The following is a 57,215-nucleotide window of genomic DNA, read 5'->3' as shown; positions in this document are numbered from 1 at the left end:
GTGCCGGTGGCCTGGAGCCGGCCGATGGGGGAGGCGCTGACCAACATCGTCGGCGACCTCGGGGTCCCCAACGCCGAGCCGCGCATCGCCAAGCGGCTCGCCGACTTCGACTTCGCCTGCCAGAGCCGGCTGACCCGCACCCGGCTGCTGGTGCGCTTCGGACCGGCGCTGGGTCTGATGGGAACGCTGATCCCACTCTCACCGGCGCTCAAGGGCCTGGCCGACGGTGACGTGACGGCGCTGACCGACAACCTCCGGATCGCCTTCAGCATCACCGTGCTGGGTCTCCTGGTCGGTGCCGTCGCGTTCGCGCTGTCGCTGCTCCGCGACCGGCTCTACGGGCAGGACTACTCCGACCTCGAGTACGTCGCCGCCATCCTCACCGACAGCGCCGCCGCGACGACCGGGACTCCGGCGGCCCCGCCCGCCCCGGCGGCGTCGTGATCAAGGTCAGCCGTCGCGCCCACCGCTACGAGGACCGCGCCGGCGATCCGCTGGACGGCCTGGTCAACCTCTTCGACCTCGGCATCGTGCTCTCGCTCGCCTTCCTGCTCGCCGCCCTCGCCTCGCTGCACCTGGACCGCGCGGTCACGACGTCCGGTCTGACGCCGACCTCCGAGCCGTCCGATGCGGTCACGATCCGGCCCGGCGAGACCACCGGCCCGGTGCCCAGCGACGGCGCCAGCGTGATCGGCAGCGGCACCCGGGTCGGCGAGGTCTACCGGCTCTCCGACGGGCGGCTCGTCTACGTCGTACCGAGCGCCGCAGCCGGGGATGGCGCCCAGCCGACCGGGCAGCCGACCGGGCAGCCGACCGGGCAGCCGACCGCCGGGCCGACACCGTGAGCTTCCTGTGGCAGGGCCTGCAGCAGGCCTGGCACCTGATCGTGTCCCATGACCCCTACCTGTGGGGCCTGGTCAACGTCACGCTGAAGGTCTGTGCGATCTCCACCGGCATCGGTCTCGCGGTCGGGCTGCCGATCGGCCTCACGCTCGGCCTGGGCCGCTTCCCCGGCCGTGGCGTATTGGTCACCCTGGCGAACGCCGGCCTTGGTCTGCCGCCGGTCATCGTCGGCGTGGTGCTCGCCGTCCTGATGTTCCCGACGGCACCGCTGGCCCACTACCACCTGCTCTTCACGCTCCGGGGCGTCTACCTCGCCCAGACCATCCTGGCGATCCCGATCATCATCGCGCTGACGACCTCGGCGGTGAGCGACATCGCGCCGGGCCTGATCGCGCAGGCACGCGCGTTCGGCGCCCGGCGCCACCGGATCGCGCTGCTGGCCCTGCGCGAGGCGCGGGTGGGGATCTTCGCGGCCATCATCGCAGCGATCGGATCGGGCCTCTCCGAGGTCGGTGCGGTGGCGATCGTCGGGGGGAACGCCGAGTACTCCACCCAGACGCTCGCCTCTGCGGCGCTGGAGAAGGTCGGCGCCGGACGCTATGCGGAGGCCATCGCGATCGGCATCCTCCTGATGGGGCTGATCCTCATCGTCACCACCATCCTCACCGTCCTCCAGTACGCCGGTGCGCAGCGCCGGGTGGGCCGGTCCTCGTGAGCGCGGACGACGTCCTCACTCTCGCCGGTCTCGAGGTGCGCCGGGGCGGCCGCGTGGTGGTCGACGACGTCTCCTTCTCCGTACGCCGCGGCGAGGTCGTCGCCGTGCTCGGCCCCAACGGTGCCGGTAAGAGCACCTTGCTGGAGGCGATCGGCGGTGTGCTGCCGGCCCGCGGCCGGCGCCGGGTGGAGGGGCGGGTGGCCACCGTGCTGCAGACGCCCGGGCTGGCGTCCCGGTCGGTCCGGGCGAACGTCGATCTCGCCCAGGCGTGGTTCGGCGTTCCGCGTGCCGAGCGCCGCCAGCGGACGATCGACGCGCTGCGCAGGATGCGCGCCGACCACCTCGCCGGCCGGCCGGCCGCGGCGCTCTCCGGCGGTGAGCGCCGTCGGGTCCACCTGGCGCGCGGCGTGGCCGTCGGCGCGGACCTGCTGCTGCTGGACGAGCCGTTCGCCGGGCTCGATCCGGAGACCCAGCGCGCGCTGGTCGCCGACACCGCCTCCACGCTGCGCGAGGCCGCCGGCGCCGTGGTCGTGGTGCTCCACGACCGGGCGGACGCGTGGGCGCTCGCGGACCGGGTGCTGATCGTGATGGCGGGTCGGATCGTGGCCGATGCGGACCCCGAGTCGCTGATGCAGGCGCCTCCCACCCCCGAGGTGGCCCGCTTCCTCGGCTTCGACGGCGCCCTCGACCTCGACGAGACCCTGGTCCTCACCCGGCCGGCGCACGTGCGGCTGGATCCGGACGGCGAGATCGAGGCGACGGTGGGCCGGGTGACCAGGCTGGAGGATGGCGCCCGGATCGAGCTCGTGACGCCGCACGGCACGGTGTTCGCCCTGCACCCGACCTCGACCGTCGCGGAGGGCTCGGCGACTCGGTTCTCCCTCCTCGGAGGGGTCCGCTTCCCCCGCTGAGCCGATACGCTCGGCGCCATGGCGCAGTACCTGCGAATCGGTGAGGTCGGTCAAGCACTGGGCGTCAGCCCCGACACGCTGCGTCGCTGGGAGGTGGAGGGCCGGATCACCTTCGAGCGCCGGGGCAACCAGCGGGTGCTGGACGCCGACCGGCTGCCCGAGCTGCTGGCCGCGACCCGCAGCCGGGAACGCGTCTCCAGTGCGCGCAACCGGCTCTCCGGGGTGGTCACCTCGGTGGTCCGCGACGGCGTGATGGCCCAGGTGGAGCTCGCCTGCGGCGACTACCGGCTGGTCTCCTTGATGAGCCGGGAGGCAGCCGACGAGCTCGGCCTCGAACCGGGAGTGGCGGCCAGCGCCGTGGTGAAGGCGACCAACGTGATCGTCGAGATCGACGCGCCGCGCCTCGCCGCCCCGGCGGCCGGGGAGTGAGCATGGGTACGGCGCCGATCGTGGTCACCGGAGCGACGGGCCGGCTCGGCGGCAGGGTCGCTCGCCGGCTGGCCGAGCTCGACCAGCCGCAGCGACTGGTCGTGCGCGACCCCGGCAGGGCGCCGCGACTGGCCGGCGCCGAGGTGGCACAGGCGTCGTACGACGATCCTGCGGCGGTGCGCCGCGCTCTCGCCGACGCCGCGACGGTGCTGATGGTCTCCGCTGCCGAGACGCCGGACCGCGTGCGCCAGCACCTGGCGTTCGTCGACGCCGCGGCCGCCGCCGGGGTCGAGCACCTCGTCTACGTCTCGTTCTACGGTGCCGCGCCGGACGCGACGTTCACGCTGGCGCGCGACCACTGGGCGACCGAGCAGCACCTGCGCGCCAGCGGGATGCGGTACACCCTCCTGCGCGACAACCTCTACGCCGACTTCCTGCCGCTGATGGTCGGCGAGGACGGCGTGCTGCGGGGTCCGGCCGGCGACGGTGCGGTCGCTGCCGTGGCGCAGGACGACATCGCCGACGCCGCGGTGGCGGTGCTGCGCGAGCCCGCCGCGCATGCGGGGTCGACGTACGAGCTCACCGGTCCCGAGGCGCTCACACTCCACGAGGTGGCGAGACGGCTCAGCGCGGCCCTGGGCCGCTCCATCGACTATCACGCCGAGACGGTCGAGGAGGCCTACGCCTCGCGAGCCGGCTACGGTGCGCCGGACTGGCAGGTCGACGCCTGGGTGTCGACCTACCTCGCCATCGCCGACGGCTCGCTCGCCGGCGTCTCCACCGCGATCGCTGACCTGACCGGCCACCCGGCCCGGAGCCTGGAGCAGGCCATCGGCTAGAGCTCGTCGCCGTACGGCGGGTTCGCACCCGCCCGCGAGACGGTGACGGCGGCCGCCCGGGCAGCGTGTCGCAGGACCTCGCCGGGGTCGCGGTCGGGATCGTCCCACAGCGCGTCGAGCAGCGCCGCCGAGAAGGTGTCCCCGGCTCCGATCGTGTCGACGACCGTCACCGCGGGGGCCGCGACGTGGACCACTCCCGACGCGGAGAACCAGCTCGCGCCGGCGGCGCCCTCGGTGACGACCACCGCCCGCGGACCCAGGCCGAGCAGGTGCTGGGCGGCGCTGAGGAGGTCGCGGTCGGGGTGGAGGATCCGCAGGTCCTCGTCGCTGGCCTTGACCACGTGGGCGCGCCGCACGACCCGCTCCACCCGTTCGAGGAGGTCCGGGCCCGCGCCGGTGATCGAGGGTCGGACGTTGATGTCGTAGGACACGAGGACGCCGGCACCGACGCCCTCCAGCAGGGCGAGGACGGCATCGGCACCCGGAGCCAGCACCGCCCCCAGGGAGCAGACGTGCAGCACCCGCGGCCGGCCCGGATCGAGCGCGCCGAGCCGCCAGTCCAGGTCGAAGTCGTAGCGCGCGGAGCCGTCGGGAGCCAGCGTCGCGTGCGCTGTCGAGGTCCGGGCCAGGCGCTGCGGCTCGCCGATCAGCCGTACCCCGTCGGCGGTCAGGTGCTGGACGAGGAGGCGCCCGTGGGCGTCGTCGGCGAGCGCTGTCGCGAACCGGACCGGCCTGCCGAGCCGGGCGAGCGCCACCGCGACGTTCGCGGCGCTCCCGCCCGGGTGCTGCGTCGTCGTACCGTCGGGGGCGGTCACGATGTCGACCAGGGCCTCGCCCACGACCAGGGCGTCCGAACCTCGCATGCAGCGATCCTGACAGGACGCGATGGCCCCGATTGGGTATCTCCGCGAGCGGTGGGATATGTTTCTCTCGTTCCGGTCGCGAGGCCTCGCGGCACGGAGCGCCAAGGCCCCGTAGCGCAGTTGGTTAGCGCGCCGCCCTGTCACGGCGGAGGCCGCGGGTTCAAGTCCCGTCGGGGTCGCCAGCGAAAGCCCTCTGAGCTGCGGAAACGCAGATCGGAGGGCTTTTCTGTCGTCCTTCTCGCTGGCTCGGGCGCGTCTGCGCGGGCAGACGTCGTCCTCGGCCGCGCGCGGCGGCACTCCAGCCACACGGCCGATAGGTTGCAGCAGTGGTCGACGTCAGCCCCGAGCGCTTCGAGGAGCTGGTCGACGACGCCCTGGACGCCATCCCGGACGAGCTCGCGGCGCTGGTGCACAACCTGGTCGTGCTGGTCGAGGAGGAGCCGCCGCCGGGGGAGGCACAGGACCTGCTGGGCCTGTACGACGGCAGCACGCTCGGGCTCGATGCGGCCGGGTACCTGCCGGACCGGATCTTCCTCTACCGCCGTCCGCTGCTGGACTACTGCCGCACGGAGGCGGAGCTGGTGCGCGAGGTGCGGGTGACGGTGGTGCACGAGCTGGGCCACCACTTCGGCCTCGACGACGCCCGTCTGCACGAGCTCGGCTGGGCCTAGCGGGCGCACCCTCAGAGCGTGCCGAGCCGCCAACCGAGCGCGACGGCGAGGAGTCCGAGCACGAGCGAGACGGCGACGTTCGCCGCTGCCGCTCCCCAGCGCCGCGCCTCGGCCAGTCGCACGGTCTCGTAGGAGAACGTCGAGAAGGTCGTCAAGGCACCGCAGAAGCCGGTGCCGACCAGGGTGAGCACCCAGGCGGGGCCGGAGCCGGACGCCAGTCCGGCGATCGACCCGAGCACGAACGAGCCGACCACGTTGACGCTGATCGTCCCCCAGGGCAGCGCGGTGTCGTGGCGTGACTGCACGACGAGGTCGGTGAGGTAGCGGGTCGGGGCACCGATCGCTCCGCCCAGCAGCACCAGGAGGACCGTCACGGGGCCGTCTCCGGTCCACGGCCGCCCGCCCGGCGCCCGATCAGCAGCCGTCCCCCCGCGAGGCCGGCGAGGACGGCGACCAGACCGAGTGCCACGGTGGCCCCGACGTACCCGAGCGCTTCGGCCGGATGCCCCGCGGCCAGCAGGCCCCGGGTGTCGAGCTCGTAGGTCGAGAACGTGGTGTACCCGCCGAGCACACCCACGCCGAGGAACGGCCGGACGTAGCGGGTGTGGGACCAGACGGTGAGCATCAGCGCCATCAGCACCCCGAGCAGGAGGGCACCGGTGAGGTTGGTGGCGAGCGTCGCCCAGGCGAACTCCCGGGCGGTGTGCGGCACCGCCTCGGCCACGCCGTACCGGGCGAGGCTGCCGATCGCGCCGCCGACCGCTATCGCCGGGAGGAGCGGGACGTGCTCGCGCAGGAGCTGCCCCGGGTGCGGCGCGGGCCGCTCGGCCAGCTCGACGTCGCAGTCGACGGCGGGATCGACCCGATCGGGATCCTCGACACGCTCGGGCGGTGTCACGGCAACACTCCTCCTACCTGGGACGACATCGTCAGGTAGGGACTGTTGGCGACCGACCTCGGTCGCGGTTGTCGGCGAGCCCCACCGCCATCGGGAGCCGATCCTAACGTACGGCGCGCAGGTCGGCCCGCTGCAGATCCGGCTCGACCCATGGCTCGGGCAGGGCGCCGGCCGCCTGCCGGATGTACTCGCCGAGGAACCACCGCTGGAACTCCCGCTGCTCCTCGGTGCGCGCCAGCGAGAGCAGCCGCTCCTGGCGGCAGAACTCGTCGGCCACGTCGAGCAGCTCCACGAAGGTGCGCAGCGTCGTCGCCGCCTCGCGCGGCATCCGCACGGACAGGTCGGCGATCTCGGCCTGGTGGGCGAGCGCGCCCTCCAGGTCGCTGAGCCCGATGCCGTCGCGCAGCTGTCGCTCGAGCGTGCCGAACAGGTCGGAGAGGCTCTTGGCCAGTGGATAGTCGGCCTCGTGCGCGATCGCGAGCAGCCGTACCTCGCGGCGCAGCTCGCGGAAGTGCTGCTGGAAGCCGACGTAGAGCCGTAGCGGCACGCCGAGCACCCGCACCTCGACCGGATCCTCGATCTCCGGGACGATCTCGCCGCTCGCCGGGCCGTTGACGACGCCCTCGACGCCGTCACCCTCGGCCAGCTCCGAGGCGGGGGCGAACCAGACCACCTTGCCGTCGGTCTCGATCTCGGCGCCCCAGGCGTCCGAGCTGCGGGCGACGATGGACAGGCCGCGACCGAAGGTCAGCAGCAGGTCGTCGTCGGGGTCCAGGCCGAGAGGGCCGGGCAGGATGGGGCGTTCCACCGAGGCGTCGCGGACCTCCACCCGCGGGTGCTCCCGCGTGCCGCGGACCCGGACCTGGATCGGGTCGGCACCGTGCAGGACCGCGTTGGTGACCAGCTCGGAGACCCCGAGCTCGGCGCACTCGACGAGGTCGGGCCGCCCGATGTCGAGGCATGCCTGCACCACCCAGCGCCTGGCATCCTGAACGCCGCGGGGCCCACGAGCCAGCGTCAGGGCAGGGCGGGTGAGGGGCACGATTCATTCTCCTGGAGGGGGTCAAGAGCGATCTTGCCGCCTCTTACCCCCGCGAGGCGCCGACGAAACGAGTTATTTATTCCACAGGGGGATGTGACCAGTGAGATGGGTACCCCGACTGGAAGCCAGGGAAGGATCGCGCGAGAATAGGTCTTGAACGATCCAATCGGTCATCTTCTGAGGAGAGGATTGGCATGACCGCCAGTCAGTCAGGCAAGCACAAGGTCGTCATCATCGGCTCAGGCTTTGGCGGCCTCTTCAGCGCGAAGGCACTGAAGCGCGCTGACGCCGAGGTCACGATGATCGCCAAGACCACCCACCACCTCTTCCAGCCCCTGCTCTACCAGGTCGCCACCGGCATCCTGTCCCAGGGCGAGATCGCGCCCGCGACCCGCGACGTGCTGCACCGGCAGCAGAACACCTCCGTCCTGATGGGCGAGGTCACCGACATCGACCTCACGGCCAAGACCGTGACCAGCGAGGTCCTCGGGCGCTCGACCGTCACCCCCTACGACTCGCTGATCGTGGCCGCCGGCGCCGGGCAGTCCTACTTCGGCAACGACCAGTTCGCCGAGTTCGCGCCGGGCATGAAGTCGATCGACGACGCGCTCGAGCTGCGCGGTCGCATCTTCGGCGCCTTCGAGCTGGCCGAGATCGGCGCCGCCCGTGGCGAGAACGTCGACCACCTCCTGACCTTCGTGGTCGTGGGAGCCGGCCCGACCGGCGTCGAGATGGCCGGCCAGATCGCCGAGCTCGCTCGCCGTACGCTCAAGTCCGACTTCCGCTACATCAACAGCCGCAAGGCTCGGGTGGTCCTGGTCGACGCCGCGCCGCAGGTGCTGCCGCCGTTCGGCGAGAAGCTCGGAGCCTGGAGCCAGAAGGCGCTGGAGAAGACGGGCGTCGAGGTCATCCTCGGCGGCATGGTCACCGCCGTCGACGAGCGCGGCCTGGAGATGAAGTTCAAGGACGGCTCGGTCCAGCGGATCGAGGCGGTCGCCAAGATCTGGGCGGCGGGCGTGCAGGCCTCGTCCCTGGGCAAGACGCTCGCGGAGCAGAGCGGCGCCGAGCTCGACCGCGCAGGCCGGATCGCCGTGAACGACGACCTCACCCTGCCCGGCCACCCCGAGGTCTTCGTCGTCGGCGACATGATCAACCTCAAGCACCTGCCCGGTGTCGCGCAGGTCGCGATGCAGGGCGGCAAGTTCGCCGCCAAGGCGATCAAGGCCGACCTCGCGGGCAAGCCGCGGCCGACGGAGTTCAAGTACTTCGACAAGGGCTCGATGGCCACCATCAGCCGGTTCAAGGCGGTCGCGACCGTCGGCAAGCTGCACTTCACCGGCTTCATCGCCTGGATGATGTGGCTCTTCGTCCACCTGGCCTACCTCACCGGCTTCGCCAACCGGGTCACGACCACGCTGGCATGGTTCACCTCCTTCGTCGGCCGTGACCGCAGCGAGCGCACCACCACGATGCAGCAGGTCTTCGCGCGGCGGGCGCTGGAGACGGTCGACGGCGGCGCCGCCGGCCTGGTCTCCGATCCCGGCGAGATGGACGCCCAGCTCGAGAAGCGCCGTGCCGAGCTCGAGGCGCAGGCCGCCGAGGAGACCCGGCTCACCGACGCACACGAGCGCGGGGTCGCCGCCAGCTGAGTTCCCGCGCCGTCGGACGCCCCGGTTGCCCTGGCAGCCGGGGCGTCGCCGCTCCCGAGCTAGATCTCCGGCCGGAAGTAGCGCAGCACCTGGGTCATCTCGCCGGGGTCGACCATCGAGCCGTCGATGACGTACGGGCTCATCGAGCGCCGCTGGATCAGCACCTTCCAACGCCGCTCGCCCGGCTCACCGCGCATCTCGATCACCGTCTGCGGCCCGGCCAGGTCGAACAGGGCGCGGCTGCCGTTGCGGATGATCTCCAGCTCGCTGCCGCGCAGGGTCAGACGGGTGGGGCTCGCGCCGGTGCGGGTCGCCCACACGATCGCGGTGAGCACGGCGAGCACGCCGGCGACGCCGTAGCTCAGGTATGTCCGGTCGCTCCACGCCCAGACCGCGGCGGCGGCGGTCAGTGCCAGGAACAGGACCAGCAGCACGCCGAGCAGCCGCTCGGTGCCTCGTCGCGGCTTGAAGAAGATGGTGTGCGGCAGGACCGGCCGACGCTCCGGCGTGGTGGCCTCGGGCTGCTGCGGCACAACGGCCGCCAGCTCCGCCACCACGCTCGCGGCCGCCAGGTGCTGGTCGGGCAGGTCGGTGGCGGCTGCCGGATCGGTCGCTGCCAGGTGGGTCGGACGGTGCGATGACTGCTCGACCCGCTCGGGCGCGGGCTCGGTCTCGGGGTCGGTCTCGGGGTCGGTCCGAGTCTCGACCGGCTCGGGATCGGCGGCCTGCTCGAACTGCTCGATCTGCTCGGTCGACTCGGGCAGCTCGGTCGGCGCGCGGTCCGGCTCGAGCGCGCGGCCCTCGTGGTGGGCCAGCCACTGGTCGAAGAGGTCGGTCGCCGGCTCGGATCCCCCCAGATCACCCATGTCGGTCAGCCTAGAGGGCTCCCGCGCGAGCGATCCGCACATCGCCGCAGGCACGCCAGCGCCGCCGTACCCCGTGTCGGGCTCGAACCGACGACCCGCGGATTAAAAGTCCGCTGCTCTAACCAACTGAGCTAACGGGGCGGGGGTTCCACTCTTTAATTGGCGGAACCCTGTACGGAACCCTCCACTAAACGAACCCCTTGCGCAGAAGGGTAGTGGGCTGGCTGCTCAGGTGAGGAACCGCCCGACATCTGGCCGGATGCGGAGAGGGCGGTCGTAGAGCCGCAGCCGTGTGCCGGTGGCTGCGCCCGGCACAGATGCTGCTGCGAGCGGCTGCTCAACGCGGGAAGGTCGACGTGGCCTTGGTGTAGGCGCGGTGCACCGTCGCGATTCGCGTCGTGTAGTCGGTGTACCAGTCTTGCCGCCCGCGCTGCTGCGCGGTCATGTGCTCGACGACGGCCTTCCAGCCGAGCGCCGCAGCCTCGTCGGTCCAGTAGGAGACTGTGATGCCGACGCCGTCCCGTGCTCCTTCGTGTCCGAGGTAGCCGGGTTGTTGGGCGGCGAGTGCCTCCATCTCGGCTGCGGTCTCTTCGTAGCCGTCGTCCACATTCGTGCGGAGATTCGTGAAGATGACGGCCACGTAGGGCGGTTCCGGGGTTGCCGCGATGCCGCTCGTCACTGTCGTGAGACTAGGCGCTCCCGGTGCCAGCCGGACACGGAGCCCCTTCGGTGCCTGCCGCTTGCTCCCAGAAGTCGTGGCGTCGGTGGCGGTCGGTCAACGCTTCAGCCTTGAAACGTGGCTGAGCCACCGACGTGGTCGTAGGCGGCTCGGAATCGGGCTTGGGTGTCGATGAGCCAGTCAATCCATGCGGTCCACTGCTCGCGGTCGGCGACGTCTTTGTAGCCCTCGTTGAGCGCGACGACCTTGCGGGCCTTGCGGCCTTCGACGGCGTCCCAGACGAGGGGTGCGCCGTAGGCTGCTTCGAGGGCCGCTTGGTGGCGCTGGAGGGCTTGGAAGCGGGCGTCGTTGGTGGCTTCGTCGAACCGGGTGAATTCGAGTTGGACGGCGAGGCCTGCGCGGGTGAAGACGGATATCCAGTTCACTCCGGGTGCTCCGGCGGACATGCCGAACCAGGCGGACTTCGTGGAGCCTGCCGAGGACGTCCAGCCGGGGTGTTCGGCGATGACACGGCGGCGGTATTGGTCCCAGAACTCCCAGTAGAGGCTGTCGCGAGCGGACAGTTCTCCGGCGGTCGCGGTCTTGGCTGCCTTCTCCCAGTCATTGGGTTGGGCGACGAGTTTGAAGGCCGGGGCGGGCATGGAGTCGCCGATGCGGACGACTTCAATCTGGACGCCGAAGAAGCGAGTGTGTTCGTCGGTGCGGGAATTGAGCCAGTCGATGGCGGCGCGGTGTTCGGGCCGGAATCCGGTTGCTATCCAGACGATGTTGGCGGGGTCGGTGCCTGCGGCGTAGGTCAGGATTTGTCCGAGGTGGGTGTGGTCGGACACTTCGAGTTGGTTCTCCACGATGACGCGTTCACCGGTGTCTTCGTTGCGTCCTACGAGGTCGAGGGAGAAGTCTCCGACGGGATGTTCAGCGGCTTCGAGGACCAGGTTCATGCCCAGGAGGTCGGCGAGCACGTCGACGTTGCCGAGCAGCCACGGCGTGAAGTCGTGGGCTTCGTGAGGCCACACGCTGCGCGGTTCTACCGTCTGAATGCGGCCCAAGGCAGTCGGTGTCGTCGCCATGAACGCATCTTGGCAGTTGGGCTGACGTGTTGGAGGGGGTTCGTTCCTAGAGCAGGAGCGCTTTCGCTCCTACTGACCGAGCAAATGGTGCTGGAGGTGCGGGGCCTGGCTCCCCGCGAGTTACAGCGATGGCGGACTCCCGGCGCCGCTCCGATGCGTGTAGGCATCGGAGCGGCGCAGGCCGTGACGGAGGCACGGTTCTGAGGAAGGGTTCGACCACCCTGGCTACCAACGTCCAAGAAGTGATGCGCGCTTGCCTCGGGTCCGTCCGGTGGTTGTCGCTGGGTTGTCCTGCCCGTCAGAAGGCGCGGAGGTCGTCGATTTCGTAGTAGTCGTCTTCGAGTTCGACGGCGGTGGCTTCGGCGGGCAGGTTGAGGAAGTCGCTGAGGCGTTGGCGGTCGCTTTCAGGCCTTCCCTTGCCGAGCAGTTGAAGTGCCGCGCCGACGCCGTTGTCCCGCATCTCCTTGTGTGCTCGCCAGCGCATGGCGTAGGAGCCTTCGAGGGACGGCGCGGTGATGCCGACGCGTTCGGCGAGATGCTTGAGGCAGTTGGTCGACGATGCCGAGGCCGACCCGGCAGTCGTGCCGGTGAAGCACATCCGGGACTGGTGACCGTGCCTGTCGGCGGCGAGGTGGGCGTTGATGCCTTCTCGCACGACGTGCCGCGCGAAGGCGGTCAGTGGCACCGTCCGGGCGCGGTACCACCTGGACGGGCCGTCCAGGTAGACCGTCGTCGGCACGGTGAGGCTGTCGAAGTCAGTCGGACGGACAGCGGTGGTCTCGACGGGATGTGCCCCGGACTCGGCGACGGCGTATTGAACGGCAGTCCTGGGGTAACCGCCTCCGCGCCTCAGAGAGTGCATGGCGGCTGTTCGGGTCAGCAGGATTTCGTCGTCGTGCGCTGGTCGCGCCTTGCCGCCGTGGCGGGGAGCGAGCGTGGGCAGCGTCTGCAGCAGTTTGTAGGTGGCGTGTGCGTCGCTGCCGTAGAGGACGTGGCTGGCCAACATGAAAGCAGCGAGGACGTTGCGGGAGGCATGAAGGGCGTTCGCGGCTTCGGCGCTGGTGAATTGGTTCAGGCTCCTGGCTCCGCTGACGCGCTGGATGATGGTGGTTGCGTTGGCGTGGAGGTCGCCGACGGTGGCGCTACCGGAGGCGACGGCGCGGACGTCTTCGAGGACGGCACCCAGGTCGAGGTCCACAAGGGCGTCGTACTGGTCCCACCAGCCGAGGGTGTCGCTGAACGCGGTGGCGAGGTCGACGGGGCAGGCGGTGAGGGTGGTGTTGCTCGTAGGCATGGGTTTCTCCGGTAGCAATGCCCGATAAGTTTCGGGCCGACTTTTGATTGACCCGAGGGGTATCGGCCCATTTTTCTGCCAGAGAGACGCAGAAGGCCGGGCCCGCAGGGCCCGGCCTTCTCGGAGTGCTCGTGCACTGGTTTCAGGACTTCAGAAGTGAAGTCGCTCCAACAGGCGCGACTGAGCGAGCATCGCGCTTCTGGCGGCGGTCGTTGTGCCATGTCATGGCGTTCGTGAGGAACGAGAAGGCAATTTGGTCGACCATCTGCTCGTGGCCGCGCAGACGCATCGCGTGGTCCTTGTTCCCGAAGGTCCGCTTGTAGGCGGAGTTGAGGCTCTCGGCGTTGTTGCGGAGGTTGTAGGTCGTCCAGAACCGCTCGTCTGCGGTTCCGATTGGTCGCAGGTCGTACATGGACTTCTGCGGTCCGCTCGCGGGACGGCCCCGCATCAGGTCCACGGGGCGGTGGAGCGCAACGAACTCGTGGACACCGCCCGGCGCTTCCTGGCATGGCAACTGCATCTCGTGGGGCACCTCCCACACGATGCCGAATTCCTCGTTGTGGAGCGTGGCTGCAGGTTGCGGCACGGCACGGATGCACCGGGTGACCGTGGACTTGTAGCGGTGCCCATCGGTCGGGTCTTCGTAGACATCCCACAGTGCGTTGCCGTCCACCCAGAGGTCGTGCAGGCGACGACACTTGCGAATCTCATCAGGAACCTGGGTGAAGCGGTGGAACTTGGACCGCACCCTCTTCTTCTTCCCGTCTTTGGTGTGGATGCTGGTACCGAGAGGGAGGCACTTGCTGTCCTTGTGGAGAGTGAGCGCCGCTTCCTCGGAGAGGTCGAGGGCCGTTTCACCGTCGCTGTAGATGCTGTTACGGCTGCGAGCGATGGGCTTGGTCAGAATCATCGTGCGGTGGGTTGCCATCACCTCGTGCAGTTCCGAACCCGAGAGTGCTCGGTCCCACACGATGACATGGACTCGGTCCTGGAGGGCGGCGATGAGGGAACGGAGCATGGCCATCGCCTTGGGGGTTTCGGAGCCGATGGTCTGGTCAGCCATCACGACGATGCGACCCGCCGAAGTCCACATCCCGATGAAGATGTTGCAGATGCCGAGCACCTCCTTCTCGTCGACCTTTCCTGTGCGGCACAGGTCAGGGAGGCGGTGGCGGCCCCGCTGGGCTCGGCTCTTGCTTACGTGCTTTTCTCCACCGGGAAGCAGGACGAGAGTTGCCTCGCTGAAGGGCTTGAGCCACGTGCCGTCGCCGAAGAAGACGAAGCGCGGGTCGGGGTTGGCGAAGTCGACGTCGCCGAAGTCGGTCGGCAGCATCCCCTGCTTGGATGCTTGGCTGAGGGCAGCCACCATGAACTCTGACCTCAGCAGGCTTAGGGACTCGTCGTTCGGGCTCCAGACGGTACGTACCTCCCATCCCGGCTTGCAAGCGACGGTTCGCTCGGCGTTGTCGTCCCGTCGTGCCTGCTCGGGCTTCGGCATGCACACGAGTGCCGCCGTCCCGAAGTGACGGTGGATGTAGCCGTCCATCTGTGCTGGAGTGGGCGGTGCGGCGGGCAGGTCGACGTCTTGGCGCACCAGCGTCCGGTACCGGTCGCACGCGACCTGCCACAGTCCGTCACGGTTCAAGGCCCGCAAGGCGGCGTTCTGACTGCCGTAGGCGCGAGCCAGGCAAACCAACATGAATTGGAGTAGCGGCGGATACTCCGCCGGACGTCCGGGGGCCGTTGTGTCGACCGTGTGGGCGAACGCAGGGTGGCGGATGGCTCTGAACCACGGATAGGCGAAGAGCGCCTTCACGCGGTCGCGGTCACTCATATCGGCGTAGGGGCGGGTGCTTTCGCTGTACGGCATACGCACGGGTATCGGCGTGTTTACACCCAGAAGGCGACGGACGCCGTCGCGGCGGGTGTTCCGCATCCCTCCGAACGGCGTTCTCGCAGGTCAGAGACGTCTTGAAGTGTCCAGAGTCGACGCTAACGTCCCGTCATGTCGACGTCCCGTGCGAAGCCGAACCCTCCTCTATCGGCCCAACTATCGAGCCAAGTGACCGCCGCGCTGCTGTTGTGGCAGGCCGAAGGCGAATTCAGTGACCAGACCCTGGTCCGGACCACCGAGACGGTCCGCCGGTTCGCCAACCGTCTCGCCGTCACGAAGGTTCGACGGGCCGAAGACATCACTGCTGCTGACTGCGTGGCGTTCATCGACGCCGTGACCAAGCACGGCACACCGCCGGAATTGACGACCCGACACGCCCGCCGGGTAGCGGTGCGGATGCTGTTCCGCACGTGGCGCGATATCGGTTACGCGGTTGGGGACCCGACGCTGGACCTCGACCTTCCGCCGCGTACGGGCCGTGCAGCACGTCCGCTGACCGGCCCTGAGGTCACGCTCTGCCGGGCAGCGACCCGGCTGGGCCAGGCTGGGGGGACGTCCCTTCAGCGCGCGGTCTGCTGGGCACTCGCGGAAGCCACGGCCATCACCAGCGAGATATCGGCCATCCGCGTCTGCGATATCGACAACCCCGCTGACCCACGTTGGGTGGAACTTCCGGGCACTCGTCGCACCGACCCGCGCGTGGGTGAACTGAGCGACTGGGGAGCCGTCATGGTCAAACGCCAACTCGAACTCCTATCGGCGGGCGGGGCGTCGGCGACGACGTTGCTGACTTATCGCGGCAAGGGGACACCGGGACAGGCGACCGCCCAAGCCTCCATCTCGAACGCCATCGCCGCCGTCCTCGACTCCGCCGGGCTTGCCGACCAGTCCGACGTCCGTCCTGGGTCGGTGCGCAACTGGGCGGGCCGAAGGCTCTTCGACCAGGGGATGCCCTTAGAGCGTGTAGCCCGTCGGATGGGAGCCCGCACCCTCGACACGTGTGCCGAAGACATCGCACTGGACTGGCGGTGAGAGATGTCGCCGTCGATTCGTTACGCGTCCAGTCGTGCTCGCATCAGGGCAGTCCTGAGACATCGAGCCATCTACGAACTCGGGGCCGAACTCGAGCCCGAGTCGCTCGTCGGTCGTCCCCGCTCAAGCCCCGCCTATGTGACGCTGCTGTTCGCCGTTCTCGGGAGGGTCGCCCGCTCCACCGTCCGGGTCGAGACCGACCTCATGGAGCCAGACATGTGGCTCTTCGTCACCCACGAAATCAACCAGACCCTTCGCAGGGAGGGTCTGGAACTGCCACCCCCGGGGCGCAAGCCGCCGGGTTGGCATCACTGGCGCAGGCTCCGCGACGACCACTTGTCCACGGATGAGGGAATCGCGACCCTGCAGCGGCTCCACCTACCGCGCGCCGTCGCTCTCGCCCGAGAGGTCGGCCTGCTCGACCCGAACGGGCCCTCTTCCCTAACTCACCCCTCACACCTGCGAGCCATCTACGGCGACGGCACCATCGTCAGGCCCATGTACCGACCACCAAAGAAGGCAGAGGTATCGGCAGATGACGGCACGAAAGTCACCAAGTTCGTCCACCCGGTCACCGGTGAACTCGTCGACGACCCCGGACGTCGCTACGACGCCGACGTCGCCCTCCACCACGGCCACGCCGGACCCGCCCTCGGGCACGGCTACGTCGCATGGCACACCCGCGCTCCCGGCCCCTACGGGCGGGTCATGCTCCACATGGGCCACATCGACCACCCCGGCGGCGAAGCCGGTGCCGCCGTCGACCTGCTCCGCGACATCTATCGCGAGGCAGGTGCCGGGGTTCAGGTCGTCATCTACGACGGCGCCTTCCGTGGCGTCCACATAGACCAGGTGATGCGCCGATACGGATGGCTCACGATTTCAAAGCAACCCACATACAGCAACGACGAACTCGCCACCGCCTCCATTGTCCGAGGACCCGATGGCAGGCGCGTGCCGTCCATCCCACTCGGCATCGCCACCCACACCGTCGGCGGCACCGAGTGCCACCACACGCTCGCGGCCATCAACGGCGCAGTCGCGCAGATTGACCTCGACGACACCGGTGACCCCGTCATCGTCGCCACTCCCGCGCGAACCTCGGTGAAACGCGCTAGGAGCGGCGGAGGTACCTACAGGTTCAACCTCGGCTACCGCATCCACTGCCCGCTAGGCGACTTCGATACCTGGCTCAACCCGCACGCGAAGACCGAGGGCGACCCCCGTCCGGAGGCCCTACGCGCGTTCCCCGAAGGAGACGCGGACACCCTGCGTCTGCGAGGCCTCCGCTCCGACGCCGAGTCCGTCCATTCCCACTACAAGCGCACCCTCATCGTCGACCGGGCAATGTCGCTCGGATGGAGGCGTGGCCTCATCGACTACTACCTCTTCGCGCTCTACAACAACGCGCTCGCTGAAGAGGCATGGAGGGCAGCCCAGCGCCGCGAGAACAACGTGCGGGTTCTGCGGCGCACGCCTGGATGACGCAGGCCCGTTCTCACGGGTCTTGCCTCAAAGCACCGAAACTGTCGGAGGGCTTCCCTAGAGTGAGCAACGGTTGACGCGAGCAACCGTCGATAGGTACGACAGCGCCCTAGGCCGACGCCCGGACGTTGCCGAGCCACTTCGCCTGTCGGGCAACCGGCTCAATGATGGCGGTCGGGCGGTGTTCTCGCGGCCAAAGCGAGACGACGAGACGAGGCACTAGTGACTGAGGCATCACGCCGAGAGCAGATTCAGCGAGCGCTCGCGGTCCACAAAGACGACCCCGAGGCCGAGCGACGAGAGTTTTCGCTCAGCCGAGGACCGATGACATTGCCCATAATCCGGCTGCCCTTGTCGGTGCCCGTCCTCAACACGAAGTCCTTCCGCATCGCCCCCGCCCTGCTCGACCACCCGGATGCGGAATTGGTTGCCAACGACCCGGACTCGGACAGAGCCCAAAAGGTCGTCGCGGACCTCGTGCGAAGCGGGCACAGCAACGCGAGCGAGTTGCGCAACTCGCTGCATGAGCAAGGTCAGGCCGAGCCTGGCGTCATCACGCGCTCTGGCGTCCTCATCAACGCCAACACGCGTTGCATTCTCATGCGTGACCTGCTGGCCGAAGGTCGGTTGCCTGTCGACTCCATCAAGGTTGCGGTCTTGCCGGACGATGTCACGCCGTCCGAGTTGTACGACCTTGAAGCAGTCCTGCAGAAGCAGCCGGACCTCAAGGACCCTTACGACTTGGTGAGCGAACTGATGATGTACCAGACGCTCAACCACGAAGCCGGGATGACGGAGCAACAAATCGCGGCGCGGCAGCGCACGACTGTTCCCTACGTCATGCAGGGCTTCAACATCTTGCGCCTCATGGACCGCGCTCGGCATCTGACCGAGCCCCCGCTGCCCATCAAGTCGTTCGGCGGCGCGAAGGGTCAGCGCGAAAACTGGAAGAGTCTACTGAGCAGCGTCGACGCCGCAGACGCCGAAGGGCACAAGGAAGCAGGAGATGAGATTCTCCGGTCCTACCTGGCGCTCCATCTCCTGGCCTCCGACGGCGTGCACGCCCTCCGAGGAATCACCTCCGAGTGGATTGAAGACCACCTGCTCGACGCACTCGCCGACACCGGAGACCTTGGCACCAAGGTCGCGGAGGCAATCATCGCCTCGGCGGAGGATGCAGTGACTACCCCAGCAGCCGTCACCGCCGCCGACGACGTGGATGACGGACTGGACCTGCTGGACTTCGGCAGCGACAACGAGCAGCCGAGCACCGGGAGCCATGCACGGGCACTCCTGGACCTAGCGCTCGCAGCGACCAAGGCGGGGCCACTCGGCAAGGTCGAACTCTCCGGTGGCACGGAAGCGTCCTCGGGCGACGTCATCTCGGTGCTCGCAGCGACCTCAGCAAACGTGCTCAAGGACCACGAGAACCGGCTCAGCGCAGGGAAGAAGATTGCAGACCCAGCGACCCTGCTCCGCAAGGCCCACACAACGGTTGTGAAGGCCAACAAGGCGTTGTCGCGTGTGGTCTCAGTGCCCGAGTTCGCGGACGTAGCCGGTGAGGTCGAGGCGCTCCTGGATGACCTGGAGGCACAGGTCAAGGAGGCGCGGACGGCTGTTCGCCGCGTCGCCAAGCCGTGACCTCAGTCCCCGTGGACGGCAGCAAACCGGTCCTTCACATGCGGATGTCGGACGACGGACGCTCCATTGAGTTCACCCGGACCGCCATCCCCGATACCGAGTGGTCGAGCATCGGCGCGATGGTGGCCGAAACGCTGCCGAGGCCAGGCCAGCCGCTCATCGTCACTGCCGAGCAACTGGTCGCCCGTGCGCATCTGTTGCGGCAGACCCTCGGGAGACTGCACGGTCGACTTGACCTTGCCCCGGAGGTCGAGTCGCTGCTCAGGCGTCTTCGAAGCGACCAGCAGGTGGTCAATGCTCTCTTCACCGGCGAGGAACCAACGCGCTTGCTTCCCGGTGGTGCTTCGTACGCGCACCGCCTAACCCGGGTTCTCCGCGACTTCCAAGAGGCCGACGTCGACCGTCTGTGGCAGATGAGGAATGGCGCGAACTTCTCGGTGCCCGGTGCTGGAAAGACGACTGTCACCCTCGCGCTGCACCTGCGAGAGCGGGCGGCTGGCACTGTAGAGCGCCTCCTGGTCGTCGGCCCTATATCGGCGTTCGAGGCGTGGGAGGAAGAGTCGGCTGGCATCGTTGAACCTGGTCTGACCACGACGCGATGGACGGGGCGTCTGGAGAGTGACGCTGACGTTGTCATCGTCAATTACCAACGCCTTCGTTCGGCGTTGCCCGACCTCATTTCCTGGTTGAGTCAACGCCGGGTTCATCTCGTCGTCGACGAGGCCCACCGCGCCAAGCGTGGGGCCCTCGGCGAATGGGGGCGCGCACTGCTCGCGCTTGCTCCCCTCGCAGCCCGGCGAGACATCCTCACGGGAACCCCTGCGCCAAATCATCCCCGCGACCTCATTGCGTTGCTCGACATCCTGTGGCCCGGCGGAATGGCAACGAAATCTGCACCCAGAGCGGCACTCGTCACCGAGCCAACGACCGACGCCATGCAGTCGATGAACGCCTTCATCCGTCCGCTCTACGTCCGTACCACCAAGGAAGACCTCGACCTCCCACCCGTCGTCTATCCGCCCGTGCAGCCCGTGTCGATGGGGCCTCTTCAGCAAGACATCTACGACGCGATGCTTAAGCGATACGCCGGAATGTTGGACCTCGGCCAAGGCGGCGAGGAGATGTTCGCTCGGATGGGCGAGGTCTCGATGTACCTCATTCAAGCGGCATCCAGCCCGCAGTTGCTCGCCGCGAGCGCCGACCCGGCACGTGCCTACAGATTCCCTCCGCTCGCCATTCCGCCGGGGAGTGAACTCGCCCGCATGGTTGAAACCTACGCCGAATACGAAGTGCCGTCGAAGGTCCTGGAGGCGTGCAAGATTGTCTATCGGAACGCACAGTCGACGCCCTCGCGGAAGACCCTCGTGTGGTCCAACTTCCCGGGCAACCTGCTTGCCCTCGAACAGCAACTGGCCGCTCTGCAGCCCGCCGTGGTCTACGGCGGTATTCCCAGCGCCGAAGACGCCGAGCCCGGAGTCAGGACGCGGGAACGAGAACTAGCACGTTTCCGCGAGGACCCGAAGTGTCAGGTTCTGCTCGCCAACCCGGCTGCGATGGCGGAGGGTGTCAGCCTGCATCACGTCTGCCACGACGCCGTCTATCTCGACCGGACGTTCAATGCCGGTCAATATCTGCAGTCCCTCGACCGCATCCACCGCCTCGGTCTCGACCCCGAAACCGAGACCCGCATCTACCTCCTATCGAGCGCCGGGACCATCGACGAGCGAATCGCATCTCGGTTGCGGGGCAAGGTTCAACGCCTCGGACAGATGCTCGACGACCCCGGTCTCGTCGCCCTCTCGCTGCCCGACGACGAGGACTTCGGGCCGTTTCTCGATGATGACCTCGACATCGCCGAGGTTCTGAACCATCTGGCCGGAGCGCGCTAGGTGGAGCCCACCCGTCACCAGTTGGCCGCAGCCGTTCAGGTTGCGCGATTCATTGACGCAGGAGGGAACCACCAGAGCGACGCCCGCGACTCCTACCGGTTCACGGCGACAGACCAAGCGTTTTCTCCCGATAGCCTGCGAGCGGGCGAAGGGCTGCTCATCGCTGCTGGCCTGCTGAGGCTCGTGGATGGTCGCCTGATTCCCACCCCGGCGTTGGCGAACTTCGCCGCCATCGGCGACGGCGACGAAGCGGCCAACGCGCTCGCTGGCGTTGTGGCTGAACGCGCCGACGCGGTCGACCGGGCTGAGGCCGGTGCCGCCGGTGAGGAATTCGTCTTGGCGTGTGTTCGCCGGGACCTTGAAACCCTCCACCGGTCCGACCTCGCGGCACGATGCGAGCGTGTCAGCCTCGTATCGGATTTTTTCGGCTACGACGTAGCAGCGCCCACTCTCGGGCCCTCAGTGCGACGGCTTGAAGTGAAGACGCAAACAACGGACCTAAGCCCCACGACGATGCGCTTCTACCTCACCCGGCATGAGTACGACATCGGACGAGCCAATCCATCCGAATGGGCCCTCGTTGCCTGCACGCGGTCACGCGAGTCCGGCAGTCTGGCGCTGCTCGGATGGTGCCGGGCGTCGACGCTTGCCACGTATCTGCCGGTCGACCAAGGCGGGAAATGGACCGAAGCACTCGTCACCGTCCCGGTCAGCGTTCTCACAAAAGGGTTTCCCGCAGCGATATGAAGCGCTCGGGCAACGGAACATCGAGCAGTGCCCGGGGCTCAATCTTAAGCAAGCCAACCCCCTGCGTCCGGGCATGAGCAGTAATCGCGGCCTGACCGTCCTCACTGCGAAGCCAGGCGAGCACGTCCGCCCGCACTGCAACATCGATGGCTGGCTTCCACCGCATGCCGTACAGATTGTTCACCACCGTCGCCTGACCGCCGACCTCAACGAACCGGAACTCCTTCTTCGTGCTCTGACCAATCACGAGGTCGGGATAGAAGACCTCGGCTGTCAGGTCGAACCAGACGGCTCGCGTTTCGCACAGGTGGCGAAGGTGAAACTTGTTCGGCTCGGACTCTCCGAGAGCCACGTACTCGCTGAGTCCCTCGAACGCGTCGACGTCAGTCTGCGTCGCTGTCAGAAGCCAGTATTGGTCTTCGGCTGAACGCTCCGACAACCACTCGGGGGTCAGAGCCTCGGGCAGCCCCAGAAGCCGCCGTACGAGCGGTGTCACTGTCGATTCGTCCAGTCCCAACGCCTTGCGTTGGGACTCTGTGAACACGAAGAACCCATTAGCGCCCGTCGCCACCCCCCGGCGAACGGTCAGGGCATCGCTAAGCCGAGCACCGCTCTCGACGCTGCCCTCGGTTGGTGTGCCACTGAACAGGGGCCGCCATCGCTTGGGTGCCTTCGCTCGCCCAGTGTGCATCCGAGACTTCCCAGACCCCGAGAACACGATGGCCTGGTCTGCTTCCTGCTGCGGTCCAACCATGAGCGCGACGGCGTCGACCTGCGCATCGCCCTCGAACACATTCTTGTCAAACAGATGCAATTCCACCCGGCGTCGACGCAGGGCCCAGAGGTAGTCGCGTAACCCGGTCGCGTAATCCGACTCCAGCCATTGAGCCGGTAGCAATAGACAAAGCCCATCCTCCGGATTGAGCGCTGTCAGCGACATCGCTGTGATGAGTGCTGACAGCGATGCCCGTCGTCCGCACAACCCGGCAGCCGCCTCCCAGAGCCTTTCGCGCTGGTCGACCGGCAGCAACTGCAGGCGGGTGTATGGAGGATTGCCAAGAATGAGGCGACCGGTGGCCAGGCGCTCGTATTCCTGGCGCATCCACAGAGTGAAGTCGTCTAGAACCAGCCGAAGCCCAGTGCCGGGCTCGTCCGTCCTCTTGACCTTGAAACCGTCACGGACGCGGAGCGCCAGCAGGCCCAGAGTGATGGGGTTGATGTCGACAGCCCAGACCTGGGAATCGACCCACTCCTGGGCCGCGACGGTAGTGAAGATTCCGACACCGGCTCCCACGTCGACCACGACATTTGGTGTTCCGTGGTGGTCGCGCCATTGACTGACCATCCACGTCACTTCTTCTGGAGGCGTGAAGAAGGTACCGAGCGTACGTCGGGACTTCCCGGAGACCACCAAGGAATAGAGCCCGGCCAGACCCTCGTCGGGAGATTCAGCCAGCAACTCCTTGCCCGCGACGATGACCTCTTCAGGCGGTGTCGGCCCATCGTTGAGCCAACTCGTCAGCGACGGGTGAGCGAAGGCGGGGTGCGTGACGTCGCCCCCCGCGACTAGTGCGCTGGCCAACCCCCCGAGCGCCGCCAGCCGAGCGCGCTCCTCATCGGTTGCGCCCGGCACCCAATCCGCCGGAACAGGAGTCTCGGCTGTCGACGCGAACAGCCACGCCAGCACCACTTCAAGTGGCCCAGCAGCGACCTCGCGGTTCACCCATCCTCCAGTCATCGGCTAAACGAACTTAGATGAGCAGTTTGCCAGCCCCGACCGACAATCATGGACGACTTCGGTGCTTCGCTCATCGTCGCCGCCCCGGAGGGCGCGCCCTCGCTCCACGTGGGCAAGGCGCGCGTCGGTCTGCCCGTGTGGCGGCCTCAGCGCGAAGCAGACCAGCCTCGTTCTGTTGGGGCCACGCAATCGGCTCAAGGGCAGGTCGTCGCCGACCACAATCCTGCTCACGGGGTCGACTATCTCGTCCGCCTGACGAATTCGCGACGTCGCGCCGAGACGTCTGGTCCAGCCGAAATGTGGTGCTTGAGATGTTGGCCGAAGGACGAGATTGTCGACGTCCTTCGCGCTGGAGAGCGTGGCCGACGACCTCACTGGGAGCCCTGACATGACCGACCTCGACACCCCTACACCGCTGACCGATTGGCTCAGCGGCACTCTCACTCTCGTCTTCGCTCATGGGGCGACCGTGACCCGGCACATGCCCCTTTCGACCGCCACCGAGGTGCGCCAGGTTGCCGCCGGGTCCCGCGATGGTGACGGTCTTCGGTGGTGCGACACCGGGTGGTTGCAGTTCGCGCGCGACGAACTCGTGTTCATCGACTTCGCCTTGGACGAGACCGGCGGCTGGCGACTCTCCGCAGAGGACCGCCGCATCCTTGACCGCACGCCGTATCGGCGCGGGGTCCTGGTGGCTCTCCGCGACTTCTGGGAGACCCAGACCGAGCGAGAGGCGTGCTACTCGGCCCGTGCCTTGGTCACTCTGCACCACCGGGCCTTGGCCAACGAGGCGGAGGAGGAATGGCACATCTTGGCTCGTGCTCTCGAAGGCGAAGCGGGCGCCAGGCGCGTTGTCGCCGCCCATGAGTCGCTCAAGCAGGAACAGGTCGACGAGGCGGCACCGGATTCGCTGGACCTCACTTTCGACCTCGGTCCTGGTGTCGCCGACGACCTCGACGACCACTTGCCGAGGCGCTCACCCAAGGCTGACGAAGCCGAGGAGCCCGCCACCGGCGCAACGTCTGACGAGCCCGAAGCCGCGTCGAGCGACCAGGGCGAGGACGACGGAGACGGGGCGTGACCTCCCGCGACGCCATCGCTGCGCTCTACGCCGAACTCGAAGCCACTGGCGACTGGTACGGGCACTTCCCGGCAGACGACCCGCGTGGCGCGGGGCGCGTTACCGTGCAAAGGGTCATGTGTGGCGACTACGTACAGGACGCCGAAGTGTTCAGGACCTTCGACGGGCGAGGCTGGGTCATCGACGCTTCCAGTCAATGCCCGACCTGCATACGCGAGGTCCGCATCATCGAACGGCTCACGGGCACCGAGGTCGACCTCGCCTCCGCCGTCAACGAGATAGCGCTCCGGCTCGGCGAACCTCCCTACGAGGCCTACCAACACGTCCCCGGCTGTCCCCGAGCAGCCGAAGAAGCCGAGGCCGAGGGGGACGCACTCAACGGCGCCTGAGCGTTCGTGCCGAGTTGCCACCTCGAATAGTCGGCGCCGAGGCCGATACTGCGTTGGTGGGCAGCACGAGCAACGCGGCGGGCGCAGGGGACGTTGCCGCGCGCCTGAGGGCCGAGCAGATGACCTCCGCAGCGGTGAATGGCTACCTCAATCGCATCGTGACCAACCGTCCCCATCACAGCGTCGGCGTCGCCCGGCCCACCGTGCCGTTCGGCGAGTTCCGGCAACTCGTGCGCCGCATCCGACCGTCAGTGCTGCTTCCCGCTCTCGCGGCACTCACGCTCGCTGAGTTCACCGGCCCGTACGCGGACTGGATGAGATTCACAGCGCCCCCGTGGGCGGTCGCTGCCGCTGCTCGGGAGTCCATTCTGTGGGGTAACGAGCACCGTGGCGACACCATCGACCCGGAGTACCTCCGGCGACTCTTCAACACTTACAGCAACATCAGCGAACCCAAGCCGGACCCGGGGGATGGCGTCGACGCCCTCGCGATGCTGACCAGGCTGGCTTACGACCAGTTCCCGTACAGCGAATCCATCTTCGAAGAAGTCAGCCGTACCCACGCCCTCATGGTCGAGGGTGCAGAGACACTCGACTTGGAGGTGCTCAACGAGCCTGACGCATGGGTACGTATGGTCGGCGCGCCGGTCGGACAAGCCGTCGGAGCCACCTTCCTGCTCCAGACGGCAGCCAATGTCAACGCCGGGTGGTACGACCAGAGGTGGCTCGACCGGCCAGACCTTCAGCCGCTGTACGACCTGTGGCCCCGCGCTGTTATCGAGCAGCGAGCCGCCGACCTCACCCACACGGTGGGCACCTTCAAAGCCGACTACGAGAGCAAGCCCAGCGTCGGAGATGAGCGGTTCGGCTACAACCCGCTCACGGCACGTCCCTTCCTGTGCATGCCTGACGGGCGCAGCCTCGCGCCGCAGCCCAGGCTCATCCTGCGCACCGTCACCCCGGGCTCCCTTTACTACAGGGGCATGGACATCTACGGCGAAGCGTTCGGGCGAGACCTGGGAAAGATGACCGAACGCTACGTCGGCCAACTCCTCACCAACATCGCCCCCACTCCGGAAGTGCACCCCGAGGTCAGGTACGGAAAGGGCAACGGTCAAGCGAGCACCGATTGGTTCCTGGTGCTGCCCAGCGCAGTCGTCATGTTCGAAGTGAAATCATCACGGTACGGACTCAGGGAGAGGGCCGCCGTCCCCGGCTACGAGAGTCGCATCACCACCCTGCTCAGCAAAGCACTCGGCCAACTCGCAGTGACCAGCGAGCGCCTCGACGACGGCCACCAGCGGTTCGCTCACGTCCCGAGCGACCGTCCCCGCGTCGGCATCATCGTCACCGCCGAGCCCTACTACCTCGCCAACAGCGGATGGATGCGCGACCGACTTAAGCCCACGCCGTTCCCCACCCTCATCGCCTCGCTGCGCGACCTCGAACGCCTCACCGCGCTCCCGCTCGACCAGGTTGAATCCCAACTCCTCGCCATCGCCAACGACCCCGAACGGTCCACCTGGAACCTCGCGAACTCCCTGCAAGGCATACCCGTAGGCCCGAACCCGGTCCTGCAGCGCGCGTGGGACATCTACCCCTGGCCCGGAGAGCCGACGTCCCATCCTCCGGCGACGTGAGTAGCCACTCGTCGACAGCCCGGCGCCCCTCAGGGCGCGGAGCAGGCCAGCGGTTGCGCGGACACGGCGAAGCAGGTTCATGCCGGTCGACCTTGCGCACGTCGACCTTGGCACAGGGTCCGACAGGCTCTGAACGCCCGTTCCCGCGTACGAGGATGGCGTTCCGAGCGCTACCCGCGACGTTCCGAACCAGCCATGCACGACCGGGTCACACGAGTGTGTTTCCGCAGGTCCCAGTTAAAAGGTGGAACCCCCAACGGGGCGGGGGGGTAGACAATCACGTTGAGCAAAACATAGGAAATCCAACCGCGTAGTTCGCCCCGGCCGTTCACGTCACTCCCGACGCCAGTATGGCGCTCGCCGAAGGCCGGGGAGGGGACCCACATTCGGGCTCCGGGGCGCGCGTCCCAGTCGGGCGCCTCGCATCCGACACAGGTGTAGCGGACCTCCTTGCCCGCCTAGTGACCTGCGTCGCAACGCGACACTAGGACCCTCCGTGTTGCAGGCTGCCTCCCGTCAGTGAACGCGAAAGGACGAAGATATGTTCACGCAGTTCCTGGGCGGGAAGTCGCCCAATGAGAAGTTCGAGGTCCGCGAGATCCGCATGTTCGAGGGGCAGCTCGTGGTCTGCTCCTACCACGGTGACGGGTTCTACGCGCTCGAGCACGGGCCGCAGCAGGCCGGCCAGATAGCGTCGGCGCGATGGCGTGACCATCCGGACGCCCGGTTCGCCTGGACGCGGGACGCGCTCACGGAGAGCGGGGGACATGGACCCGGGAGGTGTTGACCGGTCCGCCGCTGGAGGCGGTGACCTGACGCGGTTGGTCGCTGCCGGTTGCTTGGGCCGGGACCTTGACCAGTCGGCGCGCATTCGGGCTGAAAGAAGCGCCGGCGGTGGACGACGCCCCGAGCGGCAGGCCAACCTCTGGCGTGGACTCCCGAACCCGGGAGTCTGGAGGGTTGACCGTCCAACGCCCTCCCCCTTTTGGCAGGTCAGTAGGCCAACCCAACCCTGGAGTGGCGCGACCCAAAAGAAGCGGAAGCGCCTCGACGAGAAGTCCTCGCCGAGCACCGCGAGTTCCTCGACAGGCATGCACAGGAGAACCTCCCGGCAGGCGTCGACGCGCTCGTCGCCATCTCCGCACGCGGCCCACGTCGACGACCCGGCGAGCCGTCAGGTGGCGTTCACTGTCGCCGACAGCGTGACCGCGGACCAGGACCCGCTGGCCCGTACGTCCGTGACCCTGGACGACTACAAGGCTGCGTTAGAGGCGATGCTGGTGCGGCCCGAGCGTGAAGGCTCGTCTCGCCGCGACCCCGCAGCTCAGCGGCCGAGTTAGAAATGACTCTTCAGCGAAGGAAGCACCACGCCGAGCGCCTGCCTGTCGAAACCGGCCTCCAGGATGCGGAACGAGTGCAACTCAGGTTGCTCACCCTCGTTGAACCCGGCGAACGTGCCATCGGCGGGGTCACGACCGTCCGGGTAGACAACGTCCACGAGGCCGAACTCGCGCAACAGCATGTGGCTGCCGTACGCCCCCGGAGACAGCGCGTAGGTGCGCAGCCGCTCCTCAGAATCAATCTTGCGGTGCTCCGCGGGGAACGCGTCACGGCTACCGACGGATGCGTAGAGCATCAGGAGGAAGTTCACTTCGGACGGAGTGAGCACCTGATGCCATCCGTTGAGGAAGAACGCCGCCGGCAGGCTGAACACGGCAGCCGCCTTGTCCGGAACGTGGTAGCGCCGCAGGGAGGCCTTGTCCACGACGCCGGTCTCGTCCAGCAGCATGAAGTCCTCGTACCGTCGCGACGAGCTCGCAGCGTTGGGCTGGTGCAGCAGCCGCTGGCCGCCGTCGGCGAGCGTGCGCACCGCCCCGTGGATCTGGCGGCGGCGGTTGTCCTCGAGGATCCGCTTCCCTCGGCGGGGTCCGCCCGTGCGCGCCTGAGCCTTCTTGTTCAACGGCACGGCGATGAGGTCGGCCCACGTGCGCGTCTGCCCGGTCTCGGCCTCCGGGAACGTCGCCATCTCGTTCACGAACGCATACCCAGGCTTCGTGCGGCACTGCGCGACAAAGAGCGCGGTCAGAACAAACGGGTGAGCCACCCCGTTCGGCCGGACGATGCGCACCGATGGCGGCCTCTCCGCAGGCGGCGGGAGCCGGCGGTCGCTGACCGCGCCGATGTACGGCTGAGCGCGGCGAGCAAACGTCCGGCGAATGAGGATTCGCTCGGGAGCGAAGCCACCCTCTGCATGCTCGGCCGCCAGCGACTGCAGCACCGGCGGGATCTGGCACCCGAGAACGCGTAGGCCCTCGTACCGGCTCTTGACCCGGTCGCTCGAGGACCGTGGGTCCTTCGAGTCGGTCGGCGGCTGCGTCACGGCAAGTTCACTCTGGGCTTTTGGCGAGGACGTTTTGGATTGTCCGGAACACTCCACGAGGTTTAGCGAGTGGATGTCGCTCCGGACAGTCCAAAGTGTACACACAGTCCGTCCTGCGACGCGTTCTCGGCGGCCAGACTTGAGTCACTGGCGGCGATGAGGCGGCACGAGGCAGAGCAGGGTGGGAGGTGGAGGCGATGGACACGCTAACGAGGCTCGTTGCGCTGCCGCCCTCCGACGCGGGACGGATCGCTGTCGAGCTAGCGGGCGGCACGCTGTCGCATGCGGTCGTCTTCGGAGCTCTGGCCGGCCTGGCGCTTGTCCTGATGGCCTTGTGCCGACTCGGTCTGGTGGTGGGGGGTCATCGTTCTAGCCGCCACGGCAACGAACACGACCGACCCGGCCCGAGCAGAGCGTGCGCTCCGCGCGGCCGCTGTACTCAACAAGACCCTGGAGGCGCTTCGCCGAGGGCGCAACGGCCGTGGGTAGTGGTGGACAGGAGCCATGGAATTTGTGGACCACGAGGAGAGCGTGCCGGCGCCCCACCGGAGGCGCCCGTCGAGACCAACAGCGTCACCGGTTTCCGATGCCGGTCTGACCGGGGGTGTTGCGCGCGCCCTGAGGTGCGCCCGCGGAGACCTGCCGGCGTCCCAAGCCCTGGATGCCCACCTGTAGGGTGCCGCCGAGTGGGTGGAGTTCACCTCCTCATCTGCTGAGACGCCGGATGAAGCATCCGCTCTTCGGCCCACCGGTTGACCGGCGCTCGGCAGCGCAGCTCCGCGTCGGTACACAACCTTCCACGACCGATCCGCAAGAGCGACGGGATCTCAAGTTCGCGCACGGCGCGAGCTCGCGGTCCGAGCACTGGCGATTAGGAGTCTACGAGCCCTTGTCCGTCCGGTACGTCCGCGGTGACGACCGTGTAGACGAACTCTTTGCCGCCGCGACTAGGGGCCGACGAGCGCGTCTTGCGTAGGGCACCGGCGGTGGCGAGACGCTTGAGCCGGTTGTTGGCGTTCTGTGCGCTCAGGTCGAGTGCATCGGCGACGTCGTTGGCTTTGAACTCCTTGCCTTGCGGGATTGCAGCGAAGGTGTCGGCGAGGATGCGATCGCCCACGAGGGTGAGCGAGCCGTCGGGGTTGACGACTGCTGCCGGTGTGTCGCGACGCTCGAGGCAGATCTCGACTGCCTCGAAGTTCTCGGCGTTGAGTCCTGCGAGCTTGACGGTGGCCTCGAACTTCTCGGTGTCGAAGGTCGACAAGAACTTGCCGAGGAACTCATCGGCGAAGCTGATGGTCATGGCGTTCACGCCGGTGAAGTCGATCGTCAGGTCGATGCGCTGCTTGCCTACGAGCTTGTCTTCAAGCCGGTCGCGGCCCTCGCGGCCTCGGCTTCGGGTCGCAGGGAACTGACCGAGCTGAACGACGTCGAACAGGATGGGTTCCATCATCGTTTCTCCGGTTTCATTTTCGACATTGAATCATAGTCTTACTCGCTGGGAGCAATCCAGTGAGAGAGCCACGCCCACGTCCCCGCTGTCTCATCCTGCCGATCCAAAGTCTTCTGCTCGCAGTGGGTAGGCGAGCCCACCACGGTGATCTCGGCGTGGCCCGAACGCATCTCGAATCGAAGGTCGCCGTGGTGCCGCGTCCGGGAGACCAAGTCGCTGAGGCCGTTGCCCCGGTCATCGCCCACTCCGCTGGTCCCAGCCTTGAGCGCCGTAGACAGAGCGGCTCTGTCATGAGGTATGAGCCGGTATCGCGGGTTGTTTCGAAGGTGGGCGCGAACGCCGATTCCCGTGTCGCACACCGCCACCTCGAAGCGAGGACCCTCAGTCGTGGTTCCGGTGTAGGTCTGTGCCGCGATGAAAGCACCCGTCGGGCTGGAGCCGTGCGTGACTGCGTTGTCCAAGAGTTCACCGCAGGCTGTCGATACGCGACGACCCGCCGCGACGGAGTGCTCTGCATAGAAGGCATCGATCAGCCGACCTAGACGCTCCTGGACGCTGTCGACGTTCGACGGGTTTATCGGCGTGACCTCCAACAACCTGTTGCGCAGATCTGTCCGCGCATCGACGGGCATCCGCCCGACGAGGTCAATCCTCGGTGGCATCAGCTGGATGACGTCCATGCGCTGCAGGTACGACGCTGCATTCGGGTCGACCGGCATCTTCAGTGTGACCGGCATCGATGCCGCCGCGGCCCAGTTCGCCGTCGCAACGATCCCGGCCAGGTCTAGCGGACACGCGAAGGTCAAACGTGCCGCGTCGATCACAAGATGGTCCGGGTCGGAGTTGAAGTTCAAGAGCGCCGCCTGCGCGAGCGGCCTTTCGCCGAGCAGCACCAACTCCACCCGCGCAGTCTGCCGCAACCGGCTGCGCCTTGCCTGGATTCGCCTAGAGAGATGGTGCCCGGCTCGCGTTCTGCTACGCTTTCATTGTGCACCGTGAAAACCATGAACGCGGTGAAGCCGTGGGTCGCCGATCTGCGCACGACTGGAAGCTGAGGAACAGACAATGACCGACACGACCCACAGCCGCACACAGCTGCGGATCACCATCAACGAGGAGCCGTTCACGGTCTCCGGCTCGCGACAGGAGGCCGCAGCACTGCTTGACCTCGCTGGGGCCGACCCCATCCAGTTCGACCTCGCCCGGGTCGCGCCCAACGGCGAGCGTCACCTGTACCGCGACGACCAGGTCGTCGAGGTTGCTGACGGTGAGCGGTTCACCGCGGTCGTGACGGTGCTCGTCAACGAGCAGTCGGTGTGGCTGACCGACCAGAGCCAGACCGGCGAGTCGATCAAGGCTGCAGCCATCGCAGCAGGCGTGCCGATCCAGGCGGACTTCGTGCTCGCCGAGGTCCTGCCCAACGGCAAGGAGAAGGTCGTGCCCGACGACAAGCACATCGAGGTCAAGCACCTCGACGAGTTCTGGGGGATTCCCGGTGACGACAACTCCTGAACTCAGCGCCAAGAGTGCCGTGCTCGAGGCGTACGAGGCTATCGTCGCCGCCTTCCCCGATTACCCCGCGAGCGCACATCCCGATGGTCAGGGCGGCCTCTGGGTCGAGCTGACTGGGGTGCCGCTAGACGAGACCTACACCCAGGCCGACAGCTTCGTCGCCTTCCTTCTTCCCTTCAACCTTCCCGGCGCCGATATCTACCCGATGTTCATGCGGCCCGACCTTGCTCGACGCGACGGCGCGCCGCTGGGTCAGGGGTTCGCCTCCACCAACCTCCAGCGCACACCGTCGGACCCGCCTCGGGCGGTCATGCAGATCTCGCGGCGCACCCGAGGGGGCACATTCCTTCTCCAGACCGCACCGCAGAAGATCATGAAGGTCCTCGACTGGGTGATGACCCGATGACCCGGCCCGCCGGCACGCGCCCGACGCCCGTTCAGGTTCGATTCCGCGGGGACGACTGGTGCAAGCTGCAAGGTCACCTGTTCCCTGGCGACAACGGCGAGCACGGTGCCGCGCTCCTGTGCGGCCAGGCGATCGTCGACGGCCACCTGCACCTCCTCGTCCGTGAGGTCATCCCGGCCATCGACGGCGTCGACTATGTCCCCGGCACCCGCGGTCACCGGCACCTTGATGGCGCGTTCGTCACACGCCAACTGCGCCGAGCAAAGAACGACAAGCTCGTCTACCTCGCCGTCCACAACCACGGGGGTCGCCACGCGGTCGGTTTCTCCACGATCGACCTCGCCTCCCATGAGCGCGGCTACCCGACCCTCCTGCAGTTGAACGGTCGACCCGTTGGTGCACTCGTCCTCGCCCGCGAAGCGGTTGCCGGCGACATCTGGTTCACCGACGGCCACCGAGCACCCGTGGATGTCACCGTGGCCGTTGGCGACAAGCTCACCGAGCTGACCGCCGACGGCCGGCTGAAGAGCGCCCAGTTCGCGCGGCCGGACGAGGCTCGGTACGCCCGTCAGGCGCTCGTGTTCGGCCAGGACGGCCAGGCCAAGATGGGACGACTGCGCGTCGGCGTGGTCGGCACCGGCGGCGTCGGCATGCTGATCGTCCAAGCCCTAAGCCGGCTCGGGGTCGGCGAGTTCGTGATCATCGACGCCGATACCGTCTCAACCTCGAACCTCTCCCGCCTCCCGGAGACGTACCTTCGCGACGCCGAGGGCCGTCTGGGCACCGGTCCGCTGGGGCGGCTCGCGAAGCGCTTCGGTCTCAACAGACCTTCCCGCAAGGTCGACGTCGCGCGACGGATCATCCGAGGCGCGAACCCGACTGCGAAGGTGACAACGATCTGTGGTGACGTAGCCGACGACCACGTCGCGCGCGCGCTCCTGGGGTGCGACTTCATCTTCCTCGCCGCAGACACGATGCTCGCACGAGACGTCGTCAACCAGATTGCGTTTCAATGCCTCATCCCCACCCTGCAAGTTGGATCGAAGGCCGTTGTCGAGCCTGCGACCGGAGACGTCCGCGACATCTTCGGTGTCGTCCGATCGCTGGGCGCCGCCCCCGGCTGCCTACGCTGCAACGACTTGGTGAACTTGGCACGTCTCTCCGAGGAGACGGTCGGTACCGCGGCGCAGCGCGAGAACCAGCGCTACGTCGACGAGCCCGGCGTCGAAGCCCCCAGCGTCATCACCCTGAACTCGATGTCCGCTGGTTGGGCGGTCAACGACTTCATGCACTACGCCAGCGGGCTCGGGCGCCCGTCAACTGGCTTCCGAATCCTTCGCCTCCGACCGACCGCACCGGGGCGGCCGCAACTGATCGACCAGGAGCCCGAGGCCAACGAGGCTTGCCACGTATGCAGCACACAGCCGTACTCGGCCCTTGCGACCGGCGACGCCACCGACCTCCCCACGCGAGTCCGTCGCCGGTGACCAGCCCTCCGAGCCACACGAAACTGGACCGACTCCGCCACGCAGTCATCGACGGCTCGGACGGTATCTCCATCATCGTCGCGCCCGAGGACACGGAGACGGCACGAAAGCTACGCGGTGCTGACACGCAGACCTTCTGGTGCAGCACCCGCGGGGGAGGATGCGGCCGCAGACTCGAACTCGTCGCCGGCGATGTGCGGGTCAACTACTTCCGTCACCGGCGCGGCGAGGCACACTACTGCGACCTCGCCGATAAGCCGGACGCCATCGAACGCTCCCTCCTACATCTGCTGCTGCAAACGATCCTCCGAGACTGGCTCGCAGAACAAGGGTTCAACGCCACGATCGAAGCGACACTGCCCGACGCTTGCCGCGCAGACCTCCGAGTCGAAGTACATGCCGTCGACCACACCATCGAAGTTCAAATCTCCTCGATCACGGTTCCCGCATGGTCTCTACGCGATCAGCGGTACCGCGGCCGCGTCGACACGGTCACCTGGCTCTTCGGAGCTCGCACCAGCCGACCGCTCATCAACGAAGTCCTCGTCAATCGCGGCGTCGCCTACACAGTCGCCCGCGACGCCGACATACCCCTCAAGGGCCTCACGCGCCCCGAGCACATCATCATCGGCACCAAATCCCACACGGCCGAGGAATGGCACCCGCTGGTCGAATGCAAGATGACCTCAAGCGGATTCTGGACCCCCGCCACCGAGCAAGCACTAGCCGAACACGGTCGACGACGAGAGGTCCAGGACGCACCCAAGGCGAAGCGGGTCACCTCCCCCCAAGACAGCTACGGGACGTCTGACCGCAGAGCCAAGATCGACGGCCGGAAGGCGACCACACCGCGGGCCCGACCGACCGACACGCGCCCAGCAGTCCGCCCTGAAACACCCCGCGTGCCGAAGAAAGCCAACCGGCCAGGTCCTCTCCCCGTTGCTCCACCCGGACAAGGTCGAAACCCGCTAGCCAGCTTCGCCTGGCTCGAGGGTCTCGACGAATGGGGAACGCCACCCGGCCTCCTAGACGCGCTCCCCGCCGCGCTTCATCACGCGGCACGCGTTCTCGCCCACATGACAACCCGCATAGAAACCACCGGGCCGCAGACTGCACTCGCCTTTCCGGATGTCCACGACGACGGCCAACTAGAACGAGCGCTGATCGAGGCCGGCCTCATCGAGCTCTATGAAGGTCCGGCAGCAGTCCGTCGCTGGCGACGAGCCGAGACGTCCGCAGCGACGGAACTGCGACCGAAACGTTGAACGCCGAGGCACCGGCTCGGCTTCGGCGTAGCGCCAGCACCTGATCCTCCAACATCAGCAACCGAACAAGGCCGGCGGACGACACGTGCGCGGGCGCTCAACTATCCCGTAGCTACTCCTTCTTCAACACCGGAGACTTCGCGGAGACATAGGTGTAGCTCGTCGCTTCCTGCGCTCTGCGCATCTCGCCTACCTGGGACGTCGTGCGGTAGTCGTGGAGGCAGCCGGTGGATGCAGCCACCGTGATGAGAGCGTGGTGGAGCCTTGCCGCGGCATCGTCATCAAGCCCCTTTGTTTCGATAACAACTCGGTGCACGGCTCGACGCGGCTTGCGCGGCGCCACGGCGGATGCAGCGATGTTGCTGGGAGCCTCGGCGGCGGCCACCTCGCTGGTATCGAGGTATAGGACCGGGTTCGCCTGTCCTCGCTTCCACTTCAGAGGGGACGCTGCGCCGACCAGGCCGCTGAACTCCTCGGAGTCAACGACCTCGAAGCGAATGCGACCGCTCTCGACTGCCTCCCAGCCCAGAATGTCGTACGCACCCACGACCACGTTGCGACGAACACCGAGAAGCACATCACCGTAGGCGTCTGCATTCGACTCAGCGATCACCCAGTCGCCCGCTGCCGCATCGCGCAACTGCTCCGAAGTAATCGCATCGCTACCAGATTTCCGAACGTTGACTAGGATCATCGCGCCCCACCCCTTCGTCGTCTTTCAAAGATGAAGACATCTTAGGCTGGATTTTCTAAGACGCGCAAGACATCTTGCAAAGATGTTTGCGAGGGGTGGGTCGGCCTGGGCAGCGTCTCGCCGCGGCGCATCCGGCCCCCGGCCGATCCCCAACGCCACGCGTCAGCGATCCCGGGGAGGGAGCCGTCCCTGCGAGCGAATCGTGTGGAAGACGTGGCCGACGAGAACCTCGCTGAGTAGCACGGAACACGCTTCGTGGCAGTTGGGTCACGCGCACTTCGTTCCGTGGCCTCGGCTAGACCATGCGAGAGCTGGGAACTCGGTCTGCGCTGGGGCGGACCGAGTAAGTAGTCAGGGAACGAGTCGGTCACCCGCCACCAAGCAACCAACTCCACCGGCGGTGAGCATGAGTGCGCATCCTGCGTACATTGCGCGCAACACCCAGCCGTAGCTCCAGCGAGCTGGACCGTACCGTTCCTCCGGCGCGCGGGTATGCCGTGCGGCGGTGAAAGGGCCTACTGGAAGCGGCCGCGCATGTCGAGAGTGGGGCGAGCGAGGAGCATCTCCAATTCCTGCGCTGTTTTGTAGGCTGACTCAATGATCATTCCATTCCGGCGATCGAGGTAGGTGCACATCCCGGCGATCACGGCGCCAGCGAAGACGGGGCCAGCTATCCAGAGACCGCCCACCTCCTCCTTGAATAGCCACGAGGTGATCGCGAACATCAGGCCAATCGCGGTCCAGAACATCAGGATCACCTTGTGTCGCCACTCAAGAAATTGGCCCATCGTCGTTCCCGTCTGCTGGTACATCGTCTGCAAACGCTCCTCGTGCTGATCGGCTGTCAACCGTTGCTGGCCCTCGGTCGCGGCCGGTAGGGGTAGCGGCGCATGGTCGTTCCTGCCTGCCTCTAATGTCATGAGGAAGAGGGAACCGTTTGGCGATGCCTCGGCCGAGGTTCGTGGCGGCCGATCACTCATACCGGGGATTGCGGTTGATCTCCTCCCAGAGGCGCCGCAGGCCGGCCGGGCCTGCTGTGGACGTGGCAGACGGCACATGCACATCACGAAGCTGGACAGCCGATGCATGCAATGAGACCGGTAAACGCCCTACTCGTCTCGACTCGCTCTACTGCGCCACCCAACGAGGCCGACCTGGCGCTGGAAGGGCGTACGCTGCTCCGGCGCTGTTCCGGGCGTGAAGTAGACCTACGGTTTCCGAGGTCTAAGCCGCTCTCGCGTGGCAAGGTACGTCGCGATGAGAACTGACCCACCTGCCGGCGCACGCAGCAGATGGAGCGATGGTGACAGTTTCTGCGTTCTTGTGGTCGGCGGTCAGATGGCCGCGGCTGGAGGCATCATGATCGCGAATCTCGCAGGCAGAGCTACGGCGACGACGCTGGCCGCCGCGCTACTTATCGCCGGCTCAGTGCTGTTTGCCTCCGTCGCGTTGAGGCTTCGTGAACGCAGTGACAGCGGCCGCGTGGGAAGGGGAGGTTTCGTTTTTCTGGGATGGTCGTTCCTGCTGAGCGCGGCCGTTCTCGCAGCTGGCCACAGCGGTGATCTTCGCTGGGTGGGTCGCCTGGGATCGGCGAGGGGTGGAGATGGGCTTCTCTGGCAGGTGCAGGCGACGTTCCTCTCAGTTGGCTTCGCTGGTCTGGCGATCGCGGCCCAACTTTTCGCCGAGGCGCCCTTAGCGATCGGCGCATCGCGTGGTCGAGTACTTGAGCACGTCTGGGCTGGTTGGTTTACCGCTGTCGGCCTCGTTGCCAACGCTGTCATCGGGATCGAGGCAATCTGGCTTCAAAGCGATGCAGGTGTGCTCTTCGTCGCGGCCTTCTGGTTCCTTCCGACGATGGCGCTGCTGGTGATCTCCTATGGCCGGCTGATGCGGCTCTTCGGCAGCCCGTCGCACCTGGACGAGGTGGTCCGGACCTCGCTTGTGCAGACTCTCGCGCTCCGCCTCGACAAGGTCTCGCGTGTGTACGTCGGGGCCCGGAGGCAGCTAGACGACCTGTTTGCCGCTCAACGCGAAGTCGAGGATCTCGGTTCGTCTGCAGCGACGCTGCCGGTCCCAGTGCCACGTTCAGGCCTTGTCGTCAAGGCGATCAAGCCGCAGGCGGTTCGGCGTGCGGTTGCGTCTTTAGCTCCGCCCGTCACGGCAAGGGGAGATAGCGGCAGCGAGCCCGGCGACCGGTACATGCCCTCGCACATCACACTTAATCTTGAGCCGGGCGACCGCACTCGTCTAGGTGACACGGCCTTTCTCGTCAGGACTGCGCAAGAACTTGACGAGGCCAAGAAGAGCACGGTCGTACAACTGCTCCAAGCGAGTATCGAATTTGCGCCACCGGGCTCTGTCACGCCCGACGAAGAGACCGACCGTGAGATCGACAACCTCAAAGACGCAGTGGGGACGAGTCTGAGATCGGGCGCCTTCTCAACGGCTGAGCGCGCGTTGGAGTTGCTTGGACAGGTGGTCCGCGGCGTATGGACTGCCAGACCCGAGATCCTTGATTCGTCACACCGCTCCTCGTTCACGCGCCGTGACTGGCTGTTTCGCAGCGTGGGCGAGGCCGAACAGGATGCGCTTCTCTCGCCGCGTGCTGCAGGTCTTTTCGTGACTCAAGCCATGAAGCGGGCACTTGAGGCACGGCATGTTGGGTCGGCTGAATACGCCGACGAGTCTCTGCGTAGTTTCACGAGACTTTGGATCGACATCCTCCGTCACGGTGGTAGCGAGTTCGAGTCGCTGCCGCCGCGCATCGTCACCTGCGTGCAGAACCTAGCCTCCTTCGGCTTCGCGACGGTCGCGCAGCAGGAAAGCCTTCAGGCGCGTGCAATCTGGACCATGGTCGACCTGGTCAAGTTGGCAATCGACGCCAAGAAGCTTGAGGCGGCGAAGTTGGCGGCAATTGAGCTGGACGGACTGGTTGCGTACTCCGGGCGTCAGGGAAGCGGCCGAGCACATGCGCTCGGCGGGCAACTAGTCCTCTTGGGCTGGTTGAACTACCTCGCCAGCAAGGAGGACGTCCGAGACCCCAAAGATCCAGAACTTCGCGCGTTGGTGACACCACGTGGCAAGTGGTCCGAGATCGTAGACGCTCGACGCTTGACCGATCGCGGGACCGTTCCCTTCAGTCGCTGGGAGTACTGGGAGATGAGGGACGCAGGGTCAGCACGAGCGCAAGTCCTGGAGCTCTCGCACTACATCGACCGGGCTGAGGTAGAGGCACTTGCTGCGTCGTACGGCCGACTGCCCGACCCGAGTGACCAAGAGACCGCATCGGCCTACGAGCGCTTCTTGCGACTGCTGGACGAGGGCGGTCGGGACATCAGCGATCGCGAGACCAATCTTAAGGAACACCTCACGAAGGCCATCTCCGCATGGGACGCTACCGAGAATGTCCGTCTCCGCGAGGAACCCCTGTCCCAAGCGAAGATCGAGATCTTGCGCGCCTCTCTAGCGGATGAGCTTCGTAGCAGCCCTCGGCTCGCTGTGCAGATCCCGACTCAAACAGACGTGCCGAGCCATGGGAGTCATGAGCGGCCAATACTTGGCATCAACTATCGAGTCCCCCGGCACTACTTGGTCGACGGCATCTTTAACCAGACGTACGCCGACCCGAAGGAAGTGGGTCGGGTGATCGCGCGAAGTTTCGTCGATGGAGAAGATCTGAGAATCGTCGAAGCCCTCCAGGCCCGGCAGGAACAGTGGATGGCGCTGACGGCAGCCGCAATTGGGCATCAGATTGAAGTCCTCGGTGCCGAGGCCGAGCACTATGTGCTAGCGGTTCCGTATGGCGGGCTCGTCGACGACGTCTGGTACGCGAGCGATTTTCAGCAGATTCGTGACCGCGTGACGCTGGTGGAGACTGGCGCGCTCGACGAGGAAGTCCTCTTGTTCGACCGGCGAGCGGCGGTGATTTCAAGTCGTGCGCCAGAGGAGAAGGATGGGCTGGTGCAGGTCGGCGACACGTCGATCGCGCTAGGGGTCTTCGAAGACGTTGAGGGCAGTGAGGAACCCGAGGTTCGGGTTGAGGCTGGAGAGTTCTTCGTCGTATGGAGCGTCGAGGAGCCCCGGATCCACCGCTTCGCCGCGCCCGAGGCCGCAGATGAGTCTCAGGCATAAGTGGTGCCGTAGGCGGTGATGCCAGCCGCTCGCTACCTCTTTGTCAGCTCTCGAAGTGCCTAGCGACAGACGGGTGCTGGCCTGTCGCGACAAGGCGGAGGGTTGCCGTGCGCCCATTCTCGATTTGTACGTACGCGTTCCGCTGGGTGCCGGTTCCTCCGGCTGACGGCAGCAAACAAGCAGGCTGAGCTGGATTTTCGACCCCCCAACGGGGCGGGGGTAGACAATCACGTCGGGGAAGCCAAATCCAACCGCGTCCCTTACCCCGGCCGCGTGGTGGTCCGACCGCGGTCAGGTCAAACGGTGAGACTCCTCACCGTGGCGTCGGGGAACAGACCCGGGAGGTGGCTGCGCTGTACCGGGCATGGCTGATCTCTTCGACCCCCTGACCGTCGGCGCGTGGACGTTGCCGAACCGGATCGTGATGGCGCCGCTGACCCGCAACCGGGCCGAGGGCACCGTGCCCGGCGACCTTGCGGTGGAGTACTACTCCCAGCGCGCCTCGGCCGGGCTGATCATCACCGAGGGCAGCCAGCCCACGCCCGAGGGCCAGGGCTACCTGAACACTCCCGGCTTCCACTCCGAGGAGCAGCTCGCCGGGTGGCGCCGGGTGGCCGAGGGCGTGCACGCGAACGGCGGCCGGATCGTCGCGCAGCTGATGCACGCGGGCCGGATCTCCCACCCCGACAACACCGGCGGTGAGGAGATCATCGCGCCCAGCCCGGTGGCGGCCCCGGACGAGATGTTCACCGCGGACGGGATGAAGCCGTTCCCGACTCCGCGCGAGATCACCGTCGAGGAGATCCCCTCGATCGTCGAGGGCTACGTGCAGGCCGCCCGCAACGCGGTCGAGGCCGGGCTCGACGGCGTCGAGGTGCACGGCGCCAACGGCTACCTCATCCACCAGTTCCTCGCGCCCGGCTCCAACCACCGCACCGACGAGTACGGCGGCTCGCCCGAGAACCGGGTGCGCTTCGCCCTCGAGGTCACCCGCGCGGTGGCCGAGGCGATCGGCGCCGACCGGGTCGGCATCCGCATCTCGCCTGCCCACAACATCCAGGGCGCCACCGAGGACGACCCGGCCGACGTCGCCGCGACCTACCGGCTCCTGGTCGAGGGCCTCGCGCCGCTCGGACTGGCCTACCTGAGCATCCTCGCCGACCCGAAGCAGGACCTGATCCAGGACCTGCGCCGCTCCTTCGGCGGCGTGGTCATCGCGAACGACGGCTTCGGCGAGATCACCACGCGCGAGTCGGCGCAGGAGATCCTCGACAAGGACCTTGCCGACGCGGTCGCCGTCGGTCGGCTGTTCCTGGCCAACCCGGACCTGCCCGCCCGGTGGCGCAGCGGCGCCGAGCTCAACGAGCCGAACCCCGACACCTTCTACGGCGGTGGCGCCGAGGGCTACACGGACTATCCCTTCCTCGAGGGCTGATGGGGCGGATCCCCACCCGCGCATCCGCCCGGGTGGGGATCCGCACGGGTCGGGTGGCCGGTGAGGGCAGCGCCGTAGGGGATCGCTGCTAGCCGGGCCAGCTCGGGTAGGGAGAAGGACTAGCGCCGCAGCGCCGCCCAGGTGTCGACGCTCGTCCACTCGCCCTTGAACCAGTCAGCGGCGACGTTGCGGCCCTCGTGCCGGAATCCGAGCCGCCGGAACAGGCGGGCGACCGGCTCGTTGCGGGCATCGGTGACAGCGAACACCCGGTGAGCGCCGTGGGCGTCGAAGAGGGCGTCGACCAGGGCACTCAGCGCCTCGGTCGCATACCCCGAGCCCTGGGAGGCCGGTGCGATCGTGACCCCGAGCTCGTAGCTGTCGGGCTGCCCGGCCTCCGCGTGCACGGCGACGTCACCGATCAGCACGCCGTCGTGCCGTACGGCGATCTGCAGCCACCGCCCGGACCTCGACTCGATCGAGCTGGGCTGGAGGGCGATGAGGTCGTCCGCGTCTGCCTCGGTGTAGTCCGGGGTCCAACTCTGCCAGCGTGCGACCTCCGGAAGGCGGCGATAGGCCACGAAGGCGTCCCTGTCCGCCCGCGTGAGCGGTGTCAGCTCTAGGCGCTCGGTGAGGATGGGGAACGTCAGCACGATCGAAAACCCTGACGGTGGTTCGGGTGGGACTAGGCCTTCGAGGCGTCGCGCCGGGATCCCTCGTGGACGACGTCGTACAACGCCGGCACCGATGAGATGCCGGCCCACTCCGGGCCCGCGAGGAGCGCACGGAAACCCTCGTCGTGGGCGGCCTGCCAGGCCTCGACCGACTCCCATCCTGCCGTGTTCACGAACGCGTAGGTCGCATCGGGGCGCACCGCCCGGTGCAGGCGGTGGCTGTGGTAACCGGGCTTGGCTGCCATGTAGGCGTTGACGTGCAACCACTGGGCGAGGAACGCGTCCCTGCGGTCGGCCGGCACGTCGAAGCAGTTGATGAACTCGATCATGGTGAACTCCTTGGTAAAGAATGCACTGCTATGCATTGATGGCATCATGATATAGTTCGCGGAGCGACGATTGTCAAGCGGCGAAGGAGAACTCCGTGGCGAAGGGCCGTGAGGCGCAACGGCGCCGTACTCGACGTGATCTGGTGGATGCGGCGCAGAGATTGCTGCTGGAGGGACGGAATCCCTCGATCGACGAGATCGCCGCAGCCGCGGATGTGTCGAGGCGGACGGTCTACCTGCACTTCTCGACGCTCGACCAGCTCCTCCTCGATGCGAGCGTCGGTCTCCTCAGCGCTCAGGCCGTCGACGACGTCCTCGACTCCGACACCGCCCCGACCGACCCGGTCGACCGCATCGAGGCGTTGGTGCGCAGTCTGTGGAGCACCGCCGACCGAACGCTTCCGCTCGGCCGGCAGATCATCAGGCTCACCGTGGCCGACGCGCCAGGGCACGCAGGCGCCGCCGAGCCGGAACAGCGGCGAGGGCACCGGCGCATCGAGTGGATCGAGAAGGCGCTGGCACCGCTGGCCGACACCCTCGAGCCAGCGGACTTCGAGCGCCTGGTCTCAGCTCTCGCCGTGCTCATCGGGTGGGAGGCGATGACCGTCTTGGAGGACGTCCGAGGTACGGGCACACACGCGCAGACCGAGACGGTCGTCTGGGCCAGTCGGGCACTGGTCGAATCGGCGCTGCGGGGACCCGTCACCTAGCTCCTGCCCGTGGGCGCCGCCACCCCGCTCACCCGCCGCTCCTCTTGATCGGCAGCGGCTCCTCGCCGTGGGCGGCCGCCGACTGGGAGAACCACAGCAGGTAGGCCAGTGGGGGCAGGACGACGACGGCGGCGCAGCCGACAGCGACGATCAGGCCGATGAGCGTGGCGTCCGCACCGCCGGCATCGGCGATGCGGACCTGGTCGACCAGGAGCCAGGGCCACTGGCCCACGCCCCAGCCGGAGATCACCGTCGCCACCGCAGTCACGGCGGTGAAGCGGGCGATCCGGAAGCGGCCACGCCACAGCAGCAACAGCGTCGCCAGGCCGGCCAGCCCCGAGACGACGATCAAGGGGGCCGCCTGGTGCTCCAGGCCGTGCGCCAGCGTCGGAGCGTCGTGCTGGATCGGCACCAGCGCCACGAAGACCAGGATCCCTGTCACGACCCCCACGCCCAGCGTGCGCCGCCGCAGGGTCGCGACCAGCCGCTGGCGGCCGGCCCGCTCGACATCGGCGCACAGGAACACCCCCGCCAGGAAGGCGCAGGTCCCGACCGCGATGAGGCCGCCGAAGATCGAGGTCGGATGCAGCCAGGAGCTCCACCGGTCGCCGTACCCATCGGCTGGGACGCGTCCCGACGCGATGGCGCCGGCGACAGCGCCGAGGAAGAACGGCGTGATGAGCGAGGAACCGGCGAAGACGGCGCCGTACAGGCGGGCCTGGCCGATCGAGGGTGCGTACTTGCGGAACGCGAAGGCCGCCCCGCGCAGCACGATCCCCGCCAGCGCGAGCACGAGGGGAACGAACAGCGTGGTGGTGACGGCGGCGAAGGACGCGGGGAAGCCGGTCCACCACGTCACCAGGCAGAAGATCAGCCAGACGTGATTGGCCTCCCAGACCGGTCCGATGCTGTGGTCGACCTGGCTGCGCAGCTCGGCGCCGCCGCGGGCGCCGCCGGCGGTGAGGTCGAAGAACCCGGAGCCGAAGTCGGCACCCCCGAAGAGCGCATAGGCCAGTACGCCGATGAACAGCGCGGCGGCCACCACCGTCTCCAGGGTCATCGGGTGGCAGCCTCCTCCTCGGGTGCGGGCCCGTAGGGGCTGGGCAGGTCCTCCTCGCCGGCCCGCCAGCGACGTGCCATCGAGCGGAGCACCACGAAGGCGCCCACCGTCATGCCGAGGTAGACGATCGCGACCCCGGAGAAGACCCACCACAGGCCGGGGTTGTCGCCGGCGGCCTGGGTGGTGCGTAGGACGCCGTACACCGTCCAGGGCTGTCGGCCCACCTCGGTGGCGACCCAGCCCGACTCCAGCGCGAGGATCGCGAGGGGGCCGGACAGGACGAGGCAGCCCAGCGCCCATCGGTGCACGGCGAGGTCGTGACCACGCCATCGCGCGGCCCAGTAGACGACGACCGCCACCGCCAGCAGGGAGCCGATGCCGACCATCGACTGGAAGGCGACGTGGGTGGTGTTGACCGGCGGCAGGTCGTCGGCGGGGAAGCGGTCCAGCCCGACCACCGGCTTGTTGAAGGACCCGCGGGCGATGAAGGAGCCCCAGCGCGGGATGGCGAGGTAACCGCGTGCCTGCCCGTGGATCAACAGTCCGCCGATGCGAAGCGGCGCGGGCTGCTCCGTGCTGGTGGCCAGCTCGAACGCGGCGAGCTTGGTCGGCTCGATCGTGCCGAGCGCCATGCCGAGGATGTGCCCGATGATCGGCTGGATCACCGCTGCCACCGAGGCGAACGCCAGCGGCACGCTCAGGCCGAGCCGATGGTGGGCGTCGCGGCGACCCCGCAGCATGCCGGCGGCGTAGACAGCGGCGACGGTGAAGCCCACCAGCATGTAGGCGCCCACCCACATGTGCGCGAACTGCAGGAACGCGTGCCCGTTGAACATCGCCCGCCACGGGTGGACGTCCGTCACCGCCCCGGACGAGGTGAGCGTGAAGCCGGACGGCATGTTCATCCACGCGTTCACGCTGATGACGCAGTAGGTGCCGAACACCCCTGCCGCCATCATCGGCGCCAGACACCACAGGTGCACCCGGGGCGGGAGCCGGTCCCAGCCGTAGAGATAGATGCCGAGGAAGATCGCCTCGATGAAGAAGGAGAGGCCCTCGAAGGCGAACGGCAGCCCGAGCACATCGCCGAACCGACCCATCAGGCCGGGCCACAGCAGGCCCATCTCGAAGCTCAGCACCGTGCCGGAGACCGCCCCGATCGCGAACAGCACCGCCGCCACCTTGCCCCAGCGCTTCGCCAGCCGCAGCGCCACCGCATCGCCCTTCAGGCCACGGCGGTGCACCACGAAGATCATCGCGGGGAACGCGACGCCGAACGCCGCCAGGATGATGTGCCATCCCAGCGAGAGCGCCATCTGCTCCCGGGCCGGCAACAGGCCGGCGGGCTGAGCGATCAGTGCGAGCATCAGCGACTCCTCACGTCGAGCATGATCGGTACCGGGCGTGAAGGCAACGCCGGCGGCTCGTGGACCCGAACCGGCCGCGGCGAGGGCGAGCACCGTGCCATGCCGTCTGCGAGACTGTTGTCATGGCCAGCCGGCTTCACCCAGCCGTCGCGACAGGTCGGACCCGTCCGGTCGCCGCGACCGTCGGGCAGATCGGACCTCGTCGTGGCGCGACAGGTCCCTGAGGGGCGGCCGATCGGCCGCCGCGTCGTTCTCGGCCTTCTCGGGCTGGGAGCGGTGGGGGTCGTCACCGGCAGCAGGATCCAGGCCGGGCTGAGCGCCGTGCTCGGGCCGGTGCAGCTGCGCGATCCGACCGGCCTCACCGCGCTCTTCCCGCTGGGCGACACCTGGCGCTACTACTCGGTCACCGGTGAGGTGGCGCCACGCGACGCGGCGACGTACACGCTGGAGATCTCCGGCCTGGTGGCGCACCCGCGGACCTACTCGCTGAGCGATCTGCAGGCGCTGCCGCAGACGGCCTTCACCGACACCTTCCAGTGCGTGACCGGCTGGTACGTGCCCGACGTCCACTGGTCAGGCGTGCGGGTGGTCGACCTGCTGCGGGCGGCGGCGCCCCGGGGCGACGCCGTCGGCGTACGGTTCGGCTCGTTCGACGGCACGTACTCGGTGAACATGACCCTGGCGCAGGCCCGCAGGAACGATGTCATCGTCGCGCTGAGGATGGACGGGAAGCCGGTCACCCACGCCCACGGCGGACCGGCTCGGATCTACTCCGGCTCGATGTACGGCTACAAGAGCACCAAGTGGCTCTCCAGCATCGAGGTGACGCCGGACAACCGTCCCGGCTACTGGGAGGACCGCGGCTACCCGTTGAACGGCATCATCGATGAGTGAGGGTGCCGACCTTCCCCGCTTCGCGACGGCCGAGCGGGTGGTGCACGCGGCGGTCGCCGTCCTGATGTTCGCCTGCCTGGTCACCGCGGCGATCCTCTACAACGGCTCGCTGATGCTGCTGGTCGGCCACCGCCACCTCGTCGAGACGGTGCACGTCTGGAGCGGTCTGGCCCTGCCGGTGCCGATGCTGCTCGGACTCGCCTCGGCCGCCTACCGGCTCGACCTGCGGCGACTCGACCGGTTCACCGCCGACGACCGGCGCTGGCTGCGGAGCCGGTCACGCCGCGACGGCGCGATCCGGGTCGGGAAGTTCAACGCCGGGCAGAAGCTCAACGCCTGGCTGGTCGCCGGTGCCACCGGGGTCCTGCTCGGCACCGGGACGCTCATGTACTGGACAGGCCTCGTCCGCCTGTCGTGGCGCTCGGGGGCGACCTTCGTGCACGACTGGTCGGCGATCGCGATCGGCCTGCTCGTGATCGGGCACCTCGTGTTCGCGTTCCGCGACCCCGAGGCCCGGCGAGGCATGCGGACCGGTCGCGTCTCGGCGCGCTGGGCCCGAGCCCAGCATGCTGCCTGGGTCGAGGAGCTCGCCGTCGAGCGTGCTGCCGAGCGCGGTGACACCGGGGTCGATGGTCGCCGTACGCCGTCGTGACGTGGGTCGGCAGCGGGTGCCGCTCCGAGCTGGCCCGGGCGACTCGGCGTCGGGCGCCGGCTGCTCAGACCGGCGGGCGGATCCGCTGCAGCAGGTCGAGCAGGGTGGCCTGCTCGGCAGCATCGAGGGGAGCCAGGAACGCGGCGTCGAGCCGCTCGCACAGCGGTCGTGCGGCGGCCACCAGGTCGGCACCGGTCGGCGTCAGCGAGACGAGCCGGCAGCGCGTGTCGTCGGGGGAGACGCGGCGCTCGACGACGCCGCGCTCCTCGAGCCGGACCAACAGCTCGGCGAGCGCCGTCTTGGTCATCCCGGCGGCTTCGGCGAGCGCTCCCTGCGTCATGCCGGGCCGCTGGGCCAGGGCCGTCAGGACGGCGTACTGGGGCTTGGTCAGGCCGGGGGCGATCGCGTTCCACTGCGCCGTGTACTCGTGCAGCAGCACCCGCATGAGGTGGAAGTGCTTGTCGGCGAACATCGTCCCCTCCTGTGGTGATCGGTCTCATCATGACGGATCCGCCGTCGCGGCCTATCCTGGAGAAGATTAGTTCGTATACGAACAGAACGGGATGAGTGTGAGCGAGCGGACACGTAGGTTCGGCTTCTGGTTGGCGTCGGCGGCGATCCTGGTCTTCAGCGCCGCGGTGGCCGCCCCGTCACCCGTCTACCCCCTCTATCAGGCGAAGTGGGGGCTGTCTCCCGCGGTGATGACGGGGATCTTCGGGATCTACGTGGCCGGTCTGCTGGTCGGCCTCCTCACGGCGGGGTCGCTGTCGGACCATGTCGGTCGCCGTCCGGTGATCCTTCCGGCCGTGACGATCCTGATCGCGGCCCTGCTCGTCCTCGGTACGGCGGGCGATCCCACGGCGGTGTGGATCGGGCGGGTACTGGAGGGCGTGGCGATGTCGCTGGTCGTGGGATCGCTCGGGGCGACGCTGCTCGACCTCGCCCCTCCGGGCAACCTCCGACTCGCGGCCACGTTCAACGGGTCGCTGTGGCCGCTCGGGCTCGCGGCCGGCGCCGTCCTGGGCGGGGCGCTGGTGGAGTTCGCGCCCGACCCGTCGCGGCTGGTGTTCTTCGTCCTCGCGATCGTGACGCTGCTACTCCTGGTCGCACTCTGGTTCCTGCCCACCTCGGCCGTGCGACGGCCGGGCGCGCTGGCCTCGCTGCGCCCGACGATCACCATGCCGGCCAAGGTCCGCGGCGTCTTCCTCGCCGTCCTCGGCTGCCTGCTGGCCGCCTGGGCGCTGGGTGGTCTCTACCTCGGTCTGGGTGCGAGCGTCGTCGCGACCGTCTTCCACATCCATGCGGCGCTCGCCGCCGGCCTGGCGATGGCGGCCGTCACCGGCGTCGGTGCGGTCACCGGCATCCTCGTCCAGCGTCGCGATGCCGTCCAGGTGATGATCGGGGGCAGCACCGCGCTGGTGCTCGGCCCGGCGTTGATGATCGTCGCTGTCGCCACCGAGACCTCGTGGTTGTTCTTCGTCGCCAGCGTCATCAGCGGCACCGGCTTCGGTGCCGGCTTCCAGGGAGGGCTGCGCCTGGTGCTGGCCGAGGTGGAGGAGGACGATCGCGCCGGCGTGCTCTCCAGCGTGTACGTCGTGTGCTACTGCGCCTTCTGCCTGCCGGCCCTGGCGGCCGGGTTCCTCACGCCGTCCCTCGGGCTGCGGGAGGTGGTGCTCGGCTACGCGGTGCTGGTGATCGTGATGGCCGCTGCAGCCCTGCTGATCCAGCTGTTCAAGCGCTCGGCGCGGGTCGCCGAGATCGCCGCCGAGGGTGATGAGAGGGCGCAGGAGCAGCAGACCCCGGCAGGGGTGTGACGCCGGCTCAGCGGTCCTCGGGGTAGCCAGCGGCCAGCAGCTTTGTCAGGGTGGGCCGCTGCGGCCGCCACCCCAGCGCCTTCGCCTTGGCGGCGTCGGCCTGCTGGTCGAGCAGCAGAGCTTCGGCCAGCAGCGGCCCGACCTGCTCGATGGCGGCCTCGGCAGTGCCGGGCCCGGCCTCGGCGTTGACGGCCCGAGCCAGCTCGAGGGTGGTCGGGTTGTCGCCGGACGCCGCGACGTACGCCTCGTGCGCCGGCGCCTTCTCCAGCACCAGCAGGTAGAGGTCGGCCAGGTCGTCGACGTGGACGGTCGTCCAGTGCTGCGTCCCCTCGCCGATGCTGGTGCCGTTCTGGGCCGCGGCGACGACCAGGCTCGGCAGGCCGGTGCCGTAGCCGTAGACGATGGCGGGTTGGATGACGTTGCCGTGGTAGTCGCCGGCGAGCACGGCGCTCTCGCCCGCGAGGCGCCAGGCGGTGACCTGCGGGGGAGCGGGCGGCGTCTGCTCGTCGACGGTGGGCGAGGAGCCGTAGGTCCAGATGCCGCCGGTGAGGATCAGGTGCTTGCCGCTGCCCGAGAAGGCGCGCTCGGCCGCCTCGATGACAGCCGTGTTCATCGCTTCGTCGTCGGCGTCGCTGCCAGCGGCGGTATGGATCACCGCGTCGTGGTCGCCGAAGACGCCGGTGAGCAGCTGGTCGTCGAAGAGGTCGGCGACGAGCGGGTGCGCTCCCGCCGCCGGGTCCAGGCGCGCGGCCGACTCCTCGGAGCGGACGATCGCCGTCACGTCGTGTCCCGCGGCGGAGAGCCGCTGCAGGACGCGCGAGCCGATGTAGCCGGTTCCACCGGTCAGGAGGATCTTCATGCCTCCTGCCTACCGGATCGGGCCAAGCGGGGCCAGAGGCCCGGCGTGGAGCGCGCCGTCGTCGAGGGGATACCGGGAGTCATGGACCGGGTCGACGCGGCGTTCGCCGCCGTTCCCCGCGCGGGCTTCCTGCCGCGGGCCGAACGCGCCCGCGCGGGGGACGACGCCCCGCTGCCGATCGGCCATCGACAGACCAACTCCCAGCCCCGCACGGTCGCGGCGATGCTGCGCCTGCTCGAGGTCGTGGCCGGTCAGCGGGTGCTCGACGTCGGCGCCGGCTCCGGCTGGACGACGGCCCTGCTCGCGCACCTGACCGGGCCGGAGGGGGAGGTGGTCGGCGTCGAGCTCGAGCCCGACCTGGTCCGCTGGGGCGGAGCCAACCTCGCGGCGACGGGTCGGCGGTGGGCGACGATCCGGCTGGCGAGGAAGGGCGAGCTGGGCGTACCCGAGCGAGCGCCGTACGACCGGATCCTGGTCTCGGCCGACGCTGGCGAGCTGCCGCGGGCCCTGCTCGACCAGCTGGCCGACCCCGGCCGGCTCGTGATCCCGGTGGCGGGCACAATGACGCTGGTCGTCCGCGAGCAGGCGTACGACGCCGTCAGCCACCACGGCAGCTACCGCTTCGTTCCGCTGCGCTGAGGAGCACCACCGGGCATAAACGCCTCCGATCGCGCCTTGAGAGGAGCGTGAGCGTGCACGGCGAGTTCAAGGTCCCCGGCGGCAAGCTGGTCGTCATCGACGGCGAGGTGGAGGACGGGCGGCTGCGCGAGACCGTGCTGTCGGGCGACTTCTTCCTCGAGCCGGACGAGGCCCTCGGGGCGCTGACCGAGGTGCTGCAGGACCTGCCGGTCGACATCGGGCTCGACGAGCTGACCTCCCGACTGACAGCGGCAAGCGAGGGTGCGGTGCTGCTCGGGTTCGCGCCGCACGACATCGCCCTGACGGTGCTGCGTGCGCTGGGCCGCGCGAGCTCCTGGTTCGACCACGACTTCGAGCTGATCGAGACCGGCCCCCTGGAGCCCAACCTGCAACTGGCCCTCGACGAGGTGCTCGGCCGCCAGGTGGCGCAGGGGCGTCGCAAGCCGGCGCTGCGGATCTGGGACTGGGCCTCTAACGCGGTGATCATCGGGTCCTACCAGTCGGTCCGCAACGAGGTCGACCTCGACGGAGCCCGGCGCCACGACGTGACGGTCGTACGGCGTTCCTCCGGTGGGGGCGCCATGTTCGTCGAGCCCGGCAACACCATCACCTACTCGTTGTACGTGCCCGAGACGCTGGTCGCCGGCCTCAGCTTCCAGGAGTCCTATGCGTTCCTGGACGCGTGGGTGCTGCGGGGCTACCAGGGCCTCGGCGTCGATGCCTTCTACTCCGGGCTCAACGACATCGCCTCGCCGCAGGGCAAGATCGGTGGCTCGGCCCAGAAGCGGATCCCGGGCGGCGTGATCCACCACGCGACGATGGCCTACGACATGGACGCCGACAAGATGCTCGAGGTGCTGCGGATCGGTCGCGAGAAGCTCTCCGACAAGGGCACCAAGAGCGCCGGCAAGCGGGTCGACCCGGTGCGATCGCAGACCGGCATGACCCGGGAGGCGGTGGTTGCGGCGCTGCTGGCGGAGTTCGAGGGCAGCTACGGTCTGACCCGGGTCGCGCTGGACGAGGCCACCCGCGCCGAGGCCGAGGCGCTGGTCCGCACGAAGTATGCGACCGCTGAGTGGTTGCACCGCGTGCCCTGATCGCGTGCCCTGATCGCGTGCCGACGCGCGTCGTCGGCGGCTCCATTTGGCTTGCCGTGTGACACGCGTCACTGTTGCTGTCGTGCTGTCTCACCAGTGACTGAGACCACGGGGACGGTTCTCGGAAGTACGACATGATCCGGGGACGACGCCCGCAAGGACGACAACGGCGAAGGAGCCGCGCATGCTGATCGGAGTGACTCGTGAGACCCGCCCCGGGGAGACCCGCGTGGCGGCGACACCGACGACGGTGGGCCAGCTGGTCAAGCTCGGCTACGAGGTGCTGGTCGAGACGGGCGCGGGCGAGCTCTCCTCCTTCGCCGACGAGGCGTACGTCGAGGCCGGCGCGCGGATCGGCTCGGTCGCCGACGCGTGGGGCGCCGACGTGGTGTTCCGGGTGAACGGGCCGACGCTCGAGGAGGTCGGCCTGCTGCGGTCGGGCACGACGGTGGTGGCGCTGCTGGCGCCCGCGCAGTCGCCGGACCTGTTGGCCGCCCTGGCCGCGCGCAACGTGACAGCGCTGGCGATGGACGCGGTGCCGCGGATCTCGCGAGCGCAGTCCCTGGACGTGCTCTCCTCGATGGCGAACATCGCGGGCTACCGCGCGGTCATCGAGGCCGCCCACCACTTCGGCCGGTTCTTCACCGGCCAGGTCACCGCGGCGGGCAAGGTGCCGCCGGCGAAGGTGCTGGTCGCCGGTGCCGGGGTGGCGGGGCTGGCCGCGATCGGCGCCGCCTCCTCGCTGGGCGCCATCGTGCGGGCCACCGACCCGCGGCCCGAGGTCGCCGACCAGGTCAAGTCGCTGGGTGGGGAGTACCTGCCGGTAGTCGTGCCGGCCGAGGAACAGCAGGTCTCCTCCGACGGGTACGCGAAGGCCACCTCCGAGGCCTACAACGCTGCCGCCGCGCGGCTCTACTCCGAGCAGGCCGCTGACGTCGACATCCTCATCACCACCGCGCTCATCCCCGGGCGTCCCGCGCCGCGGCTGATCACCGCCGCCGACGTGGCGGCGATGAAGCCGGGCTCGGTGGTGGTGGACATGGCCGCCGGCCGTGGGGAAGGAGGTCAGGGCGGCAACGTGGAGGGCTCCGTCGCGGGCGAGGTGGTCACCACCGATCACGGTGTGACGATCATCGGCTACACCGATCTCGCCGGCAGGCTGCCGGCGCAGGCCTCGCAGCTGTACGGCACCAATCTGGTGAACCTGATGAAGCTGCTCACGCCGGCCAAGGACGGCCGTCTCGTGCTGGACTTCGACGACGTCGTCCAGCGCGGTCTGACGGTCACGCACGGCGGCGCGAACGGCGGCGAGGTGCTGTGGCCACCGCCGCCGGTGCAGGTCAGCGCGGCACCGGCGGCCACGCCCGCCGAGCCTGTCGAGGCGAAGCCCGCGACGAGGCCGGCCTCGGCAGCGGCTCGCTTCGGCTGGAGCCTGGTCGGGATCGCGATCTTCGGGCTGATCGTGGCCTTCGCCCCCGAGCCGCTGCCGCAGCACTTCACCGTCCTGATGCTCTCGATCGTCATCGGCTACTACGTCATCGGCAAGGTCGCCCACGCCCTGCACACCCCGCTGATGAGCGTCACCAACGCCATCTCGGGCGTCGTGGTGGTCGGCGCGCTGCTGCAGCTGCCGACCGTCACCGGCGATCGGACGATCCAGCTGCTCGCGGGCCTGGCCGTACTGCTCGCCTCGATCAACGTCTTCGGTGGCTTCGCCGTCACCCGCAGGATGCTCGCCATGTTCGGCTCCAGCACCGCCTCGAAGGGGAACTGACCATGACCGTGACCGCCCTGGCCACTGCTGCCTACGTGATCGCCGCGCTGCTCTTCATCCTCTCCCTGGCCGGCCTGTCCAAGCACGAGTCCGCCCAGCGGGGCTGGACCTACGGCGTCATCGGGATGGCGGTGGCCATCATCGCCACGGCGATCCTGGTCATCCACGACGCCACCGACGGCATCGGCTCCGGTGGCGGGCTCGCGATCACCCTGATGGTCATCGCCGTCGTCGTCGGCGGGGTGATCGGGCTGTGGCGTGCCCGGATCGTGCAGATGACCGGCATGCCCGAGCTGATCGCGCTGCTGCACTCCTTCGTGGGGCTCGCAGCGGTGCTGATCGGGTGGGTCGGCCACCGCGAGGGCGTCGTCACCCACCTCGGCGTCGGCTACCCGCAGTCGCTGTGGAACATCCACAACGCCGAGATCGCGGTCGGCATCTTCATCGGTGCGGTCACCTTCACCGGCTCGATCGTGGCCAACCTGAAGCTGTCGGCCCGGATCAAGTCCTCGCCCCTGATGCTGCCGGGCAAGAACCTGATCAACGTCGGCGCGCTGGTCGTCTTCGCGATCCTGACGGTCGTCTACCTGGTCGTGGACCGCAACGACACCACCGGTGGTGGGACGTTCGTGCTCGCCCTGCTCACCCTGGTCGCGCTGGCGCTGGGCCTGCACCTGGTCGCCTCCATCGGCGGCGGTGACATGCCGGTCGTCGTCTCGATGCTCAACAGCTACTCCGGCTGGGCCGCCGCGGCCTCGGGCTTCCTGCTGGACAACGACCTCCTGATCGTCACCGGCGCGCTGGTGGGTTCCTCGGGTGCCTACCTGTCCTACATCATGTGCCAGGCGATGAACCGCTCGTTCCTCTCCGTCATCGCCGGCGGCTTCGGTATCGAGGCCCCCGCCGGCAGCGACACCGACTACGGCGAGCACCGCGAGATCAACGCCGAGGCCGCCGCCGACCTGCTCGCCGCCGCCTCCAACGTGGTGATCACGCCGGGCTACGGCATGGCGGTCGCGCAGGCGCAGTACCCGGTCGCCGAGCTCGTCCGCTCGCTGCAGGCCCGCGGAGTCGACGTGAAGTTCGGCATCCACCCGGTCGCGGGCCGCCTGCCCGGACACATGAACGTGCTGCTGGCCGAGGCCAAGGTGCCCTACGACATCGTGCTGGAGATGGACGAGATCAACGACGACCTCGCCGCCGCCGACGTGGTGCTGGTGATCGGCGCCAACGACACCGTCAACCCCGCCGCCGCCGAGGACCCGTCCTCGCCGATCGCGGGCATGCCGGTGCTGCGGGTGTGGGAGGCGCGCGAGGTGATCGTGTTCAAGCGCTCGATGGCAGCCGGGTACGCAGGCGTGCAGAACCCGCTGTTCTTCCGCGACAACAGCCAGATGCTCTTCGGCGACGCCAAGAGCAAGGTCGAGGAGATCCTGGCCGCGCTCAACAGCCGCGTCCCGGTCTGACCGCGCCGTACGCCCGACCGGCGCCCGGCTGTGCGCCCGGTTAGGGGTTGGCCAGGTCGTCGGGGCAGGTCGTGCCGCGCGGAAGCTTGTACGGCGCAGCGATCCGGTAGGTGCCGGCACTCGGGGCGTGCAACACCGTCCATACGTCGGTGGGCTGGCCCTCCACGACCGGCTCGTGCAGGGCGGTCAGGCAGCCGTAGACGTTGACCGGGGCCTGGTCATCGCCCTTGCTCTGCGGGGCCGGGACGGCGTGGCCGCGCAGGTCCACCACCGAGAGCCAGGGCGAGGCAGGAACGCGCAGCATCACCGTGGTCTTGCTCGGCACCGTCACCACGATCTCGGTCGCGGTGAAGGAGGTGACGATCGCCGGCGGCTCGACCAACGGCGTCGGGTCCTGCACCCGGTAGAGCTTCCAGTCCTGGTTGGACCAGACCAGCTTGAGGTAGGGGAGTCCGCCGCGGACCAGGGCGTCCTCGGACTTCGCGGCGGTATCCGGCTCGCCCGGCGGCAGCACCACGTAGTGCACCGCCCACCGGTCGAGCCAGGCGCGGTAGCTGTCGGCGTCGAGCGGGTTCTTCGTGTCGTAGAAGACCGGGTTGCGCTCCAGGTCGGCCTGCCGGTTCCAGCCGCGCGCCAGGTTCGCGTACGGCGCCAGCGCCGAAGACTCCCGGTGTGAGCGCGAGGGCACGACCTCGACGCGACCGAGCTTGGCGCCGCGGATGGCGAACTGGTGCAGGAGGGCGTTGATGTCGTAGCGCCAGGCCGCGTCCGGCCGTTCGTGGACGTAGTCGACCGAGGCGACGGCGCCCTGCCAGATCAGGCTGGTCAGGATGGCGCACACGATGAAGAAGCGTCGCGGCACCCACCGCAGGAAGGCGAACGGGTTGCGATCCACTCCCGCGCACAGCGGCACCAGCAGCGCGGAGGTGCCGAAGACCAGCGAGAGCCGCACCACGTTGGTGCCGATGGGGCTGGGCACCAGCCAGGCGAAGAGCACTGCGACGATGTAGATCAGGGCGGTCAGCCGCACGACCCGCCACGCGGGCGGCGTGACCAGCCACACGAAGACGGCCAGCAGGATCGGAAGGATCGCCGAGGACCAGTGCATCGGCTGCTTGCCGCCGAACGGGAAGACCACTGCGGAGAGGATGACGACCAGGACCGGTGGTACGCCGAGAACGTAGGCCGCGCGCCGGTGGCGGCACAGCCACAGCGCGGCCGCGACCAGGCCGAGGAAGAAGCCTGCCACCGGGCTGCCGAAGGTGGACAGTGTCGCCATCACGACGGCGACCACGCCCTGGACCAGCCGGCGCCGGCGGTGGTCGAGCTGCCAGGAGTCGGGCCAGGCCACCACGGCGCCGAGCGCGGCCAGGGCGAACATGATGCCGAGCGCGAAGGTCACCCGCCCGGAGATCGCGTTGCCGGTCATCGCGACGGCGGCGGCCAACGAGGGCCACAGCGGGTGCTTCACCATCGGCAGCTGGATCAGCAGCAGCGCCGTCAGCGTGGCGGCGCCGATGCTCGCGAGTACCAGCGTCGTACGGACGCCGATCAGGGCCATCAGGTAGGGCGAGATGACGCTGTAGGAGACGGGGTGCATCCCGCCGTACCAGCTCAGGTTGTAGGCGCTGCCGGGGTGCAGCCGGGCGAACTCGGCCCACGCGTCCTGGGCGGCGATGTCGCCGCCGGTGGTCGAGAGGCCGAAGCGCCAGGCCAGCAGCATGACGGTGGAGGCCAGGAAGGTGATGCCGACGGCGCGCAGGCGGGCGTCGTGCGGCCATCGAGCCCTCGGCCCGACGCGGGGGAAGCCGACCTCCACGCTGCTCACTGGTGCACCCGGCTCCGCCCGAGGCGTCGATAGACGGTCAGGTGAGCGATCCAGACCGAGAGCACGGCGATGGCGACGCCACCGACGAGGTCCAGGGTGAAGTGCCAGCCGAAGTAGATCGTCGCGATGACCACGGGGATGAGGTAGAGGCCGACAAGCCAGGCGAGCAGCCGCTTGCGTAGGTAGATCATCACCAGGAGCACGGTCGTGGTGAAGCCGACGTGCAGGCTGGCGAACGCGGAGATGCCGACGAACGCCCGGGGGTCGTCAGGGTGGGCGAGGAAGAGCTGGCGGTCCCTGATGTTGCCGAGCACCATCGTGGTCACGGAGGTGTGGGTCAGCCCGGCGAACTCCTGCGGGGCGGAGAACACCGGCCCCAGCGTCGGCACCAGGTAGTAGGAGGCGGTGCCGAGGATCCAGGTCCACATGCCCGCGATCACCATGACGTGGGCGCGGCGCAGGTCGCTGAGGAACGCCAGGCAGCCGACGACGGCCAGGGTGCAGACGTAGGTGAAGATCCTGTAGAAGAAGGCGAGCGGATGGGCGGCGACGTCGGTGCCGAGGAGGTCGTGCAACAGCACGGCCGGGCTGTGGCCGCCGAAGAGGTCGCGGTCGAAGCGCAGCATCCAGTCGTCGTGCGGCGTCTGGAAGGCGACCCAGTTCTTCAGGTTGCGGTAGAAGAGGTAGACCAGGTGGTAGGCCAGCAGGGCGGAGGCCACCAGTGCCAGCCGGGTCGGCGCGAGCCGGCGGCGTACGACGTCGCGCGCCGCTGTGCGGGTGCGTCCGGCGCGCCACCACCGGATGACGAGGTCGACCACCGCCAGGATCGCGAAGAACCAGACGGCGCCGAGCAGCTTCTTGGCGAACATCTTGCCGTGCGGATCGCGCATCGGGACGTCGACGTGGTGGGACCAGAAGAGGGCGACGAGGCCGAAGGCGACGACCACGCCCCACATCGTCCACACCGCCGGTGCGAGCCGGGGCAGCGAG

General features: G+C 68.2%; 54 protein-coding genes and 2 tRNA genes (2 of these 56 running past the window's edge). 32 read left to right on the top strand and 24 right to left on the bottom strand.

What is annotated here, in order from left to right:
* The 6 genes in view from P5P86_RS19705 to P5P86_RS19680 are tightly spaced (at most 18 nt apart) and all read left to right on the top strand, a layout consistent with a single transcriptional unit that may run on beyond the window.
* A protein-coding gene (locus P5P86_RS19705; RefSeq protein ID WP_280609149.1) for a MotA/TolQ/ExbB proton channel family protein crosses the window boundary here: on the top strand, positions 1-444 show its 3' portion. Its footprint begins 228 nt before the window's first position; only the last 444 of its 672 coding nucleotides appear in the window; its start codon lies off the left edge, out of view; it ends in the stop codon at positions 442-444.
* Positions 441-845, top strand: coding sequence for a DUF2149 domain-containing protein (locus P5P86_RS19700; protein ID WP_280609148.1), 405 nt, complete (start codon positions 441-443; stop codon positions 843-845). Before P5P86_RS19705 ends, P5P86_RS19700 begins: the two co-directional genes overlap by 4 nt.
* Positions 842-1,558: an ABC transporter permease gene (locus tag P5P86_RS19695; protein ID WP_280609147.1), complete on the top strand. Its 717-nt coding sequence runs from the start codon at positions 842-844 to the stop codon at positions 1,556-1,558. The genes P5P86_RS19700 and P5P86_RS19695 overlap by 4 nt, the downstream gene beginning before the upstream one ends.
* The gene (locus P5P86_RS19690; protein ID WP_280609146.1) at positions 1,555-2,469 is read left to right on the top strand and encodes an ATP-binding cassette domain-containing protein; all 915 of its coding nucleotides are present in this window, start codon (positions 1,555-1,557) and stop codon (positions 2,467-2,469) included. Before P5P86_RS19695 ends, P5P86_RS19690 begins: the two co-directional genes overlap by 4 nt.
* A gap of 18 nt (positions 2,470-2,487) precedes the next feature.
* Positions 2,488-2,898: a TOBE domain-containing protein gene (locus tag P5P86_RS19685; RefSeq protein WP_280609145.1), complete on the top strand. Its 411-nt coding sequence runs from the start codon at positions 2,488-2,490 to the stop codon at positions 2,896-2,898.
* Between the two features lie 2 nt (positions 2,899-2,900).
* The gene (locus tag P5P86_RS19680; protein ID WP_280609144.1) at positions 2,901-3,737 is read left to right on the top strand and encodes an SDR family oxidoreductase; all 837 of its coding nucleotides are present in this window, start codon (positions 2,901-2,903) and stop codon (positions 3,735-3,737) included.
* On the opposite strand, the gene P5P86_RS19675 is transcribed toward P5P86_RS19680, so the two are convergent.
* Complete coding sequence (locus tag P5P86_RS19675) at positions 3,734-4,600, bottom strand: carbohydrate kinase family protein (protein WP_280609143.1); 867 nt, start codon at positions 4,598-4,600, stop codon at positions 3,734-3,736. The two genes, P5P86_RS19680 and P5P86_RS19675, sit on opposite strands and share 4 nt — an antisense overlap.
* A gap of 105 nt (positions 4,601-4,705) precedes the next feature.
* Between P5P86_RS19675 and P5P86_RS19670 the strand changes: the two genes are divergently transcribed.
* Positions 4,706-4,782 (top strand) — tRNA-Asp (locus P5P86_RS19670).
* Between the two features lie 144 nt (positions 4,783-4,926).
* Complete coding sequence (locus P5P86_RS19665; protein ID WP_280609142.1) at positions 4,927-5,271, top strand: metallopeptidase family protein; 345 nt, start codon at positions 4,927-4,929, stop codon at positions 5,269-5,271.
* An 11-nt stretch (positions 5,272-5,282) separates the two neighbouring features.
* On the opposite strand, the gene crcB is transcribed toward P5P86_RS19665, so the two are convergent.
* The 3 genes from crcB to P5P86_RS19650 form a co-directional block, all read right to left on the bottom strand.
* Positions 5,283-5,645 (bottom strand): fluoride efflux transporter CrcB, encoded by a 363-nt coding sequence (gene crcB / locus P5P86_RS19660; protein WP_280609141.1) that lies wholly within the window; start codon positions 5,643-5,645, stop codon positions 5,283-5,285.
* The gene (locus P5P86_RS19655) at positions 5,642-6,169 is read right to left on the bottom strand and encodes a fluoride efflux transporter FluC (protein ID WP_280609140.1); all 528 of its coding nucleotides are present in this window, start codon (positions 6,167-6,169) and stop codon (positions 5,642-5,644) included. The genes crcB and P5P86_RS19655 overlap by 4 nt, the downstream gene beginning before the upstream one ends.
* 103 nt (positions 6,170-6,272) lie before the next feature.
* Positions 6,273-7,211, bottom strand: coding sequence for an ATP-binding protein (locus P5P86_RS19650; RefSeq protein WP_280609139.1), 939 nt, complete (start codon positions 7,209-7,211; stop codon positions 6,273-6,275).
* A gap of 194 nt (positions 7,212-7,405) precedes the next feature.
* Here P5P86_RS19650 and P5P86_RS19645 point away from each other — a divergent pair, with 194 nt between their 5' ends.
* Positions 7,406-8,860, top strand: a complete 1,455-nt coding sequence (locus tag P5P86_RS19645; protein WP_280609138.1) for an NAD(P)/FAD-dependent oxidoreductase — start codon at positions 7,406-7,408, stop codon at positions 8,858-8,860.
* A gap of 59 nt (positions 8,861-8,919) precedes the next feature.
* Here P5P86_RS19645 and P5P86_RS19640 read toward each other — a convergent pair whose 3' ends face one another.
* From P5P86_RS19640 to P5P86_RS19615, 6 genes are all read right to left on the bottom strand, one after another.
* Positions 8,920-9,726, bottom strand: coding sequence for a hypothetical protein (locus P5P86_RS19640; protein ID WP_280609137.1), 807 nt, complete (start codon positions 9,724-9,726; stop codon positions 8,920-8,922).
* A 67-nt stretch (positions 9,727-9,793) separates the two neighbouring features.
* Positions 9,794-9,867 (bottom strand) — tRNA-Lys (locus P5P86_RS19635).
* Between the two features lie 196 nt (positions 9,868-10,063).
* A complete protein-coding gene (locus tag P5P86_RS19630; RefSeq protein WP_280609136.1) occupies positions 10,064-10,405 on the bottom strand; it encodes an antibiotic biosynthesis monooxygenase family protein in 342 nt (113 codons plus the stop codon).
* Between the two features lie 104 nt (positions 10,406-10,509).
* On the bottom strand, positions 10,510-11,475 hold the full coding sequence (locus tag P5P86_RS19625; RefSeq protein WP_280609135.1) for a DUF4268 domain-containing protein: 966 nt from the start codon (positions 11,473-11,475) through the stop codon (positions 10,510-10,512).
* A 298-nt stretch (positions 11,476-11,773) separates the two neighbouring features.
* Positions 11,774-12,769, bottom strand: a complete 996-nt coding sequence (locus tag P5P86_RS19620; protein WP_280609134.1) for a hypothetical protein — start codon at positions 12,767-12,769, stop codon at positions 11,774-11,776.
* Positions 12,770-12,911: 142 nt separating this feature from the next.
* Positions 12,912-14,645, bottom strand: a complete 1,734-nt coding sequence (locus P5P86_RS19615; protein ID WP_280609133.1) for a hypothetical protein — start codon at positions 14,643-14,645, stop codon at positions 12,912-12,914.
* 186 nt (positions 14,646-14,831) lie between these two features.
* On the opposite strand from P5P86_RS19615, the gene P5P86_RS19610 reads away from it, so the two are divergent.
* The 5 genes from P5P86_RS19610 (at position 14,832) to P5P86_RS19590 (ending at position 21,457) form a co-directional block, all read left to right on the top strand.
* On the top strand, positions 14,832-15,695 hold the full coding sequence (locus P5P86_RS19610; protein ID WP_280609132.1) for a site-specific integrase: 864 nt from the start codon (positions 14,832-14,834) through the stop codon (positions 15,693-15,695).
* A gap of 138 nt (positions 15,696-15,833) precedes the next feature.
* A complete protein-coding gene (locus P5P86_RS19605) occupies positions 15,834-17,180 on the top strand; it encodes a hypothetical protein (RefSeq protein WP_280609131.1) in 1,347 nt (448 codons plus the stop codon).
* A 222-nt stretch (positions 17,181-17,402) separates the two neighbouring features.
* Positions 17,403-18,821, top strand: coding sequence for a hypothetical protein (locus P5P86_RS19600; protein WP_280609130.1), 1,419 nt, complete (start codon positions 17,403-17,405; stop codon positions 18,819-18,821).
* An 11-nt stretch (positions 18,822-18,832) separates the two neighbouring features.
* Entirely contained in the window at positions 18,833-20,710 is a 1,878-nt protein-coding gene (locus P5P86_RS19595) for an SNF2-related protein (RefSeq protein WP_280609129.1), read from the top strand.
* Positions 20,711-21,457: a protein NO VEIN domain-containing protein gene (locus P5P86_RS19590; protein ID WP_280609128.1), complete on the top strand. Its 747-nt coding sequence runs from the start codon at positions 20,711-20,713 to the stop codon at positions 21,455-21,457.
* Here P5P86_RS19590 and P5P86_RS19585 read toward each other — a convergent pair.
* A complete protein-coding gene (locus tag P5P86_RS19585) occupies positions 21,429-23,180 on the bottom strand; it encodes a hypothetical protein (protein ID WP_280609127.1) in 1,752 nt (583 codons plus the stop codon). The two genes, P5P86_RS19590 and P5P86_RS19585, sit on opposite strands and share 29 nt — an antisense overlap.
* 403 nt (positions 23,181-23,583) lie before the next feature.
* Here P5P86_RS19585 and P5P86_RS19580 point away from each other — a divergent pair, with 403 nt between their 5' ends.
* The 4 genes from P5P86_RS19580 (at position 23,584) to P5P86_RS19565 (ending at position 27,092) form a co-directional block, all read left to right on the top strand.
* The gene (locus tag P5P86_RS19580) at positions 23,584-24,276 is read left to right on the top strand and encodes a hypothetical protein (RefSeq protein WP_280609126.1); all 693 of its coding nucleotides are present in this window, start codon (positions 23,584-23,586) and stop codon (positions 24,274-24,276) included.
* Positions 24,273-24,665 (top strand): hypothetical protein, encoded by a 393-nt coding sequence (locus P5P86_RS19575; protein WP_280609125.1) that lies wholly within the window; start codon positions 24,273-24,275, stop codon positions 24,663-24,665. The genes P5P86_RS19580 and P5P86_RS19575 overlap by 4 nt, the downstream gene beginning before the upstream one ends.
* A 56-nt stretch (positions 24,666-24,721) precedes the next feature.
* Entirely contained in the window at positions 24,722-26,305 is a 1,584-nt protein-coding gene (locus tag P5P86_RS19570) for a hypothetical protein (protein WP_280609124.1), read from the top strand.
* Between the two features lie 541 nt (positions 26,306-26,846).
* Positions 26,847-27,092 (top strand): hypothetical protein, encoded by a 246-nt coding sequence (locus P5P86_RS19565; protein WP_280609123.1) that lies wholly within the window; start codon positions 26,847-26,849, stop codon positions 27,090-27,092.
* 549 nt (positions 27,093-27,641) lie between these two features.
* Here P5P86_RS19565 and P5P86_RS19560 read toward each other — a convergent pair.
* From P5P86_RS19560 to P5P86_RS19550, 3 genes are all read right to left on the bottom strand, one after another.
* The gene (locus tag P5P86_RS19560) at positions 27,642-28,685 is read right to left on the bottom strand and encodes a hypothetical protein (protein WP_280609122.1); all 1,044 of its coding nucleotides are present in this window, start codon (positions 28,683-28,685) and stop codon (positions 27,642-27,644) included.
* A gap of 871 nt (positions 28,686-29,556) precedes the next feature.
* On the bottom strand, positions 29,557-30,132 hold the full coding sequence (locus P5P86_RS19555; protein WP_280609121.1) for an STAS-like domain-containing protein: 576 nt from the start codon (positions 30,130-30,132) through the stop codon (positions 29,557-29,559).
* Positions 30,133-30,173: 41 nt separating this feature from the next.
* A complete protein-coding gene (locus P5P86_RS19550) occupies positions 30,174-31,037 on the bottom strand; it encodes an ATP-binding protein (protein WP_280609120.1) in 864 nt (287 codons plus the stop codon).
* 163 nt (positions 31,038-31,200) lie between these two features.
* On the opposite strand from P5P86_RS19550, the gene P5P86_RS19545 reads away from it, so the two are divergent.
* The 4 genes from P5P86_RS19545 to P5P86_RS19530 are packed head-to-tail and all read left to right on the top strand — an operon-like array spanning position 31,201 to position 34,805.
* Positions 31,201-31,647, top strand: coding sequence for a hypothetical protein (locus P5P86_RS19545; protein ID WP_280609119.1), 447 nt, complete (start codon positions 31,201-31,203; stop codon positions 31,645-31,647).
* A gap of 19 nt (positions 31,648-31,666) precedes the next feature.
* On the top strand, positions 31,667-32,053 hold the full coding sequence (locus tag P5P86_RS19540) for a hypothetical protein (RefSeq protein ID WP_280609118.1): 387 nt from the start codon (positions 31,667-31,669) through the stop codon (positions 32,051-32,053).
* Positions 32,050-33,540: a HesA/MoeB/ThiF family protein gene (locus P5P86_RS19535; protein ID WP_280609117.1), complete on the top strand. Its 1,491-nt coding sequence runs from the start codon at positions 32,050-32,052 to the stop codon at positions 33,538-33,540. The genes P5P86_RS19540 and P5P86_RS19535 overlap by 4 nt, the downstream gene beginning before the upstream one ends.
* Positions 33,537-34,805, top strand: a complete 1,269-nt coding sequence (locus P5P86_RS19530) for a competence protein CoiA family protein (protein WP_280609116.1) — start codon at positions 33,537-33,539, stop codon at positions 34,803-34,805. Before P5P86_RS19535 ends, P5P86_RS19530 begins: the two co-directional genes overlap by 4 nt.
* A 112-nt stretch (positions 34,806-34,917) precedes the next feature.
* On the opposite strand, the gene P5P86_RS19525 is transcribed toward P5P86_RS19530, so the two are convergent.
* Positions 34,918-35,499 (bottom strand): hypothetical protein, encoded by a 582-nt coding sequence (locus tag P5P86_RS19525; protein WP_280609115.1) that lies wholly within the window; start codon positions 35,497-35,499, stop codon positions 34,918-34,920.
* A 515-nt stretch (positions 35,500-36,014) separates the two neighbouring features.
* The gene (locus P5P86_RS19520) at positions 36,015-36,419 is read right to left on the bottom strand and encodes a hypothetical protein (RefSeq protein WP_280609114.1); all 405 of its coding nucleotides are present in this window, start codon (positions 36,417-36,419) and stop codon (positions 36,015-36,017) included.
* A 319-nt stretch (positions 36,420-36,738) separates the two neighbouring features.
* Here P5P86_RS19520 and P5P86_RS19515 point away from each other — a divergent pair, with 319 nt between their 5' ends.
* On the top strand, positions 36,739-39,630 hold the full coding sequence (locus tag P5P86_RS19515) for a hypothetical protein (RefSeq protein WP_280609113.1): 2,892 nt from the start codon (positions 36,739-36,741) through the stop codon (positions 39,628-39,630).
* A 364-nt stretch (positions 39,631-39,994) separates the two neighbouring features.
* On the top strand, positions 39,995-41,065 hold the full coding sequence (locus P5P86_RS19510) for an alkene reductase (protein WP_280609112.1): 1,071 nt from the start codon (positions 39,995-39,997) through the stop codon (positions 41,063-41,065).
* 119 nt (positions 41,066-41,184) lie between these two features.
* On the opposite strand, the gene P5P86_RS19505 is transcribed toward P5P86_RS19510, so the two are convergent.
* Entirely contained in the window at positions 41,185-41,715 is a 531-nt protein-coding gene (locus P5P86_RS19505) for a GNAT family N-acetyltransferase (RefSeq protein WP_280609111.1), read from the bottom strand.
* A 32-nt stretch (positions 41,716-41,747) separates the two neighbouring features.
* Complete coding sequence (locus tag P5P86_RS19500) at positions 41,748-42,065, bottom strand: antibiotic biosynthesis monooxygenase family protein (RefSeq protein WP_280609110.1); 318 nt, start codon at positions 42,063-42,065, stop codon at positions 41,748-41,750.
* A 95-nt stretch (positions 42,066-42,160) separates the two neighbouring features.
* Between P5P86_RS19500 and P5P86_RS19495 the strand changes: the two genes are divergently transcribed.
* Entirely contained in the window at positions 42,161-42,775 is a 615-nt protein-coding gene (locus P5P86_RS19495; protein WP_280609109.1) for a TetR/AcrR family transcriptional regulator, read from the top strand.
* A gap of 28 nt (positions 42,776-42,803) precedes the next feature.
* Here P5P86_RS19495 and P5P86_RS19490 read toward each other — a convergent pair whose 3' ends face one another.
* The gene (locus P5P86_RS19490) at positions 42,804-43,835 is read right to left on the bottom strand and encodes a cytochrome d ubiquinol oxidase subunit II (protein WP_280609108.1); all 1,032 of its coding nucleotides are present in this window, start codon (positions 43,833-43,835) and stop codon (positions 42,804-42,806) included.
* Positions 43,832-45,202, bottom strand: a complete 1,371-nt coding sequence (locus P5P86_RS19485) for a cytochrome ubiquinol oxidase subunit I (RefSeq protein WP_280609107.1) — start codon at positions 45,200-45,202, stop codon at positions 43,832-43,834. The genes P5P86_RS19490 and P5P86_RS19485 overlap by 4 nt, the downstream gene beginning before the upstream one ends.
* A 204-nt stretch (positions 45,203-45,406) precedes the next feature.
* On the opposite strand from P5P86_RS19485, the gene P5P86_RS19480 reads away from it, so the two are divergent.
* Entirely contained in the window at positions 45,407-46,096 is a 690-nt protein-coding gene (locus P5P86_RS19480) for a molybdopterin-dependent oxidoreductase (protein WP_280609106.1), read from the top strand.
* Positions 46,089-46,748, top strand: coding sequence for a cytochrome b/b6 domain-containing protein (locus P5P86_RS19475; protein WP_280609105.1), 660 nt, complete (start codon positions 46,089-46,091; stop codon positions 46,746-46,748). Before P5P86_RS19480 ends, P5P86_RS19475 begins: the two co-directional genes overlap by 8 nt.
* A 64-nt stretch (positions 46,749-46,812) precedes the next feature.
* On the opposite strand, the gene P5P86_RS19470 is transcribed toward P5P86_RS19475, so the two are convergent.
* Positions 46,813-47,220 carry a MarR family winged helix-turn-helix transcriptional regulator gene (locus P5P86_RS19470; RefSeq protein WP_280609104.1) on the bottom strand — a complete coding sequence of 136 codons (408 nt, stop codon included), beginning with the start codon at positions 47,218-47,220 and terminating at the stop codon, positions 46,813-46,815.
* Between the two features lie 97 nt (positions 47,221-47,317).
* Between P5P86_RS19470 and P5P86_RS19465 the strand changes: the two genes are divergently transcribed.
* Positions 47,318-48,562, top strand: coding sequence for an MFS transporter (locus P5P86_RS19465; protein ID WP_280609103.1), 1,245 nt, complete (start codon positions 47,318-47,320; stop codon positions 48,560-48,562).
* A gap of 7 nt (positions 48,563-48,569) precedes the next feature.
* Here the strand turns inward: P5P86_RS19465 and P5P86_RS19460 are convergent, their stop codons facing one another.
* Entirely contained in the window at positions 48,570-49,421 is an 852-nt protein-coding gene (locus tag P5P86_RS19460; RefSeq protein WP_280609102.1) for an NAD-dependent epimerase/dehydratase family protein, read from the bottom strand.
* Between the two features lie 45 nt (positions 49,422-49,466).
* Here P5P86_RS19460 and P5P86_RS19455 point away from each other — a divergent pair, with 45 nt between their 5' ends.
* From P5P86_RS19455 to pntB, 4 genes are all read left to right on the top strand, one after another.
* The gene (locus tag P5P86_RS19455; RefSeq protein WP_280609101.1) at positions 49,467-50,060 is read left to right on the top strand and encodes a protein-L-isoaspartate O-methyltransferase family protein; all 594 of its coding nucleotides are present in this window, start codon (positions 49,467-49,469) and stop codon (positions 50,058-50,060) included.
* Positions 50,061-50,113: 53 nt separating this feature from the next.
* Complete coding sequence (gene lplB / locus P5P86_RS19450) at positions 50,114-51,157, top strand: lipoate-protein ligase small subunit (protein ID WP_280609100.1); 1,044 nt, start codon at positions 50,114-50,116, stop codon at positions 51,155-51,157.
* Positions 51,158-51,341: 184 nt separating this feature from the next.
* Complete coding sequence (locus P5P86_RS19445; protein WP_280609099.1) at positions 51,342-52,931, top strand: Re/Si-specific NAD(P)(+) transhydrogenase subunit alpha; 1,590 nt, start codon at positions 51,342-51,344, stop codon at positions 52,929-52,931.
* A gap of 2 nt (positions 52,932-52,933) precedes the next feature.
* On the top strand, positions 52,934-54,397 hold the full coding sequence (gene pntB / locus P5P86_RS19440) for a Re/Si-specific NAD(P)(+) transhydrogenase subunit beta (RefSeq protein WP_280609098.1): 1,464 nt from the start codon (positions 52,934-52,936) through the stop codon (positions 54,395-54,397).
* A 40-nt stretch (positions 54,398-54,437) separates the two neighbouring features.
* Here pntB and P5P86_RS19435 read toward each other — a convergent pair whose 3' ends face one another.
* Positions 54,438-56,225 (bottom strand): DUF8823 domain-containing protein, encoded by a 1,788-nt coding sequence (locus P5P86_RS19435; RefSeq protein WP_280609097.1) that lies wholly within the window; start codon positions 56,223-56,225, stop codon positions 54,438-54,440.
* Positions 56,222-57,215: the 3' portion of a phosphatase PAP2 family protein gene (locus tag P5P86_RS19430; protein ID WP_280609096.1), read on the bottom strand. It continues 56 nt past the right edge of the window; 994 of the gene's 1,050 nt are visible here — the last part of the coding sequence; its start codon lies off the right edge, out of view; it ends in the stop codon at positions 56,222-56,224. The genes P5P86_RS19435 and P5P86_RS19430 overlap by 4 nt, the downstream gene beginning before the upstream one ends.

Source organism: Nocardioides sp. BP30, assembly GCF_029873215.1.
Classification (GTDB): domain Bacteria; phylum Actinomycetota; class Actinomycetes; order Propionibacteriales; family Nocardioidaceae; genus Nocardioides.
Note: the sequence above shows the minus strand (reverse complement) of the source record. Positions and strands in the feature narration are given on the sequence as shown.

Excerpts from the sequence above, each read along its gene's own strand:
- P5P86_RS19685 (WP_280609145.1), top strand. The coding sequence starts at position 2,488 with ATGGCGCAGTACCTGCGAATCGGTGAGGTCGGTCAAGCACTGGGCGTC.
- P5P86_RS19680 (WP_280609144.1), top strand. The coding sequence starts at position 2,901 with ATGGGTACGGCGCCGATCGTGGTCACCGGAGCGACGGGCCGGCTCGGC.
- P5P86_RS19675 (WP_280609143.1), bottom strand. The coding sequence starts at position 4,600 with ATGCGAGGTTCGGACGCCCTGGTCGTGGGCGAGGCCCTGGTCGACATC.
- P5P86_RS19645 (WP_280609138.1), top strand. The coding sequence starts at position 7,406 with ATGACCGCCAGTCAGTCAGGCAAGCACAAGGTCGTCATCATCGGCTCA.
- P5P86_RS19640 (WP_280609137.1), bottom strand. The coding sequence starts at position 9,726 with ATGGGTGATCTGGGGGGATCCGAGCCGGCGACCGACCTCTTCGACCAG.
- P5P86_RS19625 (WP_280609135.1), bottom strand. The coding sequence starts at position 11,475 with ATGGCGACGACACCGACTGCCTTGGGCCGCATTCAGACGGTAGAACCG.
- P5P86_RS19620 (WP_280609134.1), bottom strand. The coding sequence starts at position 12,769 with ATGCCTACGAGCAACACCACCCTCACCGCCTGCCCCGTCGACCTCGCC.
- P5P86_RS19580 (WP_280609126.1), top strand. The coding sequence starts at position 23,584 with ATGACCGACCTCGACACCCCTACACCGCTGACCGATTGGCTCAGCGGC.
- P5P86_RS19565 (WP_280609123.1), top strand. The coding sequence starts at position 26,847 with ATGTTCACGCAGTTCCTGGGCGGGAAGTCGCCCAATGAGAAGTTCGAG.
- P5P86_RS19555 (WP_280609121.1), bottom strand. The coding sequence starts at position 30,132 with ATGGAACCCATCCTGTTCGACGTCGTTCAGCTCGGTCAGTTCCCTGCG.
- P5P86_RS19545 (WP_280609119.1), top strand. The coding sequence starts at position 31,201 with ATGACCGACACGACCCACAGCCGCACACAGCTGCGGATCACCATCAAC.
- P5P86_RS19535 (WP_280609117.1), top strand. The coding sequence starts at position 32,050 with ATGACCCGGCCCGCCGGCACGCGCCCGACGCCCGTTCAGGTTCGATTC.
- P5P86_RS19525 (WP_280609115.1), bottom strand. The coding sequence starts at position 35,499 with ATGATCCTAGTCAACGTTCGGAAATCTGGTAGCGATGCGATTACTTCG.
- P5P86_RS19520 (WP_280609114.1), bottom strand. The coding sequence starts at position 36,419 with ATGACATTAGAGGCAGGCAGGAACGACCATGCGCCGCTACCCCTACCG.
- P5P86_RS19510 (WP_280609112.1), top strand. The coding sequence starts at position 39,995 with ATGGCTGATCTCTTCGACCCCCTGACCGTCGGCGCGTGGACGTTGCCG.
- P5P86_RS19500 (WP_280609110.1), bottom strand. The coding sequence starts at position 42,065 with ATGATCGAGTTCATCAACTGCTTCGACGTGCCGGCCGACCGCAGGGAC.
- P5P86_RS19490 (WP_280609108.1), bottom strand. The coding sequence starts at position 43,835 with ATGACCCTGGAGACGGTGGTGGCCGCCGCGCTGTTCATCGGCGTACTG.
- P5P86_RS19485 (WP_280609107.1), bottom strand. The coding sequence starts at position 45,202 with ATGCTCGCACTGATCGCTCAGCCCGCCGGCCTGTTGCCGGCCCGGGAG.
- P5P86_RS19475 (WP_280609105.1), top strand. The coding sequence starts at position 46,089 with ATGAGTGAGGGTGCCGACCTTCCCCGCTTCGCGACGGCCGAGCGGGTG.
- P5P86_RS19470 (WP_280609104.1), bottom strand. The coding sequence starts at position 47,220 with ATGTTCGCCGACAAGCACTTCCACCTCATGCGGGTGCTGCTGCACGAG.
- P5P86_RS19460 (WP_280609102.1), bottom strand. The coding sequence starts at position 49,421 with ATGAAGATCCTCCTGACCGGTGGAACCGGCTACATCGGCTCGCGCGTC.
- P5P86_RS19445 (WP_280609099.1), top strand. The coding sequence starts at position 51,342 with ATGCTGATCGGAGTGACTCGTGAGACCCGCCCCGGGGAGACCCGCGTG.
- pntB (WP_280609098.1), top strand. The coding sequence starts at position 52,934 with ATGACCGTGACCGCCCTGGCCACTGCTGCCTACGTGATCGCCGCGCTG.